Raw genomic sequence first — 57,671 nt, forward strand, 5'->3', positions numbered from 1 at the left:
CCATGGTTCACCAAGTACGAGAGTACCATTAGGAACCTCTTTATTTTGCAGTGGTACACCAGACTCTTTACAGTTCCACGTTTGTTTATTTGGATTATCGGGGTGAGTAGAAGGATTTCCGTGTTCTCCATTCCAGCAAATATCAGCGAAAGCATAGTTTAAATGAGTTAGCTTTGATGCATCAATGTCTGCAACTTGATAATTGCGTCCATAAATGCCCCATGAAGGAAAATACCCAACGATTTTTTGGCCTTGCTTTGGTGAATCTGCTAATGCAACATTTGGAGTAATAAAGTTTGTGAGAAAAAGAGGTAAGAAGAGTAGTAGGGATAGTAATAGCAATGTGAATTTTTTTGATCTCATAGTCATTTCTCCTTTCAAGATAAAAGATATATTTAAAGGCATGCGCCAATAAATCAAAATGAATCTAGACGTATGAAACGTCTAGATAAAGTGAAACTTTAATCAGTGGGGGGCTTCATCCCCCACTGATTATCAGCCCTCACCAATCGGACTTTTAGGGGCAGCCCGCCCCCCACCTAACTTCGTTGCTTTCGCTACATTTTGAGGTGGGGGTCTTACTGCCCATTAAAGCGGGATAAAAATGATCAGACATCACGAAGTCTATACAAGAGAGCTGGGGTGATTAAATCGTAGCAAATGTAAGATTTGGTGTAAACGCTTTATTTGATTCGAAAAGACTTTCTCAATATGAACCGGCTCTAATACAGATTACACATGAAAATAAAATATGGATTAGGGGGGAAAAGGCTCCTTGTAATTAAATTTGAGAAAAAATTGTATGAGGTCAATTTGCAATAGCGTAGCGAGATGAGAAAATATCATGTAAAATAATAGTAAAAATATGTAAAGGAGCGAATGGTGTGGATGTCTTTTTGAACATTGCTGAAGAAAAAATTCGACAAGCAATACGGAATGGTGACCTTGATCATATTCCCGGAAAAGGAAAACCACTACAATTAGAAGACCTTTCAATGGTGCCTCCAGAACTTAGAATGAGTTATAAAATTTTAAAAAATGCGGGAATGATTCCACCAGAAATGGAACTACAAAAAGATATATTAAAAATAGAAGACTTAATTGCGTGCTGTTATGATGAAGCAGAGAGAAAAAAATTACAAGAAGAGTTAACAGCAAAAACGCTTCGTTTTCAGCAGGTAATGGAAAAGAGAAGAATTAAAGAGAATTCGACCTTTCGTATGTATCAAGATAAAGTATTTCGTAAATTAAGCTAAGAGGGATAAGATGAATACATTTGAAACGATAGAAGAATTAGCAACATATATTGAAGAACAACAATTAGTACTGCTCTTTATTAAAACGGAAAATTGTGGTGTTTGTGATGTTATGCTAAGAAAAGTAAATAGTCTATTAGAGAATTATGATTACGTAGAGAAAGTGGAAATATTACTACAAGACATGCAAGAGATTGCGGGGCGATATGCAGTATTTACAGGGCCAACAGTTTTATTATTTTATAATGGAAAAGAGATTCTTCGTGAATCACGATTTATTTCACTTGAAAATCTAGAAAGAACCATTCAATTATTCGAAGATTAAGGGAGGTTTTTATATGGAATTTATTATTGTCATACTATTATTTGTTGTAGTTGGAACAATCGTAACAGCAGTTCGATCAAACAAAAAGAAGGTTAATCTTACGAAACAAAATAACATTCATAATTCATCTAACAACTCATCGCCATTATTTTTCTTTGCTGGATCTGATAATGATAGCTCGCACGATGGAGGCTCACATGATTGCGGAGGATCTTTTGGTGGAGATAGTGGAGGAAGCTGCGGTGGTGGAGGCGGCGGTGATTGATGAGAATACGCCTTATATAGGCGTATTTCTTTTTAAACAAACGTTTGATTAGTTGGCTTACATATGCATAAAAACAGTTAAACAAACGTTTGATTAATATTTTTAACGTACTAAGGGGAATAGAAATGAAAAGGGAACCGAAAGTGAAAAATAAGGGGAAAGTAGTGTTATTTTTATTAGCTGCGGGAGGCGTATTTCTTGTTAAATTAGGGTTTAAAATTGGAATAATACATATGATTCGAACGTGGTTTGAAAGTACGTTTTCGTAAATAAGGAATATAGCCTCTTGCGATAGAGGTTTTTAATTTGTTATTATTAGACTGAACGGTCGGTTTAAAGAGGTGTGAATATGAGAAGAAGTGCAGAAGAGATAAAGAAAGAAATTGCATATAAAGCAGAAAGTCTGTTTTCACAGAAGGGCTATGCAGCTACATCTATGGAAGAGATTTGTGAAATTACAGAGCGAAGTAAAGGAAGCATTTATTATCACTTTAAAAGTAAAGAAGAATTATTTTTATTTGTAGTAAAACAGCATACGTATGATTGGCTTGAAAAATGGAATGAAAAAGAGCAGTTGTATAGTACGAATACTGAAAAATTATATGGTCTCGCGGAATATCATGTCGAGGACATACAGCAACCAATTTCAAATGCAATAGAGGAATTCTCTATGAGCCAAGTTGTAAGTAAAGAGATTTTGGATGAACTATTGGCTTTAACTAGAGAATCATATGTTATGTTTGAGAAACTAATTGAAGCAGGCATACAGTCTGGAGAGTTTCGTGAAGATAATACGCGCGATCTTATGTATATTGTGAATGGATTATTATCAGGGCTTGGAGTACTTTACTACGAGTTAGATTATAAAGAGCTGAAACGTATTTATAAAAAGGCAATAGATGTATTGTTAAAAGGAATGGCAGCTGAATAATAGGTCAGTTGCTTTTCTTACAAAATAAATTAGACCGAACAGTCGGTTTATGAAAGGGGAATGAAAATGAACGCTTTATTTAAAAACCGAGCATTTATGCTCGTTATGGCATCTGATATTTTACAACAATTTGCAATTTGGATCAGAAATATGGCTCTTTTGTATTTCATAATGGAGCGAACGAATAATGATCCAGTTTCCGTTTCATTGTTATCGGTTATGGAATATGCACCTATTTTTATTTTCTCGTTTATCGGTGGGGCGCTAGCTGATCGCTGGAATCCGAAAAGAACGATGGTTGCTGGAGATGTATTAAGTGTACTGTCTATTATAGGAATTGTCTTGTTGTTAAAGCTGGATTATTGGCAGGCTATATTTTTTGCAACACTCATTTCCGCGATTGTAGGTCAGTTTTCTCAGCCATCATCTTCGCGTATATTTAAGCGCTACGTAAAAGAAGAACAGGTAGCGAATGCGATTGCATTTAACCAAACATTACAGTCATTATTTATGATTTTTGGACCAGTGGTAGGGTCGCTTGTGTATACACAACTTGGTTTATTTACGTCACTATATAGCTTAATCATTTTATTTTTGTTATCTGCTATCGCTCTTTCGTTTTTACCAAAATGGGTGGAACAAGAGCAAGTGGCGAGAGATTCATTGAAAAATGATATAAAAGAAGGTTGGAAATACGTTCTTCATACGAAAAATTTACGTATGATTACGATCACTTTCACTATTATGGGCTTAGCTGTTGGACTAACGAATCCATTAGAAGTGTTTCTTGTAATAGAACGGCTTGGAATGGAAAAAGAAGCAGTTCAATATTTAGCTGCAGCTGATGGAATCGGTATGTTGATTGGTGGTATTGTTGCTGCAGTTTTCGCTTCAAAAGTGAATCCGAAAAAGATGTTTGTATTCGGTATGAGCATATTAGCTATATCATTTTTAGTAGAAGGGCTATCTACATCATTTTGGATTACTAGTTTCATGAGGTTTGGAACAGGTATTTGTTTAGCTTGTGTTAATATCGTTGTTGGTACGCTTATGATTCAACTTGTACCAGAAAATATGATTGGCAGAGTAAATGGAACAATTTTACCACTGTTTATGGGGGCAATGTTAATTGGAACTTCACTAGCTGGAGTATTGAAGGAGATTACCTCACTAGTTACTGTATTTTGTATAGCGATGGCACTTATTTTATTTGCGATAGGACCAGTTCTACGCATGCAAATAAATAAAGAAGATGTCGCTAATAAAGAGGAACTAACAAATGCGTTAGCCTCGAAATAACCATTGTAAGGGAGCAGAATTGCTCCCTTTTTTGTGGCAGTCTTTTGACAATGAAATGTACCGACTATATACTAATGTTGTAAAAACGATTTTACATGTTAGGAGAAAAGATGTGAAAAATCAAATTTATGAATTACGCACTGAAAATAATATTTCACAAGGTGCATTAGCTGATAAGTGTAAAGTTTCAAGACAGACGATAAATGCAATTGAGAATAATAAATATGATCCAAGCTTAGCATTGGCCTTTCGTTTAGCGGAAGTATTGGGAACAACTGTTGATAAACTATTTTTGTATAAGATGTAGCGTCTTTCATTGTGGGGCGTTATCGCTATAAGAAAAAGATCCTCTTCTCATGAGAAGAGGATCTTTTTCTTATAGCGTTTTCGTTTTTGGACTAGGTGGTGTAACGGATGTATCATTTTCGGGAACTCTAGTTAATAAGAATCCCCCGATAACGAACAGTACAATAATGCTAAGAACACCAGCGTTTGTTTTTCCCGTTAATTGCGTTGTAACACCGACTAATACAGGACCCATAATTGCCGCGAATTTCCCAAAGATATTATAAAATCCGAAGAATTCATTTGCAGATTCTTTAGGTACTAGTTTTGCAAAATAGGAACGACTAAGTGCTTGAATACCACCTTGAGAAGTGGCAACTAACATTGCTAAAATCCAGAAATCGAGTGTTGTTTTTAAGAAATAAGCATATGTGCAGATAATGATATAAATAATAATACCGACATATAGCATCTTTTTACCTGTAAATGTTTCTGATAATTTTCCATATAATAAAGCGAATGGACAAGCTACAATTTGTGTGACGAATAAGATGATTAATAGATTTGTTGCACTAATGCCAAGATCTGTGCCGTAAGCGGTGGACATAGTAATAATTGTATCGACCCCATCAATATAGAAAAAGTAAGCAATTAGGAACATAAAGACCGTTTTATATTCTTTAATATTTTTAAAAGTATCAGCAAGACGTTTGAAGCTCATTGCAATTGGTCTAGGGTGACGTTCAATATAGTGCGTTTGCTCTACGTTTTTTAGCATTGGAATTGTAAATAACCCCCACCAAAGAGCTGTTATCGCGAATGAAATTTGACTAGCGATGCCAACTGATAAAGGGATAGTTCCTTTTTGAGCAAGAATAATAAGAGCGATACAACCGATAAAAGGAATAGTACTCCCAATATAACCTAATGCAAAGCCTCTCGTAGAAATTCGGTCCATTCTATCTTCAGAAGTGACATCTACTAAAAATGCATCATAAAAGATATTTGCCCCAGCAAAACCGACTAATGCTAGCATATAGCACCCTAGTAATAAGTACCACTGAGATGTCGGGACGACTGCTAGCATACTTGTAAATACGATACCGAGTCCAAAGAAGAATGTGAAAAATCGTTTCTTAAATCCTTTATAATCAGCAACTGTGCCGAGAATAGGGGCAAGTATAGAAATTAAAAGTGTAGCGAACGAGTTTGCATATCCCCAATATGCTGTTGAAGTTGCACCAGATAGTCCAGCTTCTTTAGCGGCTGCTTTAAAGTAAATTGGGAATAATGCAGTAGTAATGACGAGTGAATATACTGAGTTCGCCCAATCGTATAATATCCAGCTTTTTTCTTGTCTGGACATTTTCTTCATATAATGTTCCCCCTTAAATTTGTTCTACTAACAGTGTACAAAAATAAAAATTATAAAAAGAGAAACAGTGATGATTTTTACATAACTTTTACATATATACACAGTTCTTTACAATTGGAGTAAATCCTCTACAATTGATCCATCTGTTTCACCTAAGTGTAAACCGAGTAGTCTAGCGATAGTTGGACCTTCATCAATAAGTCTCATATACGGGATAGTAACGCCGTTTTTTATCCCTTTCCCAGCAGCGATAAAAATTGTTTCATAGTTAGGTTTTGTTGGAGAGTATCCATGCGTACCAAATGTATATTTTTTACTAGGCATAACATCTTTTTCAGTAATTTTTTTTATAAAATCTCCTGTATAGTTTTCAGTGAAATAATATCCTTCTCGCGCTTCTAACATAAATAAACAATCACCATCTGCACCGCAGTCTTTTGCAGCTTCATCATGAAGTATAAATTCAATACCGTTTTGTTTATTTTGAAGTAGTTCTTCAAGTAGTCGTTGTACGTCTCGAATTGTATCGGTATCGTTCTTGTCTTTCACATATACATAGGCAGATCCGTCACAACTTTGGCAATAGGCCTTCCAGTCTACTAATTTTCCTTTTGAATTTATAGATATAAGCCCTTTTTGATGAAATAGTACATTTAATTGAATGGCTTTGTTTTCACTCAAAGCGCTATGATCACCAAGAGCGATAATTGTACTCTCTTCGTATAGGTCACTGTCTTTTAAAGTTTGAATAATTTTCCCTAGCCGTTCATCGTGTCTATGAATTGCAGCTATTGTTTCTTTTGATTCAAAGCCGTGATAGTGTCTTTGAGTGTCTAAATCGGTGAAATGTACGAACATGACATTCGGCTTTTTCGTCTGGATTGTATGCAAAGCAGAAGCAAGTACGAAATCATCGAGTTCAGGTTGTGACAGTCCATTTCGTATATGGCCGAAGAGGTGATTTAATTCTAATTGGTATAGTGGGCTACCGCTAAATAATGAAACTAACACTTGATTTTGCCACGGTCTATTAGGAAAGATTTCAGGCAAATTATAATTAATATTTGCTCTGCCAGTAACAGGCCAAAGAAGAGCTGCTGTCGTTAAATTTGCTTTACGTGCTTCATCGTATAATGTTGTTCCTTTAATAGATTTTCGGTACCAATGCCAATCTGGTGACTCACGTCCAGGTTGAAGTAATGTATTGCTAACTACGCCATGTTTATTAGGATAGTTTCCAGTAACGATTGTTGAGTGACTTGGGTATGTTACAGAAGGATAAATAGGTTCCACTTTTTTCGCAATCGCGCCCTTGTTTATTAATGTTTGGAAATTAGGTAGTTTTTGTAATAAAGGAAAATCTAAAGCTGATAAGCAATCGAAAGATAAAATAATGACGCGGTTTGTTAATGCTTTATCCATAAAGTTCCCTCCTGATTATATAAAACCTATTATTATATATTACTATTAATACCTAGTAATAAAAATATAATTTTAAGGTGAAAATTTATTATTTATTTTCAGAAAAATTAAACATATAATTAAGTATAAGGGAATCTATGGAAGGAGGGAATACTGTGGATTGGCTAGATGGATTTGGTATTTTTTACATCATTGGCGGAATTACGATTATCCTTGTATTTGCTATTTCGTATTTATTAAAGAAACGGTTTCCAGACAAGCAGTTTGATATTATATTTGCACTTAGTTTAATACTTCTTTGTTTAGCATCCTTCCCGGTTACAATGATGGTGATTGGTGGATGGGAAGGAATGGGATATGGATTTATTGGTTTCTTCGTTCTACTTGGTACACTTATCGGTATGATTGCACATCAACTTGTAAAAATCACGAGAAAAAGCTACGTATAAAACTGCAGAAAATGAAAAGAATATATAAAAATGAGAAAATTAGCTATTGTTTTAAAAAAGAATTTGTATTATGATAATCAACAAATTTATTTCGTTATAACGATGAAAAAGGATTAGTACATGTTCAACCTTTTTAGCAGAGAGAGAATCCAGTAGGCTGAAAGATTCTTAAAAAGGCAATATGGAACCTACCTTTGCGTTCTGCATATGCAGCGGGAATTTCCCGTTATCAAAAAGAGAGCATGCGCAATTTTTGTGCATGAATCAGGGTGGTAACGCCGGCAAAGCTCGGTCCCTATTTAGGGACACGGGCTTTTTTGTATTTTCTAGAAGGAGGAAGACTGACTATGGCAAAAGAACAAGTACAAGCGATTACGAAGATGGAAGAGGACTTTGCACAGTGGTACACAGATATTGTGAAAAAAGCAGAACTTGTTGATTATTCAAGTGTAAAAGGGTGTATGATTCTACGCCCGTACGGTTATGCCTTATGGGAAAATATGCAGAAAGTGATGGATGAGAAATTAAAAGCAACTGGTCATGAAAATGTGTATATGCCAATGTTTATCCCAGAGAGTTTATTGCAAAAAGAGAAGGATCATGTAGAAGGATTTGCTCCTGAAGTAGCATGGGTGACACATGGCGGGGATGAAAAATTAGCGGAAAGACTTTGTATACGCCCTACATCTGAAACTTTATTCTGTGAGCATTTTTCAAAAATTGTGCAATCCTATAATGATTTGCCAAAGTTATATAATCAGTGGTGTTCAGTAGTTCGTTGGGAAAAGACAACGAGGCCATTCCTTCGTACAACGGAGTTCTTATGGCAAGAGGGACATACAATTCATGAAACAGCAGAAGAATCTCAAGCTGAAACGCTACATATTTTAAATCTATATGCTTCTTTCTGTGAAGATTACTTAGCGATACCAGTAATTAAAGGACAAAAAACAGAGAAAGAAAAATTTGCAGGCGCAAAGGCAACTTATACAATTGAAAGCTTAATGCATGATGGGAAAGCACTTCAAACAGGAACATCTCATAACTTTGGAACGAATTTCTCTGAAGCATTTGATATTAAGTTTTTAGATCGTAACGGTAAGTGGCAATATGTACACCAAACATCTTGGGGTGTATCAACAAGAATGATAGGTGGACTTATTATGGTTCATAGTGATAATAATGGGCTTGTAATGCCTCCTAAAGTTGCACCAGTGCAAGTTGTTATTGTACCGATTGCGCAACATAAAGAAGGTGTGTTAGAAAAGGCAACAGAGTTACAAGGTCGTATTCAAAACGTTGCACGTGTGAAGGTAGATGCTAGTAATAAAACACCAGGCTGGAAATTTAATGAGTATGAAATGAAGGGCATTCCAATTCGATTAGAAGTTGGTCCTAAAGATATGGAAAAGAATCAAGTCGTACTTGTAAGAAGAGATACGAAAGAAAAAGAATTTATATCAATGGATCAATTAGAAGAACGTATTCCAGCACTACTTGAGGAAATTCATAATTCTTTATTTAATAAGGCAAAAGTATTCCGCGATGAGAATACGTATAGTGTGACGAATTTCGAAGAGATGAAAAAAGTAGCGGATGAAAAGCAAGGATTTATTAAGGCAATGTGGTGCGGAGAGTTAGCTTGTGAAGAGAAACTAAAAGAGGAAGTTGGAGTATCTTCACGCTGTATGCCTTTTGAGCAAGAGCATGTAGCTGACGAATGTATTTGTTGTGGTAAAGAAGCTAAGCAAATGGTGTATTGGGGAAAAGCGTATTAATACGCTTTCTGATAAGTGATAAAAAGGACTTTGGGCTGCGTAATAAAATGCAATCCAAAGTCCTTTTAGTTTTACAATTTGTTTCATGTGTTTTTTAGATGGAAGGATGTGTTTTATTTTGCGTTTTTACGGCGAATAAATAGTAACATACCAATTAGGAATGTTGAAAGTCCCATTAGAATAGATGCCGGATAATGTGTTGCAGTATTTGGTAACTTATCGCCTTGTTTTTTCGCGTTATCTTTTACGTTACCACCTTGGGAACCATTGCCTCCTTGAGAACTACTATCGCCTTTAACACGGCTGCCTCCCTGAGAGTCATCACTCCCTTGAGAACTGCTACCGCCTTTAACACGGCTGCCCCCTTGAGAGCCATTATCTCCTTGAGAACCGCTGCCACCAGAACCATTGCCACCAGAACCACTGCCGCCAGAACCGTTACCACCAGAACCGTTGTCACCAGAGCCACTGCCACCAGAACCACTGCCGCCAGAACCGTTACCACCAGAACCACTGCCGCCAGAGCCATTGCCACCAGAACCATTGCCACCAGAACCACTGCCGCCAGAGCCATTGCCACCAGAACCATTGCCACCAGAACCATTGCCATCAGAACCGTTACCACCAGAACCGTTGTCACCAGAGCCACTGCCATCAGAACCGTTACCACCAGAACCGTTGCCGCCGGAGCCATTGCCACCAGAACCACTGCCGCCAGAACCGTTGCCGCCGGAGCCATTGCCACCAGAACCACTGCCATCAGAACCGTTGCCGCCGGAGCCATTGCCACCAGAACCACTGCCATCAGAACCGTTGCCGCCGGAACCATTGCCACCAGAACCACTGCCATCAGAACCGTTGCCACCAGAACCACTGCCATCAGAACCGTTGCCACCAGAACCGTTGCCACCAGAGCCATTGCCACCAGAACCACTATCGTCCTGAGAGCCACCGTTTCCTGGTGGTTTATTATTATCTTTTGAGTTACCTTCTGCTAAATGATCGTTATTTTGTACAATTGCGTTTGTTGCTGGAGAGAAGTTTTCTGTTGCTGCATTACCGATATTTAAACCGCTAAAAAAAGATAAAGAGAGTGTTGATGCCAAAATGAAGATTTTCGTCATTGTTTTCCTCCTAAGAAATTAATATTCCATCTAAAATACATCCCTTTGTAATATTTCTTAGGAAAAAGAGTTTTATGCAAAAAAAACTATATATAGAAAAAGGTGGTGTATTTCTGAAGAGAGAAAAGAGTTAGTGTAAATTCTTTATAATAGTAGAGTGGTGGAAACTTTACACCCATTACAGTAGAGGAAGTGACAGCAGATGAAAGAATATATTGCATTTGATATTGGTGGTACGCAAATTAAATATGGAATTGTTTCAGAAACAGGGACAGTACGAAAGCATAAAACAGTTCCAACAGAAATTCATTTGGGCGGGGAACAAATCATTCAAAAACTCATTCTTTTATCAAAAAAATTAATGAATGAACATACGATTTCAGGAATTGGTATTAGTACTGCTGGAATTGTTAATATTTACAAAGGGATTGTAACGGGAGGGGCGGAGCATATTCCGAACTACGCGACTATTCCTATTATTGATAGATTGCAAGAGGTATTAAAAGTTCCTGTATCTATTGACAATGATGTGAATTGTGCAGCGTTCGGAGAAAAGTGGAACGGTGTTGGAAGAGATAAAAGAAACTTTATTATGCTTACTCTTGGAACTGGTATTGGAGGAGCGATTTTTATAGATGGAGAGTTATACAGAGGACATTCTTTTAGTGCTGGTGAATGGGGAAATATGTTAATAGAAGGAAAGCCGTTTGAAGAGGTCGCTTCCATTTCAGGGTTAATCCGTCTTGTGCGAAAGTATAAAGGCGAAAGTGATTGGAATGGAAAAAAGATTTTTGAACTGTATGATAAAGACGATAGGGAAGTTACGCAAGCAGTTGAGGTTTTCTTTAAACATTTAGCGATTGGAATTAGTAATCTTGCTTATATTTTTAATCCAGAAATGATTGTTATAGGTGGAGGAATTACTGGTAGGGGAAATCAGTTCTTAAAAGAAGTAAAAGAAGAGGTGGAAAAATATTTAAATAAGGAGATTTATAGCAATTGCGAGATTGAACTTGCGCAAAACGGTAATTGTGCAGGAATGATTGGTTCTATTTACCACTTCTTACATCATCATAAGTAAATTATATGAATGTTTTCATATAACTGAGAATTTATCCTTTTTATCACTAGGTAAATAATGCTACAATATAAGGGAAGAATACAATATTTTCCGCCTTGGAAAATGCTTTGTAGAAAGGAAGAAACTGCATGCCTATTATTTTAGAAAAAGGTCAAAAGATCGATTTAACGAAAGGACAACCAAAAGTAGCAAAACTACAGGTTGGCTTAGGCTGGGATCCAATTGGGCAATCAGGTGGGTTTCTGTCTTCATTATTTGGAAGTAAACCAAATGTAGATTGTGATGCATCTGTTGTTATGTTAGAAGGGGATCGTTTTTTAAACAAAAACGATTTAGTTTACTTCGGAAACAAACTTTCTACTTGTGGTAGTATTATTCATTCAGGAGATAATTTAACAGGTGAAGGCGCTGGTGACGACGAAACAATTTTCGTAGAATTACATAAAGTTCCAAGCCGTATTAATCGTTTAGTATTCGTTGTAAATATTTATGACTGTGTAAATCGTCGTCAAGATTTCGGGATGATTCGTAATGCGTATATTCGTATTCAAAACCCGCAAACTGGTGAAGAATTAGCACGCTATAATTTATCGGATAATTATGCTGGCAAAATGACTTTAATTGCAGGTGAAATGTATCGCCACGGAAGTGAATGGAAGTTTTCAGCTGTTGGAGAAGGCACACAAGATAAAAACTTAAGTGAGATTGTATCACGTTATCAATAAAATAAACCGAGGAGGAATTGCATATGGCATCAATTTCATTGAAAAAAGGACAAAAGGTAGACTTAACAAAAACAAATCCGGGTCTTTCAAAAGTTCTTGTAGGACTTGGTTGGGATACGAATCGTTATGACGGACAAAACGATTTCGATTTAGATGTTAGTATTTTCTTAGTAGGTGCGAATGGTAAAGTTTCAGGTGCAGAGGATTTCGTTTTCTATAATAACCCTAAAGGTGCGAATGGTGCTGTAGAGCATTTAGGAGATAACCGAACTGGTGACGGTGAAGGTGATGACGAAGCGATTAAAGTAGATTTAAAAAATGTACCTGCACATATCGAACGTATTTGCTTCACAATTACAATTTATGACGGAGAAGGCCGTAGCCAAAACTTCGGACAAGTTTCTAACTCTTTCGTACGTATTTTAGATGAAGAAAAGAATGCAGAGCTAATTCGTTACGATTTAGGAGAAGATTTCTCTATTGAAACAGCTGTTGTAGTAGGTGAATTATACCGTCATGCAGGTGACTGGAAGTTCAATGCAATCGGAAGTGGATTCCAAGGTGGATTAGCGTCTCTATGTAATAATTTCGGTTTAGATGTAGAGTAATAGATTGATATATCCATCGGTGAAACAGATGTTTACTGATGGATATATTTTTTAAGATTAAAATATAGAGGTGAATATAAATGGTAATTCAATTGCAAAAAGGACAGAAGATTGATTTAGGTAAGACAAGCCCTGGTTTAACAAAAGCAGTAATTGGTCTTGGTTGGGATATTAAATCTTATGATGGTGGATCAGATTTTGATTTAGATGCATCTGCTTTTTTATTAGATGCGAACGGAAAATGTACGAAGGAAACTGATTTTATCTTCTATAACAATTTACAGTCTCCTTGTGGATCTGTTTTACATACAGGAGATAACCGTACAGGTGAAGGCGACGGGGATGATGAGCAACTTGTTGTAGATTTGAAAAAGGTTCCAGCAGATGTTCATAAAATTGCTATTACAGTTACAATTTATGATGGAGAAGGCCGTAATCAAAACTTTGGTCAAGTCGGAAACGCATTTGTTCGTTTAGCAAATGAAGAAACGAATGAAGAAGTTCTTCGTTTTGATTTAGGTGAAGATTTCTCCATCGAAACAGCAGTTGTCTTTTGTGAATTATACCGTCATAATGGACAGTGGAAGTTTAATGCAGTAGGAAGTGGATTCCAAGGTGGTTTAGGTGCGCTTGTAAGAGCGTATGGCTTGGATGCATAAGAAGGGAAACGATATTCGTTTCCTTTTTTTGACCTTTCTATAAATCTAGCAAAGAATAGGGGATAAAGGTAAGATGAGTATTTTGCAAGGAATCCTTGATACGTATGCTCAGTTTTTCGACTTGGACATGTGGATTAAAGTGTTGCAGGATCCAGTATCTTGGGGATTAATTGGTACACTTGTTGTACTTGAAGGATTATTATCTGCTGATAACGCACTTGTATTAGCAGTAATGGTAAAACACCTTCCGGAAGAAAAGCGTAAAAAAGCATTATTCTATGGACTTATTGGAGCTTATGTATTCCGTTTTATTGCGATTGGAATTGGAATGTTCTTAATTAAATTAGCGTGGGTAAAAGTGTTAGGTGCACTTTACTTAGCTTGGCTTTCAGTTAAATACTTCATTGATAAGAGAAAAGGTAATGCAGAAGAAGAGGAAGCTCATGGTATGAACCAAAACAGTATTCTCTTCAGAATGTTTGGTGTCTTCTGGGGAACAGTTGCGATGGTTGAATTAATGGATATCGCGTTCTCTGTAGATAGTGTACTTGCCGCATTTGGTGTATCAAATGAAGTTTGGATTTTATTATTAGGTGGAATGCTTGGTATTTTAATGATGCGTGGTATTGCTGGTGTATTCTTAAAATTGTTAGAGCGTATTCCGGAACTTGAAACGACAGCATATATTTTAATCTTAATTATTGCAGCAAAAATGTTATTGTCTGTTATTCATATTGAAGTAAGCCATACGCTATTCTTTATTATTTTAGTTGTAGCATTTGGAGCAACATTTATACTTCACTACATGAAGAATTCTGGACAAGCTAAAGAAGAAGTTGCAGCTACTAAAAATAATCATAAATAATTGAAATGGGTTTGCTCGTTTTACGAGCGCCCATTTTTTATAACCAAAAATAGTTTATAATAGAAGGAAGACTTAGAAAAAGTAAATGTTTTTGGAGGTGAACTGTTGTGTTTTCACGTTTTACACTTCAACCATATGCATTAAAAGATGAATCAGATTTAAAGCAATTTGAAGCACTTTTAGAAAAACGCCCACAGTATGAGCTGACAGAGAATGAGATGAAATTTAGTTATATAGCATGTCGAATCCTTGGCGTTCCGAATAATGTAGATGAATATTTTAATGAGCTGTTTGATTATAGTGAAGCCAAAGGGATCGAGGTTTTGCATGAACAAAATTTAAATAAGGTGATTGATCCCGAAAAACTACGCCATATTCAAGAGGTTTTTACATTACATCAAGAAGCACCGAATGGACTTACAGTAAATAGGCTTGTAGCCCATTTGTCTGGAAAACAACTCTTACCACAAGTAAACAATCCTGACTTACAGCATTATATACATACGACGTTTATTTCTGTATTGAAATTATATGAGAAACAACATAATCAATCTTTAAAGACAGAGGGCTTCCGTCGTTTCTTGATCGACATGATTAAATTAAGCGAAAATTACGTAGCGAAGTGGTTCTCTACGATTAACTATAAGAAACAAATGCCGCGCATTATTTGGTACGGTGATGCACAGGAAAGCCGTATATATTTCTTATACTTTCTTATTATGCTCGGCTGCGATGTACTTTATTATCACCCAGAAGGAAAAGATGGATTTGAGAATATTGATGAAGAAGGAAGAAGTTTTGTTGTGTCTCATCCAAGTCGGATTTCTCTTGAGCCATTTCCTGATCGCCGCCGCGAGCGTGTGGCAACAGTAGCGTATCAAGCTTCAAAAGAAATTGAACAAGTACTTCACCACGATAATTCACTATTATACAAGCCGTGGCAATTCCGTTCCTATACGCCTGTAGCTCGTACGCTTAAAACAACGTATGATGAGCTCTTCTTAATTACGAAAGAAAAGGCATTTGTACGTCCGACATTCTTTGTTGAGAATAAACATATTTATATCCCTTCTTTATTTGCGAAAATATCAGGTGTTTCAAAGAATGATAAAGAATATTTTCAGCGATTAAAGGCCGTTACATCGTTTGATAACAGTTTATTAATTAATACATTCCCATTTACGAAAGAACAAAAAGCAAATTTCCAATATCATTACCGAGATGCTTTAGATCGCGGGGGGAATTTACATCCAGATTTAATTATGAACAGTCATTGGTGGCCACATAAACGATTGCCAGAAGGATTACAACATGGTATTGCAGAGGCGATCATTCATGCGTGCGAAAGTGAAATGTGTAAACCCATTGCGAAAGAGACGAAACAAGATGTAGCGCTGTATGTTTTCGCACAGCTTTCTCAAATACCGCCGAACATTTTAGAACAGCTTGAGAAATTTGATTATTCACAAGATGTACCGAAAATTGTTATATTTAATAATGAGAAGAGTGGAGAATTAACTCGTTCTGATGCTGTTTTATTACTATTTTTAAATCAAATTGGAGTAGATGTATTCCATTTCAATCCAACGGGAAGAAACGATATTGAACCGTATATTGAAGCGGGGGCATTTGACTCACATTGGCTTGAAGAAGTTAATTTCGATCTTGAGTTTCATGGTTCATCAGCCTATAAAAATTTATCACAAACAATAAAAGGACTATTTCGTCCATTTTTATAAGGAAAGGGAGAATACCATATGAATAACCCAGTCGTACTAGATTCAAAAACAGAATTAAATGAGCAAACAGCACAAGATGTTCGCTTGCAGCTGAGACAAGATGCAGAAGTACAACGTATTTATAATGCAGTAGATATTAAAGATCAGTTAGAATTAATCGAGCTTGGAAAAGAACCTTCTATGGAAATTTCACGTTTTGCTGATCAAATTTTACATACAATGTCTTTATCAAAAATAGAAGACTCTGGAGAATTATTAAAACAGCTTGGTAAAATTATGGATCGATTTGATAGCAAAGACTTTGCGGAAGAGAAAAGCGGTTTCTTCTCACGTATGTTCAAAAAAGCGGATAAAATGATTGAACAAATCTTTAGCAAGTACCAAACAATGGGCCGCGAAATGGATAAAGTGTATGTGGAAATTACGAAGTATCAAGATGAAATGAAAAAATCAATTGGTACGTTAGACGGCTTATATGAGCAAAACTTAAAATATTATTTAGACTTAGAAAAATACGTAGTAGCAGGGGAAATGTTATTAGAGCGTTTAAATACAGAGTTGGTTCCAATGTATGAAGAGCGTGTGCGTAACAATGACCAATTAGCAGGCATTGAATTAGAATCACTGAAAAATTCTGTTGAAATTTTAGAGCAACGTATTGATGATTTAGAAAAAGCGCGTATGGTTGCGCTACTGACAGCACCGCAAATTCGTATGGTTCAACGTGGTAACAATAAATTAATTGGTAAAATCAATACAGCATTTATTACAACGATCCCTATCTTTAAAAATGGTATCATTCAAGCGGTAAATGCGAAACGTCAAAAGCTTGTTGCAGATTCTATGGCTGAACTGGATCGCCGTACAAATGAATTACTTAAGAAAAATGCACAAAATATCGCAACGCAAAGTGTGGAAGTAGCGAGATTATCAGGTTCTTCTAGTATTAAGATGGAAACACTTGAGGAAACTTGGAACATTATTTCAAGAGGTATGCAAGAAACGCAACAAATTGAAGAACAAAATAAACGTGAGCGTGAAGAAAGCCGCAAGCGTATGGCTACATTAACTGAGAACATTAAAAAAGAATTACAAGGGTAAATGAAAAGGCGATGAGGAATAATCCTCATTGCCTTTTAGTTTCTCTTTACTAATTTAATAATCTCATTCACAACAAGTGGAATGATACTTAATAAGAGAACAAATCCCCAATCTCGCATCGTTAATGCATGCACACCGAATATATTTGCAAGAGGTGGGATGGAGATAATGCACACTTGCATAAGAACACCGATAAGAAGGGAGAAGACTAAGTATTTATTTGTAAAGATCCCAATTGAAAAAATAGATTTCGTTCTTGAACGCAAGTTAAATGAATGAACGAGCTGAGAAAAACTAAGAACGACAAATGCCATTGTTTGAGCGTGTAATAGAGCATCTTCATCAATTTTCTCTGGGAAGAGAGGGAATAAATTTGTATCTCCAGTATAGAATTTTGCCCCGATGATAAAGGCTGTTAGCGTTAAAAGTCCAATGACAACCCCATTGAAAATAAGAAAAGGAACGCTACCACTAAATAAGCTTTCTTTCGCATGTCGTGGTTTTTCCTTCATCACATCTGGATCTTCAGGATCAACTCCAAGTGATAATGCAGGCAATGTATCTGTAATCAAATTGACCCACAAAATGTGAATAGGTCGTAGTGGTGTTGCCCAGCCGAGTAAAATGGCTAAAAATAAAGCGATAATTTCTCCGAAGTTACAAGAGAGTAGGAAGAGAATTGATTTTTTTATGTTACGATAAATATTTCTACCTTCCTCAACAGCTTTCACAATAGATGAGAAATTATCATCTGTTAACACGACATCTGCTGCCCTTTTTGCAACATCTGTTCCTGTAATGCCCATCGCTACGCCAACATCAGCTTGCTTTAAAGATGGAGCATCATTGACACCATCACCAGTCATAGAAACGATATTTCCTTTTGCACGTAATGCCTTTACAATCTTTACTTTATGCTCTGGAGAGACTCTGGCGAATACATTTAAGTGATTAATTTTATTTGCTAGTTCTGTATCTGGAATGTTATCTAATTCAGTTCCAATCATAATTTCAGATATTTCTTTGGCAATACCAAGTTCTTTGGCAATGGCAAAGGCGGTATCTTTATGGTCACCAGTAATCATAACTGTGCGAATACCGGCTTTTTTACATTCTGCAACGGAATCTTTTACTTCAGTTCGCGGTGGGTCAATCATACCGACAAGACCAATAAAGATGAGATTTTCTTCGAGATGATCTATATCCACATCGTTTGAATTGTATTGTTTAAATGCGAATGAAAGCACTCTTAAAGCCTCTTGAGACATTGACCCAGCAGCTTCTAATATTTGATTTTTATCAGCATCTGTTAGAACCTCGATTACACCGTTTTTAAATATGTGGGTACATCGAGGTAAGAGTTTATCAATAGCACCTTTTGTCATGCTATAGTAGCTTTCATCGTATGTATGCACCGTTGACATCATTTTACGATCTGAATCGAAAGGCAGCTCATTAACGCGTTCATGTATCTTTTCTAAATGATCTTTTTGCATGTTAAAAGTGCTTCCAGCAACGAGAAGAGCAATTTCAGTCGGGTCTCCGGTTTGTGATTCGTTACTGTAAGACGCGTCATTACATAGCACCATATTTTCTAACAATAGACGTTGCGCATCATTATTTACATTTAAACTTTCTAATTGATCGTATGTGTTATCACTATAAAAGTGAGTAACGGTCATTTTATTTTGTGTTAACGTACCTGTTTTATCTGAACAAATAATTGTGACAGAACCGAGAGCTTCAACAGCTGGTAGTTTCCGAATGATAACATTTTGTTTAATCATACGCTGCACACCAATTGCAAGAACGATGGAAACGATAGCTGGCAAACCTTCTGGAATAGCTGCAACGGCTAAACTAATTGCAGTCATAAACATTTCTAGTGTATCTCGTCCTTGTAAAAAGCCGATGAGAAACATCACGATACAAATAGCTACAGCAACAAAGCCTAAATACTTTCCGACTTGTGCTAAGCTTTTTTGAAGTGGTGTCATATCATCGTCTGCTTCATGTAACAGGGTAGCAATCTTACCAATTTGTGATTTCATGCCAGTTTCAACAGCAACACCGACGCCTCTTCCATATGTTACAAGAGTAGACATAAAGGCCATGTTTTTTTGATCGCCGAGTGGTACTTGTTCTTCACTTTGCATGGAAGGGTGGTAGATTGCATCTTTATCAACAGGAACAGATTCACCAGTTAGAGCAGATTCTTCAACTTTTAAATTTGCCGTTTCGATCAGGCGTAAATCGCATGGGATATAACGTCCTGCATCCAGCATGACAATATCACCGGGAACGACGTGCTCAGATGGAATTTCTTTTAGTTCACCATTTCGCTTGACGATAGCTTTAGGTGTCGCCATCTTTTTCAATGCTTCTAAAGCTTGTTCTGCTTTCGATTCTTGGACGACACCGATAACGGCATTTAAAATGACAACGAGCGCGATAATACTGGCGTCAGCCCATTCACCTACAAAGGCAGAAATAAGGGCAGCAATAATAAGGACATATACGAGGACGTCATTAATTTGGGCGAAAATACGCTGCCATAAATTGCGTTTTTGTTTTGTAGCCAATTCATTAGAACCGTATTGCTTTAAACGTTCATTTACAATTTCATCTGTTAAACCGTGTTGTTCGTTTGTTTCTAAATCGATTAATGTTTGATCTTTCGTCTTACTGTACCAATCGCTCATAAGTAAGCACCTCCAGTAAAAACAGTTAGCAATGGTAGTGTTGCTATTATTTGTGAGTAGTATGTATGGAGAAAAAAATCTAAGGTGAGGTTCTACTTCTATTGTACAATATTTTACAGTTGTTTGAGGGAAAGAAAAGAGTTGTCATGAATTTGTTGGAAGTAAAAAAGAGCCTCATAAGCGAGGCCCTTTTTACTTTTTAATTAATGTACCTAATTCTTCTGTAATAGCTTGCATTTCACTAATGCTGAATGTTTCACGTTTCATAACATGATCATAAATGTCACGTAAGTCTTCGTACATTTCTTCATTAAAGCTAGCAGCTCTCATCGCTCCAGCATTAACCATACGTAATTTTTCTTTAATAGCTTCGACCATATATTCAACGTTTTCTTCTGACTTTACGGATAAATCCACCGAAGTGTCCCCCTTTAAAATAACATAAGGCTATCTTAACATTTTTTATCATTTTCGTTAATGAATCTTTTCAATCCTATTAAATTAGTAGGGATTTCCTTTATATTCACTAATTGGTTGTTTATACTATAAGTATATATAAAGAAATGCACCAAGAAAGGAAGAAACAAAAATATGGTTCAAGTATTGTTTGTTTGTCTTGGGAACATTTGCCGTTCTCCGATGGCAGAAGCGATTTTTCGAGATCTTGTCGCAAAAGAGGGACTCGAAGAGAAAATTGTCATTGATTCTGCAGGAACTGGAGATTGGCATGTTGGCCATCCGCCACATAAAGGAACACAAAAAATTTTAAAAGAAAATGCAGTCACTTTTGAAGGAATTAAAGCAAGGCAAGTAGAAAAAGAAGACTTAACAAAGTTTGATTATATTATTGCCATGGACAACAAGAATATAGCAGATTTAAAAAGTTTAGGTAAAACTGGAGGCTATATTGGTAGGCTGTCCGATTTTGTTCCAGACGGTGGCTGGACAGACGTTCCCGACCCTTACTATACAGGGAATTTCCAAGAAGTATATGACCTTGTAACAGAAGGGTGTGCAAAGCTATTAGCTTTCATTCGAAATGAACAAGGAATATGAGGAAGCTTAGAAAGAAATACTTTCTAACATAAGAAATGAAAGGGTGAAGGAATATGGCAAAGAAAAATAATATTGCTCGAAACATTGCGATTGGTGTAGCTGCAGGTGTAGCTGTATCTATGTTGAAGAAAGAAAACCGTGAAAAAGTAAAAAATACTGCAGAAAAAGCAAAAACAAAGATGATTGAAATTGGTGAAAATGCAAAGATCAAAGAAAAAGTGCAAACTGTTACAGATAAAGGACGCGAACTTGCTGATTTAAATGTGGTGAAAGCGAAAGTAGCAGAAATTAAAAAATTAACGCCGTCTGTTGTAGAGACGTTAAAAGAAACGAAAGAAATTTTTAGTAAGAAAAAAGTTGAACCAGCAGAGAAGCCAGAAACGATTGAAATTCAAGCTGTATCTACAAAGGTAGATGAGCTGAAAGCAGAGGAAGAGCCAGTAGTTGCTGAAGATGGCGGTATGAAAGAAGCGCGTGAACTATTTATGAAAGATTCAAATGCAGAGGAAAAAAAAACTGAAGCGTACATTGAGTTAAAGCAAGATAAAGAAGAGAAGAAAAGCGTTTAAACATATATGAGAAAAATTTTAGAAAAGGTGAGAAGAAATCGTACTTATTCGTTTGGTAAAGATTTATATGACCGAACGATGCGCGATGATGTAGCGGGCTTGGCAGCACAGCTCGCTTATTTCTTCTTGCTTGCGATTTTTCCTGGGCTTGTTTTCTTAATTACGCTTCTTGGATTCATTGACCTTCAAACAGAAAGTGTGCTCAATTTATTAGAACCGTATGTACCCGAAGATGCAATGTCTTTAATTGAAGTAAACGTTGATAAAGTTGTAAACCAGCAAAATGGTGGTTTATTATCATTTGGTTTATTATCGATGTTATGGTTTGCTTCAAACGGGGTAAATGCGGTTATGAATGCTTTTAACCGTGCGTATGATGTAACGGAAACACGTTCCTTTATTAAAACGAGAGCTTTATCTATTGTGTTTACGTTAGCAATCATTTTTATGATTGTGTTTGCGCTAATTGTTCCAGTGTTTGGACAAGTCATTGGGGCAGCGGTATTTAAAGCAATTGGTTTATCGGATAGTTTCTCTTACGTGTGGAGTATTACGCGGTTAGTAGCGAGTTTCTTTGTCCTATTTGCATTGTTTAGTTTTTTATATACATTTGCACCAGATCGAAAGTTAAAAAGAAGAGAAGTCATTTCAGGAGCGACATTTGCTACTGTAGGATGGATTGTGGTATCGTACTCATTTGCTTATTATGTAGATAAGTTTGCGAATTACGCCAATACATATGGTGGTCTCGGTGGTATCATTATTTTAATGTTATGGTTCTACTTAACTGGATGGGTAATTTTACTTGGCGGTGAAATTAATGGTTTACTCCATCATTATAGAACGGGTGACAATAATTCCCGTAATGAAAAATGACCTCTTGTTCCATAATAATAGGGAACAGGGGGGATATTTCATGAGTAATAATAAAAAGAATCACAACAATAAAAATAACAATAAACAAAAGAGCAGTTCGCATCCAAAGCATAAAACGAGTAGTAGTGCGAACGGACATAATAGCTATCACTAAAATAAAACGGGTCCTCTATGAGGGACCCGTTTTTATTTGTTTCCTTTTAATAATCGTAAGCCATTCAAAATGACAAGAATCGTACTTCCTTCATGTCCAATAACACCGAATGGAAGAGCTAAAAATTGCAAGAAGTTTGAACAAATCAGCATTGCAATTACAGCTAGTGAAAAGATTACGTTTTGCTTTACAATACGGTTCATTCGTTTTGATAAACGGATTGCTTGGGAAAGTCGAGATAATTCGTTCTTCATAAGTACTACGTCTGCAGTTTCTAAAGCTACGTCTGTTCCTTCGCCCATTGCTACACCAATGCTAGCAGTAGCGAGCGCAGGGGCATCATTTATACCATCTCCGACCATTGCTACTGTCCCGTACTTTTCTTTTAACTTTTTAATCGTTTCAACTTTTGTTTCTGGCAAGCAGGATGCGTAATATTCTTTTATATTACTTTCAGAGGCAATCGCTTTTGCAGTTTCTTCATTATCTCCAGTAATCATAATGGCCTCGACACCGATGCTTTGTAATTCGCGAATAGCAGCTATTGTTTCTTGGCGAAGTGTATCTTTTAAAGCGATAAGTCCAAGAATGCCATCTTCATCACTAATATAAACGACAGTTTTACCTTCTTTTTCAAGTGAGGCAGAAATACCATTATGAAATGTCTTTGTTTCTTCACCGATAAAATCAGCTTTACCTATTTTATAAGCCTTGTTTTCGAATATTCCTTTTAGCCCAAAACCAGTTACATCTTCAACATTTTCTGGTTTTTGTAAGGTAATGTCCTTCGCGTGTTGTGCATATTTCACGATAGATGCAGCTAAAGGATGTGTAGAGTGACTTTCAATTGCCGCTGTAATAGAAAGTACTTCTTTTTCGGTCATATTTTCTCGAACATATACATCTGTTACGGTAGGTTTTCCCTGTGTTAATGTTCCTGTTTTATCAAAGGCAATCGCTTTTACTGAAGCGAGGCGCTCTAGATGTATGCCACCTTTAAAGAGAATTCCGTTTCTTGCGCCGTTAGAAATCGCAGATAACGTTGCTGGTGTAATGGCAGCAACGAGTGCACAAGGAGATGCGACTACAAGTAAGATCATAGCGCGATAAAATGTTTCATTCCAGCTCCAATCCAGTAAGAAATGAGGAACGAACATCATAAGCGCGACAACGAGTAGTACACCTTTTACATATGTTCCTTCAAACTTCTCAATGAATAGTTGTGATGGTGATTTTTCACTTTGTGCACTTTGGACGAGACGGATAATCTTTTGGAATAATGTTTGATCGCTTGGCTTCGTAATTGTAACTTCGATAGCACCGCGTAAATTTACAGTACCAGCAAATACTTCATCACCATGTTTTTTTTCATTTGGGATAGGTTCACCAGTAATCGCTGCCTCATCGATATTTGTTTCACCGCTATGAATCGTACCGTCAGCTGGAACGCGTTCACCTGGCTTAATTAAAATAATGTCGTTAATTTGTAATCGTCCAACAGGAACATGTTCTTCAGTTCCATTTGAAATACGTAATGCTTCTTCAGGTTGTAGATCAAGAAGCGCTGAAATTTCCTTTTGACTTTTACTTAATGTATAAGATTCCATCGCACCGCTTAGTGCGAAGATGAAGATTAAAATCGCGCCTTCTGCCCAGTAGCCAATGAGTGCAGCACCGATAGCAGCAAAGAGCATAAGCATTTCGACATTCAGCTCTTTCTCTTCAATTGTATCTTCAATACCTTCTTTCGCTTTTGCATATCCACCAACTATATAAGCAAGGATATAGCAAGTAATGCCTACATTCATTGCATCGTTCTTTGTGGATAACCAACCAGCTAAAATGAAAATACCAGATGCGATTGCAAATATAAGTTCATGATGTTTCTTTAATGTATCCCATAAAGAGGGATGAGACATAGTCTTTTGTACTTGTAATGTTTTTACTTCTGAGTTCATTACTACTCGCTCCTTCCAAATTCTTATTGAGAAAAATAATCAAAATCGAAACCCCTATAAAACGACGAAAGCTGCCATCCATAATGGATAGCAGCATTTCTGTTGAATCTAATTTTAATAGTTATTATGTTGTAATTATTCTATAGTATAGCATATGTTTTCGTTAGATGATACGTTTTTGTTTGCGTATAAACTGAAAACTTGTGTTTTCACAATTCCTTTGGTATATATGAATATTGTTCATAAAAAGATCGGAAAGGAAGACAACAAGTGAAGACAGAGAAATTTTTTACCCATCCGATTGGCGTACTAATTGCTGCAATAGTAGCGACTTTTTTATGGGGGAGTGCATTCCCATTTATTAAATTAAGTTATGCTGAACTTGGAATTCAGCCACAAGAAGTTGGAGAGCAAATATTATTTGCTGGTTATCGCTTCTTTTTATCTGGAGTCATGCTCTTATTATTCTTTAAAGTGTTAGGAAAAGATATGAGCTTCAAAAAAGGAACGGGGAAGCAGTTAGTACAAATTGGTTTATTTCAAACATTTCTTCAATATATATGTTTTTATATTGGAATGAGTTATAGTTCCGGTATTGAAGGAGCTATCATTTCAGGAACATCATCATTCTTTCAAATTTTACTCGCACACTTTTTATATAAAGATGATGCTCTCAACATGAGAAAAATGATTGGGGTCTCTATCGGTTTTTGTGGTGTCATTTTAGTAAATGTACCGAGTGATGGTAGTTTGTCATTCCACTTCGGAATCGGTAGTTTATTACTTCTTAGTGCAGCAATGTTGTATTCATATGGAAACATATTGGCGAAAGAAGGTAGTAAAACATTAGATGTTGGCTATATGACAGCATACCAAATGATTTTTGGTTCTATCGGGTTATTATGTATAGGGGCTTTGCAAGTTGGAGTTATGCCATTTACATTTAGTGTACATGCAATATTTATGCTTATCTACTTATCTTTCTTATCCGCAGCAGGATTTTGCATTTGGAATACAATTATGAAGTACAACAAGGTTGGAAAAGTATCAATGTACATGTTCTTTATACCCGTATTTGGTGTGTTATTATCGAGCATGATTTTAGGAGAAGCAATTCATTCATTCGTACTATTCGGTTTAGCATGTGTAGCTGCGGGAATTATCGTCGTGAATCGAACGCCAGCTAAGCAAAAAATAGAGCAAGAAAAACAAGTAGCATAGACAACGAGAAAACGATTACAATGGAAGAACAGTACTGTTCTTCTTTTTTTATGTAGAAAAAGGATAATAGACTAGTTGTCACGAAAAAGGATACAAAAAGCATTTATTGAGGAGAACATGTTATGAATTTACTTTACATGGTGTTAATCGGACAAATCATTCTTTTTTTAATTGGTGCAATGTACGCAATAGGGCAGACGAAAAAAACAAGAAATAACATGCCATTACCGTTAGCAGTGCGTCTTGTTCTTAGTTTTTCGTTAACAGCAAGTGCAATTTGGATATGGTTACAAGATCCATCAGTGGAGTATAGTACGTGGGTTGCACTAGGTATGACGTTATCAACTGTTGGAGATTTATTTATGGCAGGTTTGATTCCAATTGGTCACAGGTTAATTGGAGGGATGATTACTTTTGCGCTTGCACATTGTTTTTATGTAAAAGCATTTTTGCAAACAGGAATTTCATGGAATGGTTTTTGGATTGGTTTACTCGTATACGGACTATTTCTCATCATAGGATGGTTCTTCTTTATCCGAAATGAGAAACAAGATAAATTGTTTACGATAGGAGCTTTAATTTACGGACTGTGGGTTGGAGGAATGGCTTGCTTTGCGTTCGCCTTATACTATGAGAATACAGGAATATGGTGGATACCAGCTTTTGGTGGCTTACTATTTGTCATTTCTGATTTTATTATAGGCGTGACAGATATTGGAGGGCGCAAATTAAAGTATGAACCACTTTGGATTTGGTTTACATATGTAGCGGCTCAAATGTGTATTGTATATGTGGGAATATAAAAAGATACTCTTCGAATAGTGGATAGACTATTTGAAGAGTATCTTTTTTACTATTTTCCTCCAGCCGAATTTTGAGAAGGTAGGTTTACTGCCCATAAATAGTAAAGTAAATATAGATTATAGTATTTAAAATAAGAAATTTATCCCGCTTTAATGGGCAGTAAGACCCCCACCTCAAAATTCAGCGAAGGCAAAGGATTTAGGTGGGTGATTAACTGCCCATAAAAGCCCGATTGGTTCAACTAATAATCAGTGGGGGATGAAGAAAGCCCCCACTGATTAAAGTTTCACTTTATGAGGAGAGTTATTTTTAAGTTTGTAATATTCTAATTTTATAATTCGGAATTTTGTGGAAATTATGCAGTTGAAGTCTTTATAATAAAAGTAAAAAGATGATGAGATGGTGGAATGATGCAAAAGAAAAAACGTTTGCGTGAATTCTTTGGAACAATTGCAATTGCATGTTTATTGGTATTTTTAGCGAAAATTTTCGTGTTTTTTCCTACGACTGTAAAAGGAGCATCCATGAAGCCAACGTTGCAAGATGGGGATAAGGTGATTGTGAATAAGTTGGCAAAGCAATTTGAAAGTTATGGGAGAGAAGATATTATTGTTGTGAAGACGGATAATTTTTATGTGAAAAGGGTTATTGGTTTGCCTGGCGACGTTATTGAGGTGAGAAATGATCAATTATATGTGAATCATGAAGTGATAGAGGAAGCATATTTGTATAGTAATAGAAAACAAGCTGAGAAAAAACTTATGAATTTAACAGAGGACTTTGGGCCGATTACAGTTCCTAAAAATAAGATTTTTGTTATGGGAGATAATCGCTTAATAAGCAGAGATAGTAGAAATGGTTTAGGACTTATTGATAAAGCAGATGTATTAGGTGAATTAGCGGCAATTTATTATCCATTTGAACATATGAAAATAATAAATTAATGTAAAAAACCAAGCAAATTTTAGTTTGCTTGGTTTTTCATGTTAAATCGTAGGAGACTCATTAAATTCATAGGCATCTTCATTATTTTTGTTCGTACTTAAAACAAATTTGTGCTGCAATAGTTGCAGTTTAAAGAATGCTAACGGATCGTGATAAGTTTCTGGGTTGCTTCTTAACGTTGCTAACGTTTGCTCGTCTTCCTGTATTTCAAGTTGAGCGGATTCTACATTTTGTTTCAATATGCTAAGTGGATCTTTAAAGAACATCATAATATCTCGTTCTAATGCGCCTTCAAATACTTCAAATTGAAGGAAGAATTGTTTTGAGATTGTTTGAGCAATTTCCGTGTAATCTTCCGTTTCAATGTACTGTTTATATTTGTTTGCGAGCATAGATTGATTTTTTTGCATGTTACCAAATAGTTTTCCCGCACTCTTTAAGAAGAATTGTGTCGGTGTAAAGCGTAATAAAATATTGATGTTCGATACTGTAATTCTATTTGTCATGCGTACAACATCTCGATGCCAATCATCTAGTAATTTGAAATCGCAAGGAAGCTTCATACGTTCTTCTTTATATAATTTATTAAACGTTTCACTCATTTCATCTAAATAAGATTGAGCTTGAATAAATTCATTATGGGCTGTTTCAATCCACTCTTGAATAAACCCAGTAAATTTAGGAAGAAGCACTTGCTGTACATGCTTTTGAATTCGTTCGTTCATCGCAGCATTTAATTCTTCATGAACTAATTTGAAGTCACTATCTTCTTGAACAAGGTCAGAACAGCTCTGCAATAATTCAGGAATTTGAGAATGGATGTCTCGTGTGATTTCTTCTTTCGTTAAAAGATAAGATTCTGTAATAGAACGAATTTTATCTTTTTCAAGAGCAGTAAGATTGTTAATAAATCCGTTTAGTTTTACTGAGATATGTTTATTCCAGCGTACTGATTTCACTAATGTATTTTCTAATTCCACACGTTCATTTACAAGGTATGCGATTGTCTTTTGGGTAAACCATATTAGTTTTTCTATACGTTCTTGTTCTATGTCGCGTCCTGCTAGATTAGAAAGAATAGATTCTGTAACATCTCCAAGTTGCTGACTACTCTCTTGTGAAGGAGAGTATGGGAAGAACTGCGCATTTGGGAAATGGACTTTAATCTTGTTCATTAGTTTTTCATTATTGTCCGCGCTATTTGTATGTAATACGAAATGGATTTGTAAGTTTGGTACTTGTTCACGTAAATAAAGTAATGTATCAAGCTCTTCACCGTGTAATGGTGAAGCTGAATTTAATACGTAAATAAGGCTATCTGCTGCTTGTAAGTATTCAAAGTATGAGCTGTTTTTATCCACTTGTCCTTGAACAGATGGTGTAACAAGAAATGCAAACTTATTTTTTCTTAAAAATCTACTTGGTAATTTAATTTCTATACATTTTTTCTCAAGTTCTGATTCGGGAGGCGTAGCCATTATTTGATGGAATTCATCAAAGTTTGGTATATTGTGCACATCTAACGCAGTGAATTCTGTTATTTCAGTTTGGCTATCATCTTTAAATAGAATAGGAGTTGTCACAGTCTCAGTTAAGATGTTCTCTCCTAATATAGAATTGACGAATGAAGATTTATCAAGATCACTAGTTCCCGCTATTAGTAATTGTTTAACATTTAAATCACATAGTTCATGAACGAGTAACGTAAATTGATGACTTAAATCTACATCATTTTTTTCAGCCCATACAGCAATTGTTTCGAATAAATGAGAAACGGTTTCCATATTTACATTTGTTTCAGCTGTTGAATTAGAGAGTAGGGCTCCTGCACTTTTTACGAGTAATGACTCTAACGTTGTAGGTGAAACTTCATTCCACGCTAACACTGCAGCAGAGACAAATAGGGCATCTTTTGCTTTCGTTAAACTAAACCAATTTGTTAATAGATCAGGTACAAGGCCTTGCATTTCATGCATGAAATGTTCACCAGTAATTAATTCAAAGTACGTATCTTGATAGCGTTCAATAATTTCATGCCAATCGTCATTGTTGTCTGTTTCAATATGTAAGAATAAATGATTTATTGTTTGAATCCAAGGTAGATGCAAGTTTTCATTTTGATAGCTGTTCCAAAGAGCGATAACAAGTTCTTTAAATTGGATTTGATCAATTGCATATAGAGCTTTTAAAGATTCATAGAAATATTCTGGTTTGATTTGTTTCGTAAATCCTTGATTTACATAAGTAATTAAAGTGTCGAACCAGTGCAATGAATTTGTTCGAATTCCTTCTTGTACGGCAAGTTCGATGGCGTTATTCCAATCTGCTTGTTTTTCATAGAATGAGCGAGCAATTGCAGTAATATTTGGATAGTCAGGTTGGAATGCAACAGCCTCACTAATAGTCTTAAATGCTAGACCTAAACGATCTTGTTCGATGTAAAGAGAAAGAAGTTGTAAGGAAACTTCCATTGTAAGAGTTGTATCTTCCGTTTGGATAGATTGATACATTTCTTCTGCTTTTGGCAAGAATCCTAGTTCAAAATAAGAATCTGCAATATTTTTGGTTGCCCAAAGTGCAAGTTCATTATTTACTTTCTCCCATTTAAATATTGCTGCTTCAAAGTCTTTATTTTGGTAATAAAATTCACCTTGAGCAAAGCGGATATTAGAAATATTGGAGAATTCATTAGTAGATTCATTTATATATGCTTCACCGAGTACTTCTGATATTGGAGTAGAAGTTTCTTCTTTTAAAAATGTTTTATAGTAAACTTTTTGGATAAATTGATTTTCAATGGTCATGTTCGTTCCCCCTGTATAATTTAGAAAAATGATGTTGTATGTAAAGGGTGCATGTTCTTTTAATAGGTAGAAGTTGCATTATATCGACCAAACTATATTTTTGCTAGGTATATCATTTTTCCTGAGAGTTAAACCGTTGCGAAAAGTAACTTTCCTTTATTGTAACAAAAAAACAAGCATATGAATTTTTATTTTTTAATCCCGCTATTTGTGGGGAGTAGGACTAGCGCTTCAAAAATTGGTGAATACAAGGGAAGTAGTCGGAAGTCGGGCGCCTAATTGGTTTGTAATGAGGATGAGTAAATCACCACTGACTAATGGTTCACTTTCTTCCTGATAAAGGAATGGATAGAAGTAGAGTTCATTATAAAAACAATGTATAGTGAATATGTATACCATGTTTGTCTAAAAGATAGAAAGGGCACAATGTGGAATAACGATCGTGCATAGGATGTGTCTTCCGAATGGAACAACATATTGGCGAGTTAATCGCACATTATGGGTATTTTGGAATTATTATAGCTTTAGCTGGTGGGATTGTTGGATTACCGATACCAGACGAGTTTTTATTGACCTTTGTTGGTTATAACGTTTCCAAAGGTGTTATGTCAGGAACTGCTGCGTTTTTAAGTGGGATGGCTGGTGCGATGTTAGGTATTACATTAAGCTACATATTAGGTTTAAAACTTGGACTTCCTGTTTTAAAAAAATATGGGCCGAAGATTAGAATTAAAGAACGTCACATTGAAAAAACACATATTTTATTTGAAAAATATGGTCCCTTTCTTTTAATGATTGGTTACTTTATCCCAGGAGTACGTCATTTAACAGCATATTTTGCTGGGATGTCGAATTTAACGCTCTGGCGTTTTTGTTTGTACGCTTACGGTGGTGCACTTATTTGGATAAGTGTTTTTATTGGGCTTGGCTGGAAGTTAGGAGAGAAGTGGCGTTTCGTTGAGTATAGTTTACATCATTATGGAATATGGATTTTATTTATTTCAGTAGTTGTTATATGCGTTGTATGGTTTTACATAAAGAAAAAGAAAAACCGCTAATAGCGGTTTTTTTAGCTGAAAGTGATAAATAGTACACCAGCTGTAATAAAGACTACGCCAATGCCAGTCATAAAGTTTAATTTTTCACCGAGTATAATCATCGCGAGAATGATAGAAAATACGACACTTAATTTATCGACAGGAGCCACTTGTGAAACTTTCCCTGTTTTGAGGGCAAGAAAATAAAATAGCCATGACGAAGCACCTGCAACCCCACTTAATGTGATAAAGAGCAGTGCTTTTTTATTTAGCAGTACGTCGCCAATATTTTGAAATTTACCTTGGATAATAATAACGCCTACCATAAATAATGCCATAATAATAGAACGAACCGTTGTCGCGACATTGGCATCGATTCCATCTAAACCAATCTTTCCGAAAATAGATACAAGGGCAGCAGCAATTGCTGATAATAGTGCGAATAATAGCCACGAACTCATAGTAAAATTCCTCCAATCTTACATTATTATACATGAAAACCATTCTCACGTATAAAGTGAAACTTTGATTAGTGGGATTTTACCGCATTGCAAATAGCGGAATAAATAACGAAATAATCCCCACCTTATATTGCTAATAAGGTGGGGATTATTATACTACTCTGCAATTTCCTCATACAAAAAGTACGTTACATTATAAATATGTTCTACTTCATCGTCTGTCATAAATAATAATTCGTCACGCTCAATCCCTTTTTTCTTTTCAATAAACTCAATCATGTTTTTGCGTTCTTCTCTTTTCATCAATTTTATTTCTCCTCTCAATCTGTTTTAATACAGTTTATTTAAGTTACTGCTATTATATAACAGAATCTTTAGAAAGTTCCACCTATTTTATTGTTTTTTTCAGAAGAACTTTTCGACAAAACAAGCCCACCTAAAGGGGGCTTGTTTTGTTTTATCCCGCGTTAACGGACAGTAAAACTCCCACCTCAAAATTCAGTTGGAGCAAAGGAGTTAGGTGGGAGATCAACTGTCCGTAAACGTCCGATTGGTTCAACTAATAATCAGTGGGGGGATGAACAAAACCCCCACTGATTAAAGTTTCACTTTATAGTCGTAAAAACTCGGGCTCCGTCGTACCAGCACCATCGATGTAATAAATTGTGTCAGGATTGATTTTTATTAATACGTAATTAGGGTCTTCAGGACCAAGTAACCAGCGTTTTAAGCTATTATTCCAAAACTTATTTTTTAATGTGGAGTCTTCCTCGATTGAAGCTAAGCCTTCCAGTTCAATATAATCTTCATCTAATTTTTTTCCTTCACGTCCAAGTAATACATGGACATTTGGATTGTTTTCAATATCTGTTATCTTTTTTGATTTCCGATCTGTTGCAACATATAACACAAAATCTTCGTGGAAAAACATCATAAAGGCACTATGAGGTTTATTTTCACGTACAGTAGATAATACACCAGTTCGTTGACCACAAATAATAGTTTCAATTTTTTCTTTTAAATGCATGTTTTTAACCCCTGTTCATAATTTATTGTTTTCTCTGTTTAAACGAGAGAATTTGAATATCTTTCATACTGTTTTCTTCAATTCGATTTTTTAAACGTAATTGTGATGAAATCGGACAAGTTAGGAGAAGAATAATAATAATATCGAGGAGAAATACATACGATGGAAGGATGAAAAGCATGTTTAATAAAATATTTCTTATAGTAGCGCTAATCGGGGTACCACTTTCTGTACTTGGAAAAACGCTTCATTGGCCTCAAACAATTATGTTTGCTGTGTATTGCATTACGATTATCGCATTAGCAGGCTTTATGGGGAGAGCCACAGAGAGTTTGGCAATTGTCTCTGGACCTAGAATAGGTGGATTATTAAATGCTACTTTCGGTAATGCTGTTGAACTAATCATTTCGATTTTTGCACTTCAGGCAGGGTTAATTGAAGTCGTGTTAGCTTCTTTAACGGGTTCTGTACTTGGAAATTTATTGTTAGTAGGAGGGCTTTCCTTCTTTGTAGGGGGACTTAAATATAAAAGACAAAGTTTTAATGTGTATGATGCAAGGCATAATTCAGCTTTATTAATCTTTGCTGTAGTAGTAGCTTTCGTTATTCCAGAGATTTTTTCAATGAAGATGGACGCTGGGAAGACGTATCAATTAAGTATTGGTGTTTCAATTATTATGATTATTATGTACCTTGCTGCATTGCTATTTAAGTTAGTTACGCACCGTGGTGTATATCAGCATAAAAGTGATGAAGTCGCTCATGAGGAAGAACCAGAGTGGTCGAAAGGGAAAGCATTACTCATTTTAGCAATAGCGACAATTGCGGTCGCTTATGTGTCAGAGGCGCTCGTGCATACATTTGAGACAGTTGCAAAATCATTTGGTTGGTCAGAGTTATTTATAGGGGTTATTATCGTTGCGATTGTTGGGAATGCAGCAGAGCATGCATCTGCAATTATTATGGCGTATAAAAATAAAGTAAATATTGCAGTTGAGATTGCGATAGGTTCTACGTTACAAATTGCCATGTTTGTTGCTCCAGTATTAGTACTGCTTTCTATGTTCTTCACGCAAAGAATGCCTTTAGTATTTACAATACCAGAACTTGTTTCTATGATTACAGCTGTTTTCTTAACGATTGCGATTTCAAATGACGGAGATACAAACTGGTTTGAAGGCGGTACGTTATTAGCAGCGTATGTCATTATGGGAATTGGTTTTTATTTATTATGAAAAACAGGCATAACAATTGTGCTCAGAGAAAACAATAAACGAAGTAGTATATATACCTTTACGTAGGAAGGAGCTAGACAGGTGAAACGAGTATACAGCATATGTCTTTCAACTATGGTCTCGTTTATTCTATTATTTCCTAACATGAGTTTTGCAAAGACAACGGTAGAAATAAAAATGCCTTCATCTGTTTTAAATATTTCTAAAGACAATACGTTTCCAAATGATGCGCAAGATTTGCCGCGTTTACAGCCAAGTAAATTTGCTCAAGAATTATTGAAAACAGCAAACATTAAAATTGAAAATCCAGACTTAATTCGGATGTTTAACGAAACAACAATTTCAAATGCACCACTTGCTGTAGGGTACAGGGCAAAAATTTATTTAGGCCAATGGGCATTAAATTATGAATCGATAGATACATCAATTAATTGGGAATATAAGCAAGTGAATCGCAATGTGTATGATAATCGTGGAGGAGATCGCTTATATCCGCTACGCTATAAACAAGAAACGCAAAAAACGGTTGAAGGCGATTTAACAGCCGACATGAAAAATGCTACAGATGTGAAAAAAATGATGCTTCTAAAAGCACTTGAAAAGGTACAATTGCCTCTTTCATTTAAAACGACTGTTGGTTATGGTACGGGACATGAGCGTGTGTATAATATTAGTCCGAGTCAACTTGGATATTTATATGCTTATACACCAGCTGTAAATGAAAAAGGAAAAGTAACATTCGGAGAAGTGTACCTTGTGTTAAAGGGAAACCAAAAAAGGCTTGTTGTGAAAAATATTACCTCGCAAGGAATTGGAGCTGCAATTCCAATTCATGATCATTTATATTTTAAATTCATTTCATCTTCTCACTCGCAATAACGTGAAAAACGTCAGCTTATAAGCTGACGTTTTTTTATAATGTAATGTTTGCTGTTTTTGATAAGAAATCTTCTGTTGGGTAGTAGCTGTTTTTTACAAGAACATTCGGTCCAAGACATTTTACTGCAGGACAGTGACAGCTTAATGATTTTGCTGTTTTTGAAGCGCTCCATTTGTCATATGCTTCTTGTAATGTATTTGTTTGTACGTTACCTAGAAGGGGAACGTCACCAAAATCAGTTACAATAATATTTCCATCGAAAATATTGACGTTTAAACGAGAACGGCCATCTGGATCGTTACGAACTGTTACATTTTTGCTTTCTTGTAATTTTTTAAATGTGGCAATGTCTCGCTCGTCATCGCTACAAGCATAGAAAGGTAAAGTTCCAAATAACATCCATATATTTTCATCGCGAATTTCTAGTAAATGCTCAATTGCATCACGAATTTCAGCTTTTGTTAAGATCTCTAGATTACTCGCGAAATCACTTGGATACATTGGGTGAACCTCATGACGTTTACATCCCATTTCCTCAACGATTTGACGATGAATATGTTCCATGTGTGGTAGAGTTCGTTTATTCAGCATCGTTTCGGCTGATACGAGTACACCAGCGTCTGATAGAGCTTTACTATTTGTAATCATGCGTTCAAATAATTTTGCACGTTGTTCATACGTAGGTTTACGCTCCATCATTGCAAATCCGCCTTCAACGAAGTCGTCAATTGTTCCCCAGTTATGAGATATATGCAATACGTCTAAATAGGGAATAATTTGTTCGTAACGTGCTAAATCTATAGTTAAGTTTGAGTTGATTTGAGTGCGAACGCCTCGTTCATGGGCGTATTTTAAGAGTGGTGTTACATAGTTGTCGACGGATTTTTTTGAAAGCATAGGTTCTCCGCCAGTAATACTTAAAGAACGTAAATGAGGAATCTCATCTAATCGTTTTAATAAAAGATCCATCGGAAGCGGATTTGGGTCTTTCGGCTGTAAAGTGTAACCAACAGCGCAATGCTCACAGCGCATATTGCATAACGTCGTTGTTGTAAACTCAACATTTGTTAATAGTAGTTTGCCGTACTCTTCAAGGTCCATATACGCTTCCCATGGATCGTAAGAAGGAGTAATCGGCTTCATTTTTTGTGATATCGTCATATGAAATACTCCTTTGACTATTGAAATAACAATTTGTCCATTCTCTATAATAGAAGAATATGTGCTTTTTATAAAGTGAAACTTTTTTGTGAAAAAAGAGAGAAGGCTTACATTTGAATGAATGACTGTGACAAAATTGATGAATTTACATACCCATAGCAATCATTTTTGCGGTATAATAAAAGCAACTCGAATTAAAAGGAGAGTGCCTTCATGGGAAAAGCAATTCAAGATAAAGACACACAATTAGTATATTTAAAAGAACGTTTAAATATGTTCATTGAAGTAATTGATACAATTGAACCTGAAGAAGTAGAATTAGAAGATGTAGATCGTCTTCTTGCAATGTTAGATGAATTAGAATTAAAATGTGAGCAATTTAAAAAAGACGAATAATATATTAAAAAGGCTGCCAATTCTAATTTGGTAGCCTTTTTCTGTGTGGATAATAGAAGGACGATAGAAAAAGAGGTATAATCAAGTTGTGAAAAATTCCATTTATGCTTTAATAGCGTGAAACAAATAAAAAGCTGAAGAGCATAACAATGGGATTTTCATCTCATAACGTTTTGGTAGCGTTCACAATTGAGGGGGAAGTAACAATGGAAAAGCTTCAAGAAAGCATGTATCAACTAATTGTTGAAACGTCAACGAACTTACCGAAAGATGTTCGTCGTGCGATTCAACAAGCGAAAGAACGAGAAAATGCAGGGACTCGTTCTGCGATGGCACTTGGCACAATTACGAATAATATTAAAATGGCTGATGATAACATCTCGCCAATTTGCCAAGATACAGGGATGCCAACGTTTAAAATTTATACACCAGTTGGTGTGAATCAATTAAAGTTGAAGGAAGCTATCTATAATGCGCTTGAGCGGGCGACAAAAGATGGTAAACTTCGTCCCAATTCTGTTGATTCTCTTTTTGGAGACAATAGTGGAAATAATTTAGGACCAGGTACACCAGTTATTAAGTTTGAACAATGGGAAAAAGATTATATTGATGCACGTTTAATCCTAAAGGGTGGTGGCTGTGAGAATAAAAATATTCAGTATAGCTTACCATGTGAACTAGAAGGACTTGGACGAGCTGGTCGTGATTTAGAAGGGATTCGTAAATGCCTTCTTCATGCAGTATATCAAGCGCAAGGTCAAGGATGTAGTGCAGGTGTAATTGGTGTTGGTATCGGGGGAGACCGCACATCAGGTTACGAATTAGCAAAAAATCAATTATTCCGTACATTAGATGATGTCAATCCAGTACCAGAGTTACAAAAACTTGAAGAGTACGTATTAGAAAATGCGAATAAGCTTGGCATTGGTACGATGGGATTTGGTGGAGAAACAACTTTACTTGGGTGTAAAATTGGCGTGTATAACCGTCTGCCAGCTAGCTTCTACGTATCTGTGGCGTATAATTGCTGGGCATATCGTCGCCTTGGCATAACAATCCACCCTGAAACAGGTGAAATTATGGATTGGTTATATCAAGAAGGTGAAGATACACTGGAGCAAGAAGCACAAGAAAAAACAGAGCAACGTGAGATTGTATTACAAGCTCCAATTACAGAAGAGCAAATTCGTGAACTTCGCGTTGGTGATGTTGTAACAATTAATGGCATGATGTATACAGGTCGTGACGCAATCCATAAGCATTTAATGGATAACGATTGTCCAGTAGATTTGAATGGACAAGTTATTTATCACTGTGGTCCAGTTGTCGTGAAAGATGAAAATGAAAACTGGCAAATTAAAGCGGCAGGTCCAACGACAAGTATTCGTGAAGAACCGTACCAAGGCGATATTATGAAGAAATTCGGTATTCGTGCTGTCATTGGAAAAGGTGGTATGGGTGCGAAAACATTAGCGGCTTTAGAAGAGCACGGCGGTGTATATTTAAATGCAATTGGCGGTGCAGCACAATATTATGCTGAATGTATTAAAGAAGTGAAAGATGTTGATTTCTTACAATTTGGTATTCCAGAGGCAATGTGGCATTTACGTATCCAAGGATTTAAAGCAGTTGTAACAATGGATTCTCACGGTAATAGCTTACATGCAGATGTTGATAAAACATCACTTGAAAAATTAGCTAGCTTTAAAGAGCCAGTATTTAAGTAAAAAAAATGCATCTCGAATGATTCGAGATGCATTTTTTTGGTATATATAGAAAAATATGTTCAGCATGAAAGAATGCGTAGCAACAGAAACTACAAGTACGATTATATATGGAAAGGAGACTATTTATGAAATATAAATGGTTATATATCGGTCTCATTTTTTCAATTATGATGGCACTTGTTCCAGTTTCGGCATTAGCTTATACAAATACTCCACATAACTGGGGAATCCCGCGCCCTAAAAATGAAACAGTACCAGATGCAGGAAAGTTATATACAGATTTACTACAAAAAAATGGTGGGTTTTATTTAGGGGATACAAAGAAAAAAGATATTTATTTAACATTCGATAATGGGTACGAGAATGGATACACAGGGAAAATCTTAGATGTATTAAAAGAGAAAAAAGTACCGGCAACTTTCTTTGTAACGGGGCATTACATTAAAACACAAAAAGATTTATTGTTAAGAATGAAGGATGAAGGACACATTATTGGAAACCATTCGTGGAGTCATCCTGATTTCACAGCGGTAAATGATGAAAAACTTCGTGAAGAATTAACGAGTGTAACGGAAGAAATTAAAAAAGTAACTGGGCAAAAAGAAGTGAAATATGTACGTCCCCCGCGCGGCGTATTTAGTGAAAGAACGTTAGCTCTTACGAAAGAAATGGGCTATTATAATGTATTTTGGTCACTTGCATTTTTGGATTGGAAAGTAGATCAGCAAAGAGGATGGCAATATGCCCATAATAATGTTATGACGATGATTCATCCAGGATCTATTTTATTACTTCATGCAATATCAAAAGATAATGCAGAAGCACTTGCAAAAATCATTGATGATTTGCGCGAGAAAGGGTATGATTTTAAAAGTCTAGATGACTTAGTAAAAAGCAATCAACCGTAAGCATGTATGCTTGCGGTTTTCTCATGCTATAATGATGTGTAAAAAGGATGGGGAAACGTATGTGGAGCGAACATGTTACGTTAGAGTATCCGTATCATTTTGAAGAAGTGTTAAAACGTTTATCTTTTGATCCTCTTAACGTCATTCAATTAGATGAGAAAGTTATTTATGTCCCGCTTTGTATAGATGAGGAACGGATTGTTGTTCGTCTGCAAGGAATTGGTACTGTTCAAAATCCACAGTTTTGGATTTCTAGTCAGACAGGAAATCCAGAGAAAGTCATGAAACGAATGAGGGCCATTTTTCATTGGAATGAACCGTTTCAAGATATACAAAATCATTTTTTAAACACATCATTACGTCCACTATTTGAAACATATGCGTATACTCCAATTATTTTAGAATTTGATTATTTTGCTTGTCTTCTTCGCTGTATCATTCATCAACAAATAAATTTGAAATTTGCTACTGTGTTAACAGAACAGTTTGTGAAACGATATGGAACAGAGAAGAATGGTGTATTCTTTTTCCCAACTCCAGAAAGAGTAGCAAACATTTCAATAGAGGAATTGAGAGAGCAGAAGTTTAGTCAGCGAAAAGCTGAATATATAGTAGGATTAGGTAGAAGTATTGTCAGCGGTACATTAAATTTAGCGAGTATAGAAACCAGGGCGGAAGAAGAGGTTTCGGCACAACTGTTACCAATTAGGGGGATTGGTACATGGACAGTGCAAAATTTTTTAATGTTTGGGCTTGGACGGAAAAATATGTTTCCGAAAGCGGACATTGGGATTCAGCGTGCAGTACAAGGTGTATTTCAATTAGATGATAAACCTGATGATGCATTTTTAGAAAAAGTGAAACAAGAGTGTGAACCATACTGCAGTTATGCAGCGTTATATTTATGGAAAAGTATAGAGTAGAGGTGTAATAATGATACAAAAGCAACATGAGAGTAAGTTGGAAGTTGGTCAAACGTTTCCTGTGACAATTAAACGTCTTGGGATTAACGGAGAAGGCGTTGGTTATTTTAAGAGACAAGTTGTTTTCATTCCAGGGGCATTACCAGGAGAAGAAGTTGTTGCTGAAACAACGAAAATTCAGCGTGGTTTCGCTGAAGCGAAAGTGAAAAAAGTTCGTAAAGCTTCACCACATCGTGTGAAAGCGCCATGTCCAGTATATGAAGAGTGTGGCGGTTGTCAACTGCAACATTTAGATTATAAAGAACAATTAAATCAAAAGCGTGATATCGTTGTACAAGCATTTGAGAAGTATATGAATAACAGTTTGGAAGAGAAAATTCGTCCAACACTTGGTATGGAAAATCCATGGCATTATCGTAATAAGAGTCAATTACAAGTGGGACGTAAAGACGAAAAGGTTATTACAGGGCTGTATAAACAAAACTCACATCAGTTAATTGATATTGCTCATTGTATGATTCAACATAAAGCAACGAATGAAGCGACAAAAGTTGTGAGACGTATATTAGAAAAATTAAATGTTTCTATTTACAATGAGAAAAAACAAAAAGGTTTAGTACGCACAATTGTGACACGTACTGCAGTTCAAACAGGGGAAGTACAGGTTACACTTATTACAACAAAAGAAGAGTTGCCAAATAAAGAACAATTTATTGCAGAAGTACAAAAACAGATGCCAGCTGTTAAATCAATTATGCAAAATGTAAACTGGCGTAAAACATCTGTTATTTTCGGTGATAAAACGTTTAAATTAGCTGGAAAAGAAGTAATTCAAGAAACACTTGGTGATTTATCATTTGAATTATCAGCACGTGCATTCTTCCAGTTGAATCCGGAACAAACGGTTGTTTTATATGATGAAGCGAAAAAAGCAGCAGCTTTAAAAGGTGATGAGAAAATTGTAGATGCGTATTGTGGCGTTGGTACAATCGGTCTTTGGCTTGCGAATGATGCAGCAGAAGTACGTGGTATGGATGTAATTCCAGAAGCAATTGCAGATGCAAGAAAAAATGCGAAGCGTCACGGATTTACAAATACGAAATATGAAGCAGGTAAAGCTGAACAATGGTTACCGAAATGGGTAAAAGAAGGATGGCGTCCAGATGTAATTGTTGTCGATCCACCTCGTACAGGTTGCGATGATAAATTACTGGAAACAATTTTAAAGGTGAAACCGAAACAAGTTGTTTACGTATCTTGTAATCCTTCTTCATTAGCTCGTGATGTACAAGCATTAATGAAGAGTTATGAAGTGGAATATGTGCAACCAGTTGATATGTTCCCGCATACAGCTCATGTAGAAAATGTAGTGAAGCTTGTTAGAAAGTAGAGTTTATTCATATTCCCTCACGATATGAGGGAATATTTTCTATGAAGGAGAATAATATGTACAATTATAAATTAACGATTCAGTACGACGGTGCACGTTTTAAAGGATGGCAACGTCTCGGTAATAATGATAATACGATTCAAGGAAAAATCGAAAGTGTCATATCTGAAATGGTCGGAAAAGAAATTGAAATTATCGGTTGTAGTAGAACAGATGCTGGTGTACATGCTTTGAATCAAGTTGCTAATTTTCAAAGTGATGAGAAGTTAGTGGAACATAAAGTGAAAAAATATTTAAATCAATATTTACCAAATGATATTAGCATTACGAATGTAGAAGAGGTACATGATCGCTTCCATGCTCGTTACAATTCTAAAGCCAAAACATATCTTTATAAAATTTGGAATGAAGAGCATACGAATCCGTTTATGCGTAAATACAGCATGCATGTGAATAAAAAATTAAATGTGAAAAGCATGAAAGAAGCTGCGCAACATTTAGTTGGTTCACATGACTTTACTGCTTTTTCAAATGCGAAATCAAAGAAAAAATCTATGGTTCGAGAAGTATATGCACTTGATGTGATAGAAGAGGCAGGATTTGTACAAATTAGAGTAAGTGGTAACGGATTCCTTCATAACATGGTGCGAAAAATTGTTGGAGCATTAATTGAAGTTGGATTAGGACAATTAGATGCAGAAGCAATTCCGCAAATTTTAGAGTCGAAACAACGTAATCAAATTAATTGCCTTGCTGAGGCGAGTGGTTTGTATTTGGAGAATGTTGAGTTTTAAAAGATACGGATATGAAAAAAAGCACTCATGTGAGTGCTTTTTTTATGCTGATGCAGCCGTTTTATCTTTTCGGAAAATTCCCATTAATCCTCCGATTAGTAATAAAACACCTGGTAATAAGTAAATAACAGAAATACAAATAAATCCGCCAATAGCAGCGATTGTCATCATAATGCCACCTACTTTAGCTTTGCTTTTAACCATAATACATCCAACAATTCCTAAAATAGAAAGAGCTACAGCAGCCCAGCCTAATCCAATAATTTGATTCGCTCCGTCAGCTTCAACCGCGGCTCCGACGCCTCCGATAAATAAAGCGATAAATGCACATAAAATCCCGAATATACCACCGATTAGTCCTAATACAAATTCTGTTGTTCTTTTCATAGTAACCACCTTTTGAAAAATATTTATTAGCTTTTTCATCCAACGCACAATTTGCTAGTTCAAACATAAGTGAAGTTTATATAAACAATCTTCAGAGATGTTGAAATGTCAGATTTAGAACTTACATGATAACAAACCTAATGAATGTTGAATGTCGAAAATTGTCGATTTGATGAAAGAGTATTTATTCTGTATATAATCAATTTTAAATCAAATTTAAAAGTTGGTAGAGGGAATACAAAGAAAAAACACGAGATCGGTAAACGTCTCGTGTTTGAAGATGACAATTAACTTTATCGATTTAAGAAGACTGCCCGTTTTTCATACGTATCTTCAAATTCCAAAAAGCAGCAAGCATAATAGCTGCAAAGGAGCCGCTAATTGTTGCTAGTAGCTTTGCATAAGGAAAGCTACTCATATCACTATTAATGAATAACATTATACATAGAACGGCAGGGAGAAGGTATAAGTAGTGTAATAACTTTAATTTTTTATCATTACTCATATATATAGCCCCTTTCTAGCATGTTATATGTTTATTGTAACATATTTTACCAAGTTATTTTTGCACTTGGAGAAATGTTCATTTCATATGTTTAAATGTAATTTTTTAATTCGATATTGTAAGTTTTGTCTACTCAATCCTAAAAACTTTGCAGCTTGTGAGATATTACCGTGATATTCTTTTAGAATTTGATTGATGTAGTTCTTTTCCATTGCTTCTATTGTGTGCTTTAACGTTTTAGGTGCATCAGTATCGTTATTAGTTAGGGAAGGTTGCAGATTGAATTCTTTTTTTATTTGTTCGCGAAAGCGAGTGGGAAGATGAAACGCTGTAATGATATTTTCATCTTCAACCAAGTTCATTGAACCTTCAATGATATGTTCCAATTCTCGTACGTTTCCGGGCCAATCATATGCATACAAGAATTCTCTTACATGTACATCTATATCTGTTACGCTAAGTCCAAATTGAATATTGTACTTTTCGATAAAGTGCTGAACAAGAGCGGGAATATCTTCTTTCCGTTCGCGTAAAGGCGGGAGACATAAAGTAACGACGCTTAATCGGTAATATAAGTCTTCGCGTAATCGATTGTGTGTAATAGCTTCAAGAGGGTCTTCATTAATAGTTGCTATAATGCGAACGTCAATTCCTTTTTCTTGTGTGCCTCCGACTCTTCGTATTGTTTTTTCTTGTATAGCTCGCAGCAACTTTGCTTGAAGTGCTGGACTCAAAGAATTGATCTCATCTAATAACAAAGTTCCTCCGTTCGCTTCTTCAAATAAACCAGCTTTATCGATAGCTCCTGTAAATGCACCTCGGTTCGTACCAAATAATAGGCTTTCCATGAGTGTATCAGGTATAGCGGCACAGTTTTGTGAAATAAATGGTTTGCCTGAACGCTGACTTTCATTATGGATACTTTGTGCAAATAGTTCTTTACCGGTCCCTGTTTCTCCTACGAGAAGTATGGATGAGGATGTGCGAATGACTCTTTTCGCTTCTGTAATGACGGATTGAATAGCACTAGAATCCCCGATTATATGATCAAAGGTAAACTTGTTATTTGTTTTTCGAGAAAGGCTCGTTTTCATCGTTTGTTTGGAATGGTTAATCTCTGTTGAAATCTCAATAGCGCCTTTAATTTTTCCGTTTTCTATTATAGGAAAAGTATTGTTAATCGTCGTAATTTCTTGTCCTTTATTGTTAAAATACGTTTGTTTTATATTTTTGTTTGTTTTTCCTAATTTTAATGCCTCTATAAGAGTACTATTTTTATTCTCTTCAAATGCGAAGACTTCTAAAGGATTTTTATATAGCACATCTGAGCGTTCCATTGATTCAATTTCCATCATTTTGCGGTTGTAGATAATCGTTTTACTTTCCTCATTAATAATATGAATCCCGATATCGAGCTCATTGAGTAAAGTTTCATATAGCATATTCATTTCAATGATCTGTTTCAAATTAATTTCTTCTGTACGCATAGATTATCTTCTCCTCATTTCACCCTATGAAGACTGACTTTTTATAATTTTATTAAAATTCTTATAAAATCGCAAAATTTTTTTGCTATTTTCCTTTTAAAACTTCTCAAATGATAGAAAAATTTTGCGGTTATGAAGATTTTTTTTTGAGAAACCTTCATTTTAAATAGGAATTGGAGATTGGTACGCATTTTGCATAAATAATAGTTGAAATCTCTAAAGGAGGGATATGCAACGTTTCAGTACCAATTAATAAGAAGGAGGAGTTTATAAAGTGAAGACGGTTATAGAAGGCGTGTATAGTCCTTGTTACGGGAAAGTTGAGAAGTTATTTGTTACGGAAAGTTCTTACGTATACGAATGGGAGAAATTAGCGTTAATTGAAACAATAGATAAACAGAAAGTAGAAATTAAGGTAGGAATCAGTGGATATATCGAGTCATTAGAAGTAGTAGAAGGACAAGCTATTGCTGATAAAAAGTTATTAATAACAGTGAGGGATGATCTTTTAATAACAGGTAGTGATTAATACTATGCATTTTGCTCTTTTTAATAATTATTCTTATTATGAACATTTTTAAAAACGCTTACATGAAATGGGGGGATTTATATGATAGATCAAAACCAAGGGTTAAAAAGAGAATTGAAAAGTAGGCACATATTTATGATTGCACTTGGAGGAGTTATTGGTACCGGTCTTTTTTTAGGATCTGGGTATACAATTCATGAGGCTGGGCCTGGAGGAGCGATTGTAGCGTATCTTGTTGGAGGATTTGTTATGTATTTAACGATGCTCTGTCTTGGAGAGTTAGCTGTTGCGATGCCTGACGCAGGATCTTATCAAACGTATGCTACGAAGCACATTTCCCCTGCAGCAGGTTATGTAGTCGGATGGATGTCGTGGCTAAACTGGTCTGCTACGATAGGTATTGAACTAATTGCAGTTAGTATTTTAATGAAACGATGGTTTCCTGATGTACCGTCATGGATTTGGTGCGTAGTGTTTGCGGTACTGCTTTTTGCTATCAACGCGTTATCCTCAAGAAGTTTTGCAGAAGTTGAATTTTGGTTTGCGAGTATTAAAGTTATTACAATCATTGCATTTATTATTTTGGGCGGGGCAGCAATGTTTGGTTTTCTAGATATGAAAGGAAATGAACCAGCACCGATGTTTTCTAGCTTTACCGAGTATGGTGGATTGTTTCCAAATGGATTATCAGCGATTTTAATAACGATGATCGCAGTTAATTTTTCCTTCCAAGGAACGGAGCTTGTTGGTATTGCAGCTGGAGAGAGTGAAAATCCAGAAAAAACAATCCCAAAGGCAATTAATAATACAGTTTGGCGTATACTGGTGTTCTTTGTATTATCTATTTTCATTCTTGCAGGCTTATTCCCATGGCAACAAGCAGGAGTGATAGAAAGTCCATTCGTAGTTGTATTTGATAAAATTGGTATTCCTTATGCGGCTGATATTATCAATTTCGTTATTATTACAGCAGTACTATCCGTTGCGAATTCAGGATTATATGCAACTTCTCGTATGCTATGGTCTATGTCTAATCAAGGAATGATTAGTCCGATTTTTGGTAAGTTATCTAAAAATGGTGTTCCTATTTATGCATTGATTGTAAGTACGATTGTAGGGTGTCTTTCATTACTATCAGGTATTTATGCGGAAGATACAGTTTATTTATGGCTGCTTTCTATTGCCGGATTTGGGGCGATATTAGTTTGGGCATCTATTGCGCTATCTAACTTATTAGCTAGAAGATCATATGTGAAGCAGGGCGGGGATGTGAAGGACTTGAAATTTAAGACACCGCTGTATCCGTTCGTACCACTGCTAGCGTTAGTATTAAATGTAACAGTAATTGTTGGTATGGCCTTTATTCCAGAACAAAGAATGGCATTGTATTGTGGTATTCCATTTATGATTGTTTGTTTACTGTTTTACCGTGCGACAAGAAATAAGGCACGTAAGGTAGAACATATTGAAAAGACAAAGACAACAGAGATAGAGAGTTTATAATAGTGATTAATTTGGAGACTGTAAAATTGTAAACAGTCTCTTTTTTTGTGACAATAAAGCTGGAAACATACTACGTATGCAAAGGGGAATTAGTGATGAATCAAGAAGTTTCACAGCTATTAGAACAGATTGATTTACGAAAAAATGAGTTACTAGAGCTTACAAAGACTTTAATTTGTTTTGAAACACCAGCACCGCCGGCGAGAAACACAAATGAGGCACAAGAATTTGTTGCAGATTTTCTAAGAAAACGAAACTTTAGTATTGATAAATGGGATGTATATCCGAATGACCCGAATGTTGTTGGGATAAAAAAAGGGATAGAAAGTGACACACATAAAAGTCTTATTATTAATGGACATATGGATGTAGCTGAAGTGTCAGCAGATGAGGCGTGGGAAACGAATCCGTTTGAGCCATTTATAAAAGATGGTTGGTTAGTTGGACGTGGTGCGGCAGATATGAAAGGTGGACTGGCTGGAGCGCTATTTGCTATTCAGCTTTTACAAGAAGCTGGCATTGAATTACCTGGAGATTTAATCTTTCAATCCGTAATTGGGGAAGAAGTTGGAGAGGCAGGTACACTTCAATGCTGCAAAAGAGGTTATGATGCTGATTTTGCAGTCGTAGTGGATACGAGTGATTTGCATATGCAAGGACAGGGCGGCGTAATTACTGGATGGATTACTGTGAAAAGCCCCCAGACGTTTCATGATGCAACACGCAGGCAAATGATCCATGCCGGAGGACGTTTATTCGGGGCGAGTGCAATTGAAAAAATGATGAAAATTGTGCAAAGTTTACAAGAGTTAGAGCGTCATTGGGCAGTTATGAAAACATATGAAGGCTATCCGTCTGGAACAACAACGATTAATCCAGCTGTTATTGAGGGCGGACGGCATGCAGCGTTTATTGCGGATGAGTGCCGCTTATGGATAACGGTGCACTTTTATCCGAATGAAACACATGAACAAATAATAAAAGAAATTGAAGAGTATATTGGGAAAGTAGCGGCTGCTGATCCATGGTTAAGTGAAAATCCACCACAATTTAAGTGGGGCGGAGAATCAATGATTGTGGATCGTGGAGAAATTTTCCCTTCTTTAGAAGTAGATAGTGAACATGCAGCTGTAAAAATGCTTAGCTCAGTACACGAATCAATTATATCTAAAAATGCAATTTTAGATATGTCTGCAACGGTAACGGACGGTGGTTGGTTTAGTGAATTTCATATTCCAGCTGTTATTTACGGACCAGGTACATTAGAAGAAGCTCATTCAATAAATGAGAAAGTTGAAGTAGAACAGTTAATTGAATTTACAAAAGTAATCACAGCATTTATATATGAATGGTGTCATACGAAAAAATAGATTAGTATGTTGAAATCGTATAGGGATGTATACTTGTACGATTTTTTAGTGAACTATTTCAGAGTTGAACAGAAACAACTGAAATAGTTCTTTGTTTTTCTATGTCTTTCGTTTTAGTTCGATTAATTTCTCTTTCGCTAATTCAACAGCAATTGCATCATCTAAATAGCCAATTGGAAAGAGATAATCGGGGATAATGTCTGTTGATAAAATGAAATACAATAATGCGCCTCCGAGAACCGCACGTTCCTCGTTTGAAATAGTCCCATTGCAAAATTGTTGATACATATCTGTTAATTGTTCAATAAAAGGGCCAGCGCTATCAATTTGTTCTAATTTACTCGCGAAACTTTCATGAATACGTTTTTCACCTTCTGTTGTCTGAGCATAGCGTTCATAGTTTTCAAGTTCTTGTTTTACGCGCGTTGTTGTGTAGTCGAAATCGAATAAGTTAGAGGATTGCAGCGTTTGCTGAATTGTATCAAGAGATGTGTACATATCCGTCTTTTCTTTATTAATGTGAGGAGAATCAGGATACATTTCATCAAATAACAATTGGGGTGGAACTTGCAAACATTCTGCAAATTTTTGTAGATGTTTTTGTTTTGGCGGTTGTTTACCATTCATAATTCTTGAGATTGTTGCGGGATCAATATTTGTATGCATTCCTAATTGGCGCATGGATAAGGCACGCTCTTTTAAAAGTTTTTTTATTAATGTACTAAGCCGCTCATTTGGATTTTCTTTAGGCATAGTGAAGGCACTCCTTTTTTATTGTTGAAAAAATGTTGAGCATTTATTACATGTATATGAAACAGACAGGCACAGTTGCTCAACATTTTCATAATATGCATGGAAAAGTGATAAAAAGGGGTGGCTGTTTATGAGTACGGCAGGTCTATTTTCAATTTTTTTAATCGGGATTGCTTCTAATTTAGATAATGCAGGTGTTGGGATTGCATATGGCATTCGTAAAATTCGAATTTCGTGGCTTAACAATTTTATCATCGCATTTTTTGGGTTTTTATTTACTTTATTAGCTGGCTTTTTTGGGAACTGGATAGCGTTATTTATTTCAGAGTTTACTGCAAACCTAATTGGAGCAATCGTTTTAGGTATAATCGGTGTGTTTATTTTGTGCCAGCCTTTCTTGGGGCAACGGAATACTGTAGGTTCTAAAGAAGGTAATGTACTTATAGGCATTTTACGTGATCCAGAAAAAGCAGATTTTGATGGTTCTAAAACGATTAGTTTTTCAGAAGCAATTGTTTTAGGGATTGCGTTGTCTATTAATAATATTGCGGGTGGATTTGATGCTGGGGTAACAAACTTGAATCTGTGGCTTACAGCAACTATTTCTGGGGTGTTTAGTTTTATTTGTATTAGTGGTTTTGCGTATGTAGGAAAACGATTTTTAGCAGAATACTTAGGGAAATGGGCTACTGTTATTGCAGGATTGTTATTAATTCTTATTGGGATTGATCAGTTGTTGTAAGGATAAGAGAAAAAACAAGGTTCGAGTATTTCCTTGGAAATACAGCAAGGGATTGCATATATCGACGTACTTTTCTCCATACTAATACGGATTTCTTTTAAGAAAGGGGGATTTGTATGGGACGCGGGAAAGCATTTGATCATAAGAAAAAAGGGCATGATCACCAACCACCTAAAGGTGCGTTCATTCATAAAGATGTAAATGAACATACTTTGGAAGAGGAAGAGCTACCAGTAAATATTGAAGCGTATAAAAATAGTTTGAAAAAACATTAAAAGCACCTACATAGGTGCTTTTTTTAACGTATATCTTCAATTAATTGTTCCGATTCTTCATGCATACTGTACTCACTTAATACTTGGATACAAAGCCACTTTAATTCTTCAATCGTATGTTCAAGTTCTTCAGGAAGTACATGATGAATGTCTTCAAGTCCCATTCCGAAATGAATAAGTTCAAGTACTTGATCATCGATGTTCCGATCCATTAGCAGTTCAAGTACTTCTAAATTGAATATGTATCGGTGAGCTTCATCGAGTGAAACCACTTTTAACTTCAAGCTTTCTACAATACTCAATATAAAAAGAAGAATTGTTTTTTCAAGAACAGGCTTTTTTTCCATCTGAAATATTAGTTTCATCCTTCACACCTCCACATATAGCGCTAGGTTGTACTATACTATTCAGGGTGGGGGAGCAAATATGCATAATATAGAGAAACTTTCAGTACGGTTTTTGTATGGGGGGGTAGCTGATAAAGTTAAGGTTTTTATGGAATAAAAAAAACCTGCTAGTATAGCAGGATAACTCTCAATTAAAAAATACTCCAACCTTCTTGAGCAGAAAGAAGTTCAAGGATTTTAAAACCAGCGATACTATTTCCGTTTGCATCTAGAGCTGGTCCGAAAATACCAATTCCCATTTCTCCTTTTACGCAGCCGAAAATACCACCAGCTACACCACTTTTTGCAGGGATACCAACGCGAATCGCAAATTCGCCAGACTCGTTATACATACCGCATGTAACCATAAATGTTTTACAAATTTTTGTAATATGTTTAGGGATAATTTGTTTTTTCTTATATGGATCATAGCCATCCATTGCAAAAATTAAGCCGATACGTGCTAAATCGATACAGTTTACTTCAACTGCACATTGACGAGTGTATAAATCCATAAGTTCTTCGATGTCACAATCGATAATTCCGTTTTGTTTCATATAGTAGCAAAGTGAACGGTTTAAGTAAGCTGTCTCTAATTCTGAATTGGCAACTTTAGAAGAATAATTAATAGTAGGATTATCTGTTATTTCACGTACGAAATGAAGGATACGCTCCATTTTTTCTTCATTATCTTTTCCTGCTAACATGCTTGTAATAGCTAGTGCTCCTGCATTAATCATTGGATTAAGTGGTTTAGAAGGACTTGTCGTTTCTAACTTAATAATAGAATTAAATGGATCGCCAGTTGGCTCCATTCCAACTTTAGAAAATACATATTCTTCACCACGATCTAAAAGGGCAAGTGCAAGTGTAATTACTTTTGAAATACTTTGAAGAGTAAATAGTGTTTGTGAGTTGCCAGCATGGATGTATTCTGTTTCTTTATGGAAAATGGCAATCCCTAAATCATCTGGATTTGCATTTCCTAGTTCGGGGATATAAGTAGCAAGCTTTCCTTTTTTCGTATATGGTTTTACTTGTTCTAACAACTGTTGTAAGTTGTTTGTTTCAATGCACTGCATAGTACCAACGCTCCTATTTCGAATTAACTAAGTTTACTTTTCCCGATATGCTCGGAAATAAATAATAACATGAAAAAGTGGAATGATAAAACGAAAGTTACATGTTCTATAGCAGGTCTTTCGTTTCGAGTATTCTCTAGTGAAAAAGGAGAATTTTCCTTTTATATAACAGTTTGGAAATAGGAGATTTATCCATAAAAAATTCAAAAATAAAAACTACACATCTATACAACTATATGTTATTATGGTTATGTAAATAGAAAGCGTTTTCTAAGGCGTACTTATAATGATAACGATTTCATAAATTTGATAGGGGGAATTAAAATGTTGCAGTTTCTACAACGTATTGGTAAAGCGTTAATGCTTCCAATCGCCGTACTACCAGCAGCAGGATTATTGCTTCGTTTAGGACAAGAAGACGTATTTAACATTCCTGTTATGGCACAGGCCGGTGCAGCAATTTTTGATAATTTAGCACTTATTTTTGCAATTGGTGTTGCAATCGGTTTGTCTGTTGACGGTAGTGGAGCAGCTGGACTTGCCGGAGCAATCGGATATCTTGTTTTACAAAATACAACGAATGCTCTAAGTAAGACATATTCAGCAGCAGAGTTAAATGATAAATTAAAAAGTGTTCAAGATTTAGTCGGTTCAGTAGACCCAACTAAATTAGCAGATACAATGACAAAGGTTTCAAAAGCAGCGGCGTTAACGCCGAAAATTAATATGGCCATACTCGGTGGTATTATTGCAGGGGTTGTTGCAGGGTTACTATACAACAAATTCCATAAGATTAAACTACCAGAATGGTTAGGATTCTTTGCAGGAAAACGTTTTGTACCAATCATTACTTCAATCGTAATGCTTCTTTTAGGATTAGTATTTGGTCAAATTTGGCCAACGATTCAAAGTGGTATTGATGCAGTAGCACATGGTATCGTGAACTTAGGTTCAATTGGTGCTGGTTTATTCGGATTATTAAACCGTTTATTAATTCCAATCGGTTTACACCACGTAATGAACACATACTTCTGGTTCGTACTTGGTGACTTTACAAATGCAGCTGGCGACATCGTTCATGGTGATATTGCACGCTTCTTTGCAAAAGACCCATCAGCAGGTATGTTCATGACTGGTTTCTTCCCAATCATGATGTTTGGTTTACCAGCAGCATGTTTTGCAATGATTGCAGCTGCTAAACCAGAAAAACGTAAAATGGTTACAGGTATGTTAGGTGGTCTAGCATTAACTTCATTCTTAACTGGTATTACAGAACCAATTGAATTCTCATTCATGTTCTTATCACCAGTCTTATATGGAATTCATGCTGTATTAACAGGTCTGTCTCTATTCATTACAACAACACTTGGCATTCACGATGGTTTCTCATTTAGTGCCGGGGCAATCGATTACTTCTTAAACTTCGGTATTGCAACAAAACCATTGTTACTAGCAGGAATCGGTTTAATTTATGCAGCAATTTACTTTGTAGTATTCTACTTCTTAATTAAGAAGTTCGATCTAAAAACTCCTGGTCGTGAAGACGAAGAGGAGCTAGCTGAGGGTGAAGAAGCTCCAGTTGCAGGTTCAATTGGTGAAACTTACGTATTAGCTTTAGGTGGAAAAGAAAACTTAACAGTTATTGATAACTGTGCAACACGTCTACGCTTACAAGTGAAAGATGCTGGTCAAGTAAACGAAGCAGCATTAAAACGTGCTGGTGCAAAAGGTGTTATGAAATTAAGTAACACGAGTGTCCAAGTTATCGTAGGTACAAATGTTGAATCTGTTGCCGATGATATGAAAAAACACGTATAAATAATGAGATAAGAGGATATCCAAAAAGATTGATAACATCAATTTTTAGGGGATATCCTCTTTTTTATATTAAAATTTTAACAGCAATCTTACTTTTATAAATTTTCTTTTTCTTTTTTATACATATAGGTTGGTAATATGTGCAGTGCGTGATAAAGTAGGGATGATATAGAATGGATTATCCATAATCTACTAAAAAAAATCTTTAGTAGAGGGAGTAAATTATTGTTGAGTAAGGGGAAAAAAGCAATCATGGATCAGGAAAAAAATAATGCGAATGGGAAAGCACGTCGGCCGATTGTATACATAAAAAGAACAATCATTCTCGTCTTACTATTTTCAGTTGTATATTTCATGTATACAAAAATTGTTGCGGATAATAAGAAAGAAGAAACTTTAAAAGCAGCAGAAATGAAGAAACAAGAAGAGCTAAAAAAGAAAGAAGAAAAAAAGAAGCAAGAGGCACAAAAACAAAAAGAGCAGGAAGAACAAGTGAAGCAAGCGCAAGCTGTAGAGAAGCCTGCCGAGGGACCACCTCAAGAAATTAATGAAAACGCTCAATTAGATCAATATTTACAAAACACAGGATTTAGCGGGACAGCTGTTATTGTGAAGAACGGAAAAGTTCTTTTGAATAAAGGATACGGTATGGCGAACAAAGAGAAACAAGTGCCGAATAATTCAGAGACAACTTTTTATATTGGATCTATTTCAAAGGCGTTTGTAGCAACCGCTATTATGCAATTAAAAGATCAAAATAAGTTGAACGTAGAGGATACGGTTGCAAAGTATATTCCGGATTTCCCTCAAGGTAATGGTATTCAGTTAAAACATTTACTAACACATACATCAGGGATTCCAGAGTATGAACAGGGAACAGAGGATATTTCTCATGAAGAATTGATAAAACGAATAGGAAAACAAAAGCGTGTTGGGAGTCCAGGAGAGAAATGGAAATATTCCGATTCGAACTATTCGATACTTGCCTACATCGCTGAGAAGGTAAGTGGACAGTCGCTCGAAGAATATATTAAACAACATATTTTTGCTACTGCGGGTATGAAACATTCTGGTTTCGGTAAAGCGTTAGAGCAAACAAGGTTTCCATCGACAGGTTATAAAATAGTAAATAACAATATGACAACACCGAATATTCCAAGTATGTCACAACTATATGGTTGTGGTGATATATATACAAGTGCACATGATTTATATTTATTTAATGAAGCACTCTTCTCTGGAAAGTTAATTTCAAAAGAGAGCTACGATCAAATGTTTACGGGCGGAAAAAAAGATTATGGGTTTGGATGGTACGTAGATCCAGGAAGTTATTCGAATCACGGTGTAATGCCAGGATGGAATTGCTTAAATGGATTTAGTAAAAATGGAAGTGTGTATGTCGTTTTATTATCTAACATTCAAAACAACATTAAATCGTTTGGTAAAGTGAATAACGACATTTATACGATGTTGCGAAATATTGAAGTATAAAAGGCGTCCTTTTGGATTGTCTTTTTTGTATTGAAGAAATATATGCATGGTGCAATAATGAAATAAATGGAAAAGGAGGAGGGGTATGAGTATACATAAGCATCATGCACGTAATGCGAAACGAATTTTTTTTGTATCTATCATTGTATGGATTATCGTTGTAATTGCATTATTGATGGAATATAAAAAAGGGACGCTATTCACTTCGCAGCAAGAAATTTTGAAATTAATAAGTGTTATAATACCAGCATTTGGATTATTAATATATAGTTTTATGGAAAAACGAAGAGCAAAAATGCTCAAACAGGAAAATTATAATATAGAGACTTCTGAATTATTTGAGCAACAAAAATTTGTTGTTCGTAAAGAGGTAGGGGTATTTCAAGTAATAACGTACTTTGGGTTAGACGGTAGTGCAGTAGGTTTTTTAAAAGAAGAGTATGATTTTGTTATCCAACGTGTATGGCAAGCTATACTTTCTTTTCTCTTTAAGGGGCTACATAAGCAACAGTTTTATTTATATAGTCACTCGGGAGAAAGATTGTTGCGTGTTCAAAAGGAGATGGGAGTACGCAACTTCTATATTTTTTCTGATGTAGATGGAAAGAAGACTGGGCAGTTGAAACAAGTACTAAGTTTAACAAAGTGGGAATGGATCTTTTTAGGGGTGGATGGTAAAGAATTTGGTAAAGTAACTGGGGACCTTTCAGCAACCATGCAGAAAATAGATTGGCGAGATGGAACGCATATTGATGTGAAAGAAGATGGTATTCCGTTAGAAGCTGTTAAGTATTTCTCGGCAAGTGGTGGTTCACTTGTTACAGCTTTTATAAGTGAACAGGCAGAATTGCCACGAGCGGTTTATTATAGTGTAGCTGCCATTATTACAATTAAAAACTAAAATATGTAAAAAAATAGATGGGATACCATCTATTTTTTTTGTGATTAAAAAAGATTGTTTCCTTGAAAAATGTATGTCTTACCTATCACAAAAAAAGCCTGCTTTGTATACATTAAGATGTATGGATGTAATTTTAAAACTTTAAAAAATAATAGGAGGAGAATTATATGTGTTTGTTCAAAAAATATTGGCATAAATTATCCCGATTATTTAATAGACAATTAGGCTATTTTTTAGATGACAAATTATTACCTGCTGTGGAACGACTTTTATTTTCGCAAAACTTCGCAAGGTTTATTCAAAGAAATTCAAAGAAAGCTACGGAAGAATTTATTGAATCAAGTAGATTTCAATCTATTATTTGTAACATTTTAAAAGAATGTAATACATCACCTTTTAAAGAAATTGCAGAGCAGTATTTGGGTAAAAACGTAGAAATTACTGTGACAGTTGGACAGTTAACGGGTGTGATTGTAGCGGTTGGAGATGATTTCTTAACACTGCAAGAAGGAATAGGAACAGAAGTTTTATTACCATTTACAAGTATTATATCAATTAAAGAAGCGTAAGAAAGGAGACTTATATATGTTATTTACTGATGAATTGCGTAATCATGTTGGGGAGCTAGTGCAAGTTGTGACAGCGGTCGAAATTATTGCGGGTATTCTGTTATCTGTGACAGACGGGGCAGTAAGTGTTCGTACTTCTCCTTCTTATGGACCACCGGAAGATGTAGTTGTACGTATTCCTATCATTTCGTATGTTCGCTTGGAAGGTTAAGAGTGATACAAGTATGAGAGTATCAGTTGTTATTCCAGCGCATAATGAAGCGAGTACTTTATCACAAGTTTTAGTAGAAGTGGAGAAATTGAAACCATACGAAATTATCGTAGTAGATAATGGATCGACAGATGAGACGAAAGAAATAGCGTTACAACATCATTGCCATGTCATTTATTACAAATATTCTCTTGGCAATGATGTTGGACGGGCAATTGGAGCAAGAGAAGCGAAAGGTGACATTGTTTTGTTTTTAGATGGTGACATCGTCATTGATAATAAAGAGCTGCAACGTTTTGTAAAAGGCATTCAGCAAGGTCACCAAATTGTTGTGAATAATTTAACATGGTCCGTTTATTTAAAGATGAGGCCGCATTATACGACAGTTGGAAAATGTATGTTAAATCGTTATTTGAACAAAAAAGAGCTTGTTGTTGGATCTTTAATCGCAATTCCACATGCAATGAGTAGGGAAGTTATTCAGAAATTTGGTTGGTGGAATTTAGCAGATCCAGCACTGTTTCAAGCGATGGCGATGTCTAGAGGGATAGATATTGCCGATATGGCTTCGGTTGATGTTATTCATACAAATAAAGTGCGTCCTGTTCATACTGGTACATCACCCGGTTCGCCTTATCCGAAAGCGACTAGTCGTATTATGGGGGATCATTTACGTGCTTTGCAATACGTAATCGAAACATATGGTAAGCGTGGTGGTTTGTCGGAAGGAAATAGAGATAGAGGGTTTATAGGAAAGTATGAACCAGTTTTACTACAAAAGAAAAAAGCGAAATATAGTGCCATTATCCCAGTAGCAGAAGAGAAAATGACTATAAGGTCTGTTATACAAGAAGTAAAAAAAGCAGGAGTTGATGAAATTATAGTGGTTGCTAATGGAGCTGATAGGGAGACAATTAAACAAGCAAAGTTAGAGAATGTTATCGTTATTGAGTTCGAGAAAGCACTCGGTCATAATGTAGCCCGAGCGATAGGAGCTATGCATGCCACGGCTGATATTTGTTTATTTGTCGATGGTGATTTTGTTATTTCAGGAAAAAAACTAATTCCATTTTTACATGCTATTGAAGATGGACATGATGTGGCATTAAATGATTTACAGTGCTTATTAGATATGTTTCATCCGGCAGATCCAATTAGCATGGGAAAATATTTTGTGAATTTGGTAGCGAAACGACCAGATTTATGGAATAACTCATTAACGGCAGTACCACATGCTATGCATAAAAAGGTAATAGAGAAAATAGGATATGATTCTCTTATCATCCCGCCACTAGCTCAAATGAAAGCTATTTTGGAGGGATTCTCTATTATAGCAGTAGAGTTTGT

61 protein-coding genes and 1 other annotated feature (2 of these 62 cut by a window edge) are annotated in these 57,671 nt (G+C 35.8%); of the genes, 43 read left to right on the plus strand and 18 right to left on the minus strand.

The window, feature by feature from the left end; genetic code table 11:
- Positions 1–363, minus strand: the start of a protein-coding gene (locus tag VF726_RS24910; protein WP_440172861.1) for a glycosyl hydrolase family 18 protein. The gene continues 1,662 nt to the left of window position 1, outside the view; only the first 363 of its 2,025 coding nucleotides appear in the window; the start codon lies at positions 361–363; its stop codon lies beyond the left edge, outside the window.
- 521 nt (positions 364–884) lie between these two features.
- On the opposite strand from VF726_RS24910, the gene VF726_RS24915 reads away from it, so the two are divergent.
- The 7 genes from VF726_RS24915 to VF726_RS24945 all read left to right on the plus strand — a co-directional run bounded on the left by VF726_RS24915 (position 885) and on the right by VF726_RS24945 (position 4,383).
- Positions 885–1,256, plus strand: coding sequence for a DUF1992 domain-containing protein (locus VF726_RS24915; protein ID WP_440172862.1), 372 nt, complete (start codon positions 885–887; stop codon positions 1,254–1,256).
- 10 nt (positions 1,257–1,266) lie between these two features.
- Positions 1,267–1,581, plus strand: a complete 315-nt coding sequence (locus VF726_RS24920) for a thioredoxin family protein (protein WP_440172863.1) — start codon at positions 1,267–1,269, stop codon at positions 1,579–1,581.
- 13 nt (positions 1,582–1,594) lie between these two features.
- A complete protein-coding gene (locus tag VF726_RS24925; RefSeq protein WP_000394366.1) occupies positions 1,595–1,846 on the plus strand; it encodes a hypothetical protein in 252 nt (83 codons plus the stop codon).
- A gap of 125 nt (positions 1,847–1,971) precedes the next feature.
- Positions 1,972–2,115, plus strand: a complete 144-nt coding sequence (locus VF726_RS24930) for a hypothetical protein (protein ID WP_000817984.1) — start codon at positions 1,972–1,974, stop codon at positions 2,113–2,115.
- A gap of 80 nt (positions 2,116–2,195) precedes the next feature.
- Positions 2,196–2,777, plus strand: a complete 582-nt coding sequence (locus VF726_RS24935; RefSeq protein ID WP_440172864.1) for a TetR/AcrR family transcriptional regulator — start codon at positions 2,196–2,198, stop codon at positions 2,775–2,777.
- Between the two features lie 66 nt (positions 2,778–2,843).
- A complete protein-coding gene (locus VF726_RS24940; RefSeq protein ID WP_440172865.1) occupies positions 2,844–4,076 on the plus strand; it encodes an MFS transporter in 1,233 nt (410 codons plus the stop codon).
- 55 nt (positions 4,077–4,131) lie between these two features.
- Positions 4,132–4,383 carry a helix-turn-helix transcriptional regulator gene (locus VF726_RS24945; protein ID WP_002078892.1) on the plus strand — a complete coding sequence of 84 codons (252 nt, stop codon included), beginning with the start codon at positions 4,132–4,134 and terminating at the stop codon, positions 4,381–4,383.
- 69 nt (positions 4,384–4,452) lie between these two features.
- Here the strand turns inward: VF726_RS24945 and VF726_RS24950 are convergent, their stop codons facing one another.
- A complete protein-coding gene (locus VF726_RS24950; protein ID WP_440172866.1) occupies positions 4,453–5,736 on the minus strand; it encodes an MFS transporter in 1,284 nt (427 codons plus the stop codon).
- A 108-nt stretch (positions 5,737–5,844) separates the two neighbouring features.
- Positions 5,845–7,158: an alkaline phosphatase family protein gene (locus VF726_RS24955; protein ID WP_440172867.1), complete on the minus strand. Its 1,314-nt coding sequence runs from the start codon at positions 7,156–7,158 to the stop codon at positions 5,845–5,847.
- Positions 7,159–7,313: 155 nt separating this feature from the next.
- Here VF726_RS24955 and VF726_RS24960 point away from each other — a divergent pair, with 155 nt between their 5' ends.
- Both VF726_RS24960 and proS read left to right on the plus strand, forming a co-directional pair.
- Entirely contained in the window at positions 7,314–7,607 is a 294-nt protein-coding gene (locus VF726_RS24960) for a YesK-like family protein (RefSeq protein WP_000383853.1), read from the plus strand.
- Between the two features lie 93 nt (positions 7,608–7,700).
- Positions 7,701–7,907: a binding site (T-box leader), on the plus strand.
- Between the two features lie 47 nt (positions 7,908–7,954).
- On the plus strand, positions 7,955–9,385 hold the full coding sequence (proS, locus tag VF726_RS24965; protein ID WP_440172868.1) for a proline--tRNA ligase: 1,431 nt from the start codon (positions 7,955–7,957) through the stop codon (positions 9,383–9,385).
- A 113-nt stretch (positions 9,386–9,498) separates the two neighbouring features.
- On the opposite strand, the gene VF726_RS24970 is transcribed toward proS, so the two are convergent.
- Positions 9,499–10,509, minus strand: coding sequence for an LPXTG cell wall anchor domain-containing protein (locus tag VF726_RS24970; protein ID WP_440172869.1), 1,011 nt, complete (start codon positions 10,507–10,509; stop codon positions 9,499–9,501).
- Between the two features lie 202 nt (positions 10,510–10,711).
- Between VF726_RS24970 and VF726_RS24975 the strand changes: the two genes are divergently transcribed.
- The 7 genes from VF726_RS24975 (at position 10,712) to VF726_RS25005 (ending at position 17,287) form a co-directional block, all read left to right on the plus strand.
- Positions 10,712–11,590 (plus strand): ROK family protein, encoded by an 879-nt coding sequence (locus VF726_RS24975; protein ID WP_440172870.1) that lies wholly within the window; start codon positions 10,712–10,714, stop codon positions 11,588–11,590.
- A 128-nt stretch (positions 11,591–11,718) separates the two neighbouring features.
- A complete protein-coding gene (locus VF726_RS24980; protein WP_440172871.1) occupies positions 11,719–12,315 on the plus strand; it encodes a TerD family protein in 597 nt (198 codons plus the stop codon).
- Positions 12,316–12,338: 23 nt separating this feature from the next.
- Complete coding sequence (locus tag VF726_RS24985) at positions 12,339–12,923, plus strand: TerD family protein (protein WP_000146724.1); 585 nt, start codon at positions 12,339–12,341, stop codon at positions 12,921–12,923.
- 80 nt (positions 12,924–13,003) lie between these two features.
- A complete protein-coding gene (locus tag VF726_RS24990; RefSeq protein ID WP_000236647.1) occupies positions 13,004–13,582 on the plus strand; it encodes a TerD family protein in 579 nt (192 codons plus the stop codon).
- A gap of 73 nt (positions 13,583–13,655) precedes the next feature.
- Positions 13,656–14,447 carry a TerC family protein gene (locus tag VF726_RS24995; RefSeq protein WP_042515766.1) on the plus strand — a complete coding sequence of 264 codons (792 nt, stop codon included), beginning with the start codon at positions 13,656–13,658 and terminating at the stop codon, positions 14,445–14,447.
- A 107-nt stretch (positions 14,448–14,554) separates the two neighbouring features.
- Positions 14,555–16,186 carry a YceG family protein gene (locus VF726_RS25000; protein WP_440172872.1) on the plus strand — a complete coding sequence of 544 codons (1,632 nt, stop codon included), beginning with the start codon at positions 14,555–14,557 and terminating at the stop codon, positions 16,184–16,186.
- Between the two features lie 18 nt (positions 16,187–16,204).
- Positions 16,205–17,287: a toxic anion resistance protein gene (locus VF726_RS25005; RefSeq protein WP_001064419.1), complete on the plus strand. Its 1,083-nt coding sequence runs from the start codon at positions 16,205–16,207 to the stop codon at positions 17,285–17,287.
- A gap of 35 nt (positions 17,288–17,322) precedes the next feature.
- On the opposite strand, the gene VF726_RS25010 is transcribed toward VF726_RS25005, so the two are convergent.
- Positions 17,323–19,989: a cation-translocating P-type ATPase gene (locus tag VF726_RS25010; RefSeq protein ID WP_440172873.1), complete on the minus strand. Its 2,667-nt coding sequence runs from the start codon at positions 19,987–19,989 to the stop codon at positions 17,323–17,325.
- Positions 19,990–20,181: 192 nt separating this feature from the next.
- The gene (locus VF726_RS25015) at positions 20,182–20,406 is read right to left on the minus strand and encodes a DUF1128 domain-containing protein (RefSeq protein ID WP_000366196.1); all 225 of its coding nucleotides are present in this window, start codon (positions 20,404–20,406) and stop codon (positions 20,182–20,184) included.
- 174 nt (positions 20,407–20,580) lie between these two features.
- Between VF726_RS25015 and VF726_RS25020 the strand changes: the two genes are divergently transcribed.
- The 3 genes from VF726_RS25020 to VF726_RS25030 are packed head-to-tail and all read left to right on the plus strand — an operon-like array spanning position 20,581 to position 22,490.
- Positions 20,581–21,045 carry a low molecular weight protein-tyrosine-phosphatase gene (locus VF726_RS25020; RefSeq protein WP_440172874.1) on the plus strand — a complete coding sequence of 155 codons (465 nt, stop codon included), beginning with the start codon at positions 20,581–20,583 and terminating at the stop codon, positions 21,043–21,045.
- Between the two features lie 53 nt (positions 21,046–21,098).
- On the plus strand, positions 21,099–21,614 hold the full coding sequence (locus VF726_RS25025; protein WP_071757074.1) for a DUF4075 domain-containing protein: 516 nt from the start codon (positions 21,099–21,101) through the stop codon (positions 21,612–21,614).
- Positions 21,615–21,620: 6 nt separating this feature from the next.
- Positions 21,621–22,490, plus strand: a complete 870-nt coding sequence (locus VF726_RS25030) for a YihY/virulence factor BrkB family protein (RefSeq protein ID WP_001226533.1) — start codon at positions 21,621–21,623, stop codon at positions 22,488–22,490.
- A 186-nt stretch (positions 22,491–22,676) separates the two neighbouring features.
- Here the strand turns inward: VF726_RS25030 and VF726_RS25035 are convergent, their stop codons facing one another.
- Positions 22,677–24,602: a heavy metal translocating P-type ATPase gene (locus VF726_RS25035; protein WP_440172875.1), complete on the minus strand. Its 1,926-nt coding sequence runs from the start codon at positions 24,600–24,602 to the stop codon at positions 22,677–22,679.
- Between the two features lie 270 nt (positions 24,603–24,872).
- On the opposite strand from VF726_RS25035, the gene VF726_RS25040 reads away from it, so the two are divergent.
- The 3 genes from VF726_RS25040 to lepB all read left to right on the plus strand — a co-directional run bounded on the left by VF726_RS25040 (position 24,873) and on the right by lepB (position 27,571).
- A complete protein-coding gene (locus tag VF726_RS25040) occupies positions 24,873–25,823 on the plus strand; it encodes a DMT family transporter (RefSeq protein WP_440172876.1) in 951 nt (316 codons plus the stop codon).
- A 122-nt stretch (positions 25,824–25,945) separates the two neighbouring features.
- Positions 25,946–26,626, plus strand: coding sequence for a lysoplasmalogenase (locus VF726_RS25045; RefSeq protein WP_440172877.1), 681 nt, complete (start codon positions 25,946–25,948; stop codon positions 26,624–26,626).
- A gap of 408 nt (positions 26,627–27,034) precedes the next feature.
- A complete protein-coding gene (gene lepB / locus VF726_RS25050; RefSeq protein ID WP_440172878.1) occupies positions 27,035–27,571 on the plus strand; it encodes a signal peptidase I in 537 nt (178 codons plus the stop codon).
- A gap of 42 nt (positions 27,572–27,613) precedes the next feature.
- On the opposite strand, the gene VF726_RS25055 is transcribed toward lepB, so the two are convergent.
- Positions 27,614–30,376, minus strand: a complete 2,763-nt coding sequence (locus tag VF726_RS25055) for a tetratricopeptide repeat protein (protein ID WP_440172879.1) — start codon at positions 30,374–30,376, stop codon at positions 27,614–27,616.
- A 464-nt stretch (positions 30,377–30,840) separates the two neighbouring features.
- On the opposite strand from VF726_RS25055, the gene VF726_RS25060 reads away from it, so the two are divergent.
- Complete coding sequence (locus VF726_RS25060) at positions 30,841–31,434, plus strand: DedA family protein (protein WP_440172880.1); 594 nt, start codon at positions 30,841–30,843, stop codon at positions 31,432–31,434.
- An 11-nt stretch (positions 31,435–31,445) separates the two neighbouring features.
- Here the strand turns inward: VF726_RS25060 and VF726_RS25065 are convergent, their stop codons facing one another.
- From VF726_RS25065 to VF726_RS25075, 3 genes are all read right to left on the minus strand, one after another.
- Positions 31,446–31,874: an EamA family transporter gene (locus VF726_RS25065; protein ID WP_440172881.1), complete on the minus strand. Its 429-nt coding sequence runs from the start codon at positions 31,872–31,874 to the stop codon at positions 31,446–31,448.
- Between the two features lie 156 nt (positions 31,875–32,030).
- Positions 32,031–32,177, minus strand: a complete 147-nt coding sequence (locus VF726_RS25070; RefSeq protein WP_000817786.1) for a BH0509 family protein — start codon at positions 32,175–32,177, stop codon at positions 32,031–32,033.
- Positions 32,178–32,484: 307 nt separating this feature from the next.
- Positions 32,485–32,901: a pyridoxamine 5'-phosphate oxidase family protein gene (locus VF726_RS25075; protein ID WP_048527894.1), complete on the minus strand. Its 417-nt coding sequence runs from the start codon at positions 32,899–32,901 to the stop codon at positions 32,485–32,487.
- Positions 32,902–33,080: 179 nt separating this feature from the next.
- On the opposite strand from VF726_RS25075, the gene cax reads away from it, so the two are divergent.
- Positions 33,081–34,136, plus strand: a complete 1,056-nt coding sequence (gene cax, locus VF726_RS25080) for a calcium/proton exchanger (RefSeq protein ID WP_000482144.1) — start codon at positions 33,081–33,083, stop codon at positions 34,134–34,136.
- Positions 34,137–34,217: 81 nt separating this feature from the next.
- Positions 34,218–35,015 (plus strand): YfkD family protein, encoded by a 798-nt coding sequence (locus VF726_RS25085; RefSeq protein ID WP_440172882.1) that lies wholly within the window; start codon positions 34,218–34,220, stop codon positions 35,013–35,015.
- A gap of 34 nt (positions 35,016–35,049) precedes the next feature.
- Here VF726_RS25085 and yfkAB read toward each other — a convergent pair whose 3' ends face one another.
- Positions 35,050–36,177: a radical SAM/CxCxxxxC motif protein YfkAB gene (yfkAB, locus tag VF726_RS25090; RefSeq protein WP_440172883.1), complete on the minus strand. Its 1,128-nt coding sequence runs from the start codon at positions 36,175–36,177 to the stop codon at positions 35,050–35,052.
- Positions 36,178–36,390: 213 nt separating this feature from the next.
- Between yfkAB and VF726_RS25095 the strand changes: the two genes are divergently transcribed.
- The 6 genes from VF726_RS25095 (at position 36,391) to truA (ending at position 42,315) form a co-directional block, all read left to right on the plus strand.
- Positions 36,391–36,573, plus strand: coding sequence for an SE1561 family protein (locus tag VF726_RS25095; RefSeq protein ID WP_000513558.1), 183 nt, complete (start codon positions 36,391–36,393; stop codon positions 36,571–36,573).
- Between the two features lie 206 nt (positions 36,574–36,779).
- Positions 36,780–38,300, plus strand: a complete 1,521-nt coding sequence (gene fumA, locus VF726_RS25100; protein ID WP_440172884.1) for a class I fumarate hydratase — start codon at positions 36,780–36,782, stop codon at positions 38,298–38,300.
- Positions 38,301–38,425: 125 nt separating this feature from the next.
- Positions 38,426–39,208 carry a delta-lactam-biosynthetic de-N-acetylase gene (gene pdaA / locus VF726_RS25105; RefSeq protein WP_440172885.1) on the plus strand — a complete coding sequence of 261 codons (783 nt, stop codon included), beginning with the start codon at positions 38,426–38,428 and terminating at the stop codon, positions 39,206–39,208.
- Positions 39,209–39,267: 59 nt separating this feature from the next.
- Positions 39,268–40,131, plus strand: coding sequence for a DNA-3-methyladenine glycosylase family protein (locus VF726_RS25110; RefSeq protein WP_440172886.1), 864 nt, complete (start codon positions 39,268–39,270; stop codon positions 40,129–40,131).
- Positions 40,132–40,141: 10 nt separating this feature from the next.
- The gene (gene rlmD, locus VF726_RS25115; protein WP_440172887.1) at positions 40,142–41,521 is read left to right on the plus strand and encodes a 23S rRNA (uracil(1939)-C(5))-methyltransferase RlmD; all 1,380 of its coding nucleotides are present in this window, start codon (positions 40,142–40,144) and stop codon (positions 41,519–41,521) included.
- A gap of 56 nt (positions 41,522–41,577) precedes the next feature.
- Positions 41,578–42,315: a tRNA pseudouridine(38-40) synthase TruA gene (truA, locus tag VF726_RS25120; protein ID WP_440172888.1), complete on the plus strand. Its 738-nt coding sequence runs from the start codon at positions 41,578–41,580 to the stop codon at positions 42,313–42,315.
- A gap of 42 nt (positions 42,316–42,357) precedes the next feature.
- Here the strand turns inward: truA and VF726_RS25125 are convergent, their stop codons facing one another.
- The 3 genes from VF726_RS25125 to VF726_RS25135 form a co-directional block, all read right to left on the minus strand.
- Positions 42,358–42,702, minus strand: a complete 345-nt coding sequence (locus tag VF726_RS25125) for a DUF4064 domain-containing protein (RefSeq protein ID WP_440172889.1) — start codon at positions 42,700–42,702, stop codon at positions 42,358–42,360.
- Positions 42,703–43,003: 301 nt separating this feature from the next.
- Entirely contained in the window at positions 43,004–43,207 is a 204-nt protein-coding gene (locus tag VF726_RS25130; protein WP_440172890.1) for a hypothetical protein, read from the minus strand.
- An 83-nt stretch (positions 43,208–43,290) separates the two neighbouring features.
- Positions 43,291–44,694: a sigma-54 interaction domain-containing protein gene (locus VF726_RS25135; protein ID WP_440172891.1), complete on the minus strand. Its 1,404-nt coding sequence runs from the start codon at positions 44,692–44,694 to the stop codon at positions 43,291–43,293.
- A 274-nt stretch (positions 44,695–44,968) separates the two neighbouring features.
- On the opposite strand from VF726_RS25135, the gene VF726_RS25140 reads away from it, so the two are divergent.
- The 3 genes from VF726_RS25140 to VF726_RS25150 all read left to right on the plus strand — a co-directional run bounded on the left by VF726_RS25140 (position 44,969) and on the right by VF726_RS25150 (position 48,096).
- A complete protein-coding gene (locus VF726_RS25140; RefSeq protein WP_000859492.1) occupies positions 44,969–45,223 on the plus strand; it encodes a biotin/lipoyl-containing protein in 255 nt (84 codons plus the stop codon).
- Between the two features lie 81 nt (positions 45,224–45,304).
- Positions 45,305–46,726, plus strand: coding sequence for an amino acid permease (locus VF726_RS25145; protein WP_440172892.1), 1,422 nt, complete (start codon positions 45,305–45,307; stop codon positions 46,724–46,726).
- A 95-nt stretch (positions 46,727–46,821) separates the two neighbouring features.
- Positions 46,822–48,096, plus strand: a complete 1,275-nt coding sequence (locus VF726_RS25150) for an acetylornithine deacetylase (protein WP_440172893.1) — start codon at positions 46,822–46,824, stop codon at positions 48,094–48,096.
- Between the two features lie 99 nt (positions 48,097–48,195).
- Here VF726_RS25150 and VF726_RS25155 read toward each other — a convergent pair whose 3' ends face one another.
- Positions 48,196–48,849, minus strand: coding sequence for a DUF1232 domain-containing protein (locus VF726_RS25155; RefSeq protein WP_440172894.1), 654 nt, complete (start codon positions 48,847–48,849; stop codon positions 48,196–48,198).
- A 130-nt stretch (positions 48,850–48,979) separates the two neighbouring features.
- On the opposite strand from VF726_RS25155, the gene VF726_RS25160 reads away from it, so the two are divergent.
- Positions 48,980–49,591, plus strand: coding sequence for a manganese efflux pump (locus tag VF726_RS25160; RefSeq protein WP_440172895.1), 612 nt, complete (start codon positions 48,980–48,982; stop codon positions 49,589–49,591).
- 116 nt (positions 49,592–49,707) lie between these two features.
- Positions 49,708–49,866: a hypothetical protein gene (locus VF726_RS25165; protein ID WP_000532409.1), complete on the plus strand. Its 159-nt coding sequence runs from the start codon at positions 49,708–49,710 to the stop codon at positions 49,864–49,866.
- Positions 49,867–49,889: 23 nt separating this feature from the next.
- Here the strand turns inward: VF726_RS25165 and VF726_RS25170 are convergent, their stop codons facing one another.
- Together VF726_RS25170 and glsA are read right to left on the minus strand one after the other, a co-directional pair.
- Positions 49,890–50,231, minus strand: a complete 342-nt coding sequence (locus tag VF726_RS25170; protein WP_440172896.1) for a DUF3969 family protein — start codon at positions 50,229–50,231, stop codon at positions 49,890–49,892.
- A 173-nt stretch (positions 50,232–50,404) separates the two neighbouring features.
- A complete protein-coding gene (gene glsA, locus VF726_RS25175; protein WP_001149853.1) occupies positions 50,405–51,334 on the minus strand; it encodes a glutaminase A in 930 nt (309 codons plus the stop codon).
- Positions 51,335–51,403: 69 nt separating this feature from the next.
- On the opposite strand from glsA, the gene VF726_RS25180 reads away from it, so the two are divergent.
- The 7 genes from VF726_RS25180 to VF726_RS25210 all read left to right on the plus strand — a co-directional run.
- Positions 51,404–51,517: a transcriptional regulator gene (locus VF726_RS25180; RefSeq protein ID WP_347878480.1), complete on the plus strand. Its 114-nt coding sequence runs from the start codon at positions 51,404–51,406 to the stop codon at positions 51,515–51,517.
- A 141-nt stretch (positions 51,518–51,658) separates the two neighbouring features.
- A complete protein-coding gene (gene nagE / locus VF726_RS25185; protein ID WP_227585545.1) occupies positions 51,659–53,152 on the plus strand; it encodes an N-acetylglucosamine-specific PTS transporter subunit IIBC in 1,494 nt (497 codons plus the stop codon).
- A 252-nt stretch (positions 53,153–53,404) separates the two neighbouring features.
- Positions 53,405–54,643: a serine hydrolase domain-containing protein gene (locus VF726_RS25190; protein WP_440172897.1), complete on the plus strand. Its 1,239-nt coding sequence runs from the start codon at positions 53,405–53,407 to the stop codon at positions 54,641–54,643.
- A gap of 85 nt (positions 54,644–54,728) precedes the next feature.
- On the plus strand, positions 54,729–55,544 hold the full coding sequence (locus VF726_RS25195; protein WP_440172898.1) for a sugar ABC transporter ATP-binding protein: 816 nt from the start codon (positions 54,729–54,731) through the stop codon (positions 55,542–55,544).
- A gap of 167 nt (positions 55,545–55,711) precedes the next feature.
- Entirely contained in the window at positions 55,712–56,113 is a 402-nt protein-coding gene (locus VF726_RS25200) for a DUF2642 domain-containing protein (protein WP_283792334.1), read from the plus strand.
- Positions 56,114–56,129: 16 nt separating this feature from the next.
- Entirely contained in the window at positions 56,130–56,324 is a 195-nt protein-coding gene (locus VF726_RS25205; protein WP_440172899.1) for a hypothetical protein, read from the plus strand.
- Positions 56,305–57,671, plus strand: partial view of a glycosyltransferase family 2 protein gene (locus VF726_RS25210; RefSeq protein WP_440172922.1) — the 5' portion only. The gene runs 214 nt beyond the window's last position; only the first 1,367 of its 1,581 coding nucleotides appear in the window; its start codon is at positions 56,305–56,307; its stop codon lies beyond the right edge, outside the window. The genes VF726_RS25205 and VF726_RS25210 overlap by 20 nt, the downstream gene beginning before the upstream one ends.

The organism is Bacillus sp. Brlt_9 (assembly GCF_051948935.1).
In the GTDB taxonomy this organism is placed as follows: Bacteria; Bacillota; Bacilli; order Bacillales; family Bacillaceae_G; genus Bacillus_A.

Bases quoted from the DNA above. Each gene is read 5' to 3' on its own strand.
- VF726_RS24920 (WP_440172863.1), top strand. From the start codon at position 1,267: ATGAATACATTTGAAACGATAGAAGAATTAGCAACATATATTGAAGAA.
- VF726_RS24925 (WP_000394366.1), top strand. From the start codon at position 1,595: ATGGAATTTATTATTGTCATACTATTATTTGTTGTAGTTGGAACAATC.
- VF726_RS24930 (WP_000817984.1), top strand. From the start codon at position 1,972: ATGAAAAGGGAACCGAAAGTGAAAAATAAGGGGAAAGTAGTGTTATTT.
- VF726_RS24935 (WP_440172864.1), top strand. From the start codon at position 2,196: ATGAGAAGAAGTGCAGAAGAGATAAAGAAAGAAATTGCATATAAAGCA.
- VF726_RS24940 (WP_440172865.1), top strand. From the start codon at position 2,844: ATGAACGCTTTATTTAAAAACCGAGCATTTATGCTCGTTATGGCATCT.
- VF726_RS24945 (WP_002078892.1), top strand. From the start codon at position 4,132: ATGTACCGACTATATACTAATGTTGTAAAAACGATTTTACATGTTAGG.
- VF726_RS24950 (WP_440172866.1), bottom strand. From the start codon at position 5,736: ATGAAGAAAATGTCCAGACAAGAAAAAAGCTGGATATTATACGATTGG.
- VF726_RS24955 (WP_440172867.1), bottom strand. From the start codon at position 7,158: ATGGATAAAGCATTAACAAACCGCGTCATTATTTTATCTTTCGATTGC.
- proS (WP_440172868.1), top strand. From the start codon at position 7,955: ATGGCAAAAGAACAAGTACAAGCGATTACGAAGATGGAAGAGGACTTT.
- VF726_RS24970 (WP_440172869.1), bottom strand. From the start codon at position 10,509: ATGACGAAAATCTTCATTTTGGCATCAACACTCTCTTTATCTTTTTTT.
- VF726_RS24975 (WP_440172870.1), top strand. From the start codon at position 10,712: ATGAAAGAATATATTGCATTTGATATTGGTGGTACGCAAATTAAATAT.
- VF726_RS24980 (WP_440172871.1), top strand. From the start codon at position 11,719: ATGCCTATTATTTTAGAAAAAGGTCAAAAGATCGATTTAACGAAAGGA.
- VF726_RS24985 (WP_000146724.1), top strand. From the start codon at position 12,339: ATGGCATCAATTTCATTGAAAAAAGGACAAAAGGTAGACTTAACAAAA.
- VF726_RS24990 (WP_000236647.1), top strand. From the start codon at position 13,004: ATGGTAATTCAATTGCAAAAAGGACAGAAGATTGATTTAGGTAAGACA.
- VF726_RS24995 (WP_042515766.1), top strand. From the start codon at position 13,656: ATGAGTATTTTGCAAGGAATCCTTGATACGTATGCTCAGTTTTTCGAC.
- VF726_RS25005 (WP_001064419.1), top strand. From the start codon at position 16,205: ATGAATAACCCAGTCGTACTAGATTCAAAAACAGAATTAAATGAGCAA.
- VF726_RS25010 (WP_440172873.1), bottom strand. From the start codon at position 19,989: ATGAGCGATTGGTACAGTAAGACGAAAGATCAAACATTAATCGATTTA.
- VF726_RS25020 (WP_440172874.1), top strand. From the start codon at position 20,581: ATGGTTCAAGTATTGTTTGTTTGTCTTGGGAACATTTGCCGTTCTCCG.
- VF726_RS25025 (WP_071757074.1), top strand. From the start codon at position 21,099: ATGGCAAAGAAAAATAATATTGCTCGAAACATTGCGATTGGTGTAGCT.
- VF726_RS25030 (WP_001226533.1), top strand. From the start codon at position 21,621: ATGAGAAAAATTTTAGAAAAGGTGAGAAGAAATCGTACTTATTCGTTT.
- VF726_RS25035 (WP_440172875.1), bottom strand. From the start codon at position 24,602: ATGAACTCAGAAGTAAAAACATTACAAGTACAAAAGACTATGTCTCAT.
- VF726_RS25045 (WP_440172877.1), top strand. From the start codon at position 25,946: ATGAATTTACTTTACATGGTGTTAATCGGACAAATCATTCTTTTTTTA.
- lepB (WP_440172878.1), top strand. From the start codon at position 27,035: ATGATGCAAAAGAAAAAACGTTTGCGTGAATTCTTTGGAACAATTGCA.
- VF726_RS25055 (WP_440172879.1), bottom strand. From the start codon at position 30,376: ATGACCATTGAAAATCAATTTATCCAAAAAGTTTACTATAAAACATTT.
- VF726_RS25060 (WP_440172880.1), top strand. From the start codon at position 30,841: ATGGAACAACATATTGGCGAGTTAATCGCACATTATGGGTATTTTGGA.
- VF726_RS25065 (WP_440172881.1), bottom strand. From the start codon at position 31,874: ATGAGTTCGTGGCTATTATTCGCACTATTATCAGCAATTGCTGCTGCC.
- VF726_RS25070 (WP_000817786.1), bottom strand. From the start codon at position 32,177: ATGAAAAGAGAAGAACGCAAAAACATGATTGAGTTTATTGAAAAGAAA.
- VF726_RS25075 (WP_048527894.1), bottom strand. From the start codon at position 32,901: ATGCATTTAAAAGAAAAAATTGAAACTATTATTTGTGGTCAACGAACT.
- cax (WP_000482144.1), top strand. From the start codon at position 33,081: ATGTTTAATAAAATATTTCTTATAGTAGCGCTAATCGGGGTACCACTT.
- yfkAB (WP_440172883.1), bottom strand. From the start codon at position 36,177: ATGACGATATCACAAAAAATGAAGCCGATTACTCCTTCTTACGATCCA.
- VF726_RS25095 (WP_000513558.1), top strand. From the start codon at position 36,391: ATGGGAAAAGCAATTCAAGATAAAGACACACAATTAGTATATTTAAAA.
- fumA (WP_440172884.1), top strand. From the start codon at position 36,780: ATGGAAAAGCTTCAAGAAAGCATGTATCAACTAATTGTTGAAACGTCA.
- pdaA (WP_440172885.1), top strand. From the start codon at position 38,426: ATGAAATATAAATGGTTATATATCGGTCTCATTTTTTCAATTATGATG.
- VF726_RS25110 (WP_440172886.1), top strand. From the start codon at position 39,268: ATGTGGAGCGAACATGTTACGTTAGAGTATCCGTATCATTTTGAAGAA.
- rlmD (WP_440172887.1), top strand. From the start codon at position 40,142: ATGATACAAAAGCAACATGAGAGTAAGTTGGAAGTTGGTCAAACGTTT.
- truA (WP_440172888.1), top strand. From the start codon at position 41,578: ATGTACAATTATAAATTAACGATTCAGTACGACGGTGCACGTTTTAAA.
- VF726_RS25125 (WP_440172889.1), bottom strand. From the start codon at position 42,702: ATGAAAAGAACAACAGAATTTGTATTAGGACTAATCGGTGGTATATTC.
- VF726_RS25130 (WP_440172890.1), bottom strand. From the start codon at position 43,207: ATGAGTAATGATAAAAAATTAAAGTTATTACACTACTTATACCTTCTC.
- VF726_RS25135 (WP_440172891.1), bottom strand. From the start codon at position 44,694: ATGCGTACAGAAGAAATTAATTTGAAACAGATCATTGAAATGAATATG.
- VF726_RS25145 (WP_440172892.1), top strand. From the start codon at position 45,305: ATGATAGATCAAAACCAAGGGTTAAAAAGAGAATTGAAAAGTAGGCAC.
- VF726_RS25150 (WP_440172893.1), top strand. From the start codon at position 46,822: ATGAATCAAGAAGTTTCACAGCTATTAGAACAGATTGATTTACGAAAA.
- VF726_RS25155 (WP_440172894.1), bottom strand. From the start codon at position 48,849: ATGCCTAAAGAAAATCCAAATGAGCGGCTTAGTACATTAATAAAAAAA.
- VF726_RS25160 (WP_440172895.1), top strand. From the start codon at position 48,980: ATGAGTACGGCAGGTCTATTTTCAATTTTTTTAATCGGGATTGCTTCT.
- VF726_RS25165 (WP_000532409.1), top strand. From the start codon at position 49,708: ATGGGACGCGGGAAAGCATTTGATCATAAGAAAAAAGGGCATGATCAC.
- VF726_RS25170 (WP_440172896.1), bottom strand. From the start codon at position 50,231: ATGAAACTAATATTTCAGATGGAAAAAAAGCCTGTTCTTGAAAAAACA.
- glsA (WP_001149853.1), bottom strand. From the start codon at position 51,334: ATGCAGTGCATTGAAACAAACAACTTACAACAGTTGTTAGAACAAGTA.
- VF726_RS25180 (WP_347878480.1), top strand. From the start codon at position 51,404: ATGAAAAAGTGGAATGATAAAACGAAAGTTACATGTTCTATAGCAGGT.
- nagE (WP_227585545.1), top strand. From the start codon at position 51,659: ATGTTGCAGTTTCTACAACGTATTGGTAAAGCGTTAATGCTTCCAATC.
- VF726_RS25190 (WP_440172897.1), top strand. From the start codon at position 53,405: ATGGATCAGGAAAAAAATAATGCGAATGGGAAAGCACGTCGGCCGATT.
- VF726_RS25195 (WP_440172898.1), top strand. From the start codon at position 54,729: ATGAGTATACATAAGCATCATGCACGTAATGCGAAACGAATTTTTTTT.
- VF726_RS25200 (WP_283792334.1), top strand. From the start codon at position 55,712: ATGTGTTTGTTCAAAAAATATTGGCATAAATTATCCCGATTATTTAAT.
- VF726_RS25205 (WP_440172899.1), top strand. From the start codon at position 56,130: ATGTTATTTACTGATGAATTGCGTAATCATGTTGGGGAGCTAGTGCAA.